Origin of the sequence: Rathayibacter sp. PhB127, assembly GCF_003751665.1 — a bacterium.
GTDB classification, from domain to species: Bacteria; Actinomycetota; Actinomycetes; order Actinomycetales; family Microbacteriaceae; genus Rathayibacter; species Rathayibacter festucae.
In genome coordinates this window covers 1,457,283-1,514,389 of the sequence record NZ_RKHW01000001.1, presented here as the reverse complement: position 1 = coordinate 1,514,389, position 57,107 = coordinate 1,457,283, and the positions used below count along the sequence as shown (strand labels likewise).

Genomic DNA, 57,107 nt, shown 5'->3' with positions numbered 1-57,107 from the left:
CCCGGACCACGAGAACATCAGCATCGCGGTCGACACCGAGCGCGGACTGCTCACGCCGGTCCTGAAGAACGCGTCGGAGCTCACCCTCGCCCAGATCGCCAGCACCATCGGCGACCTCGCGGAGCGCACCCGCAACAACAAGCTCAAGCCCGATGAGCTGGCCGGCGGCACCTTCACCCTGACGAACACCGGCTCGCGCGGTGCGCTGTTCGACACGCCCGTCGTGTTCCTGCCGCAGACCGCGATCCTCGGCACCGGCATCGTCACGAAGAAGCCGGCCGTCGTGCAGGTCGACGGCAGCGACGCGATCGCGATCCGCTCGACCGTGTTCCTCGCCCTCTCCTACGACCACCGCACGGTCGACGGCGCCGACGCGGCCCGCTTCCTGGTGGCCATCAAGGAGCGCCTCGAGGAGGGCTCCTTCGAGAACGACCTCGGCATCTGACGCCGCCACGCTGACGCGCCGCACTAGCGGCCGCCGTCGGTGAAGACGTCGCGGAGAAGCCATGCGGCCTCCGTCCTGATCATCAGGACGGAGGCCGTCGTCGTTCCCGGATCCGGACCGACGGCGACCACGGCGGAGGCGCCGTTCACGTCCACGCGTACCGCGGTGACGGCGGAGGCCGGCGTGCGGAGCGCCGCGAGCGCGGAGCCCCCGTCGACGCGGATCGGCGAGTCGGGGGTGGTCAGCGCCTCCGCGCAGGCGCTGTCCGAGCCGGAGCAGTGCCGGGCCGCCGCGAGCAGGGCCGTCGCCGCCTCCTCCGCCGCGAGCTCCGCGCCCGGCGCCCGGGCCGTCGGTGGCGCGGCGCTCGGAGGCGCCGGTGCCGGTGCCCGTGTCGGCGTCGCCACGGCTCTCACCGGCGGTGTCGGTGTCCCTCTCGCGGTCGCTGGCGCGGTCGAGGTCGCCGTCGCCGGTACCGGCCTCGTCGGAGCGACAGGACTCGGTGCCGGGTTCCACGTCGACGGCACCGGCGTCGGCGTCCGCGTCGATGCGGCCGTCTCCGCTCCCGTGCTCCGATCGGGACCGAGACCGGTCATCACCAGCGCGCCGACGAGGACGACGGCCGCGGTCACGAGGGGGCCGCGGCGGCGGACCGCCGACGTGCGCACCCGATCGCGCCAGCCGTCCAGCGGATGAGTGCGGCGGTGTCGTGCAGGCGGGCTCTCGACGACCCCGCTCGGCCTCTCCCGGCCCGCCGCCGTCTCGTGCTGCTGCGCCGCACGGAGGGGCAACGGCGCCGCGGAGCGGTAGAGGAGCGCCTCGAGCGCCGCGAGGTCGTCGTCGTCCCGCGGGCTCCCCCGCCAGGCGGGGCAGCTCCTGCGGCAGCGGCCGAGGAGTCCGATCACCGCGGCCACGACGTCGGCCTCGGCCGATCCCGTCGACGCCTCGGTGAGCAGCAGCACCGGACGCCCCTCCTCCGTCAGCCCGATCGCCTCCGCACCGGGGAGCGGGTGGACTCCCGCCGCCGTCGCATCCCGCAGGGCGCCGACGACCGGCGCGAGGAGAGTGACGACGACCCCCGGCGGCAGCACCGCTCCGGACTCGAGCACCTGCTCGAGTGTCGAGACGACGGCCGGGGTGGTGAGGAGGACGGCTCCGCCGGCGTGCAGCCCGACATCGACGAGGTGCTGCCGATGCTCGTGCGGCAGGAGCCGCTCGATCCCCGACCGCAGCGCGCCCTCCACCTGCTCCTGCGGAAGCAGGAGAGCGTTCAGGAGCCGGCCGTCGCCGTCGCGGACGACCGGCCCGAGCGCCCCGGAGCCCACCACGGCGTGACCGGCGATCCACTCGAGCGGCCGCTCGCCGCCCCGTTCGCTCTCACCGCTCGCTGCCATGCTCCGAGGGTGCCGCTCGAGCCGGCGCACCGGGACGGCGAAAGCCCGATCGGTGGACGGATCGGCCGTCCTGTCGCTGGGGAGGAGGGGAGGTCCGGCGGATCCGCTCGGATCGGTCTCCCCCACCGGGTCCGCTCGGTATCCTGGAGGAATGGCACGCAGCACGGAACCGTCGACGAAGGCGGTCAAGGAACCAGGACGTCTCAAGCAGATGTGGCAGGTGTTCCAGATGACCCGCCGCTACGACAGCAGCGCGGTCTGGATCATCCTGCTGGCGCTGCTGGTCCCGATCCTGATCGGGATCCTCCTCGGCGTCCTCCTCGGCGACGGCAACGGCTTCGTCATCGCGCTCTGGATCGTCGTCGGCGTGATGGCCGGACTCGTCGCCGGCCTCGCTGTCCTCTCCCGCCGCGCCGAGCGTGCCGCCTACGGGCAGATCGCCGGGCAGCCGGGCGCCGTGGGCGCCGTCCTGCGCAGCGGTCTCCGCGGCACCTGGACCGGCGGCGAGATGCCGGTCGCCGTCAACGGCAAGACGCAGGACGCGGTCTACCGCGCCGTCGGCCGCGGCGGTGTCGTGCTGATCGCGGAGGGCCCGACCGGCCGCACCAAGCGCATGCTCGAGGACGAGCGCCGCAAGGTGACCCGCATCCTCCCCAACGTCCCCGTCACCTTCGTGAACGTCGGCCCCGACGAGGGCGCCGTTCCGCTGCACAAGGTGCCCCGTGCCCTCGCGAAGACGAAGAAGGTGCTGACCAAGGCGGAGGTGCTGGCCGTCAAGAACCGTCTCGCCTCGCTGAACACCTCGCTGCCGATCCCCAAGGGCGTCGACCCCTTCAAGGTGCGGCCGCAGCGCTCCCGCTGACGCACGGGACGAGCACGCGAACGGGCCGGTCGGGATCACTCCCGCCGGCCCGTTCGTCGTTCCCGGACGACTGCCCGATCAGTAGCGGACGAGCACCGTGCCCGCGACCTTGTCGTGGAAGCCGCGCTGGTCCGAGTCCCAGACGAGGGCCGGGACGAGCACGGCGAGGAGCACCGAGCGCACCAGCGGACGCCAGACGCCGACCCAGCCGCCGCCGAGGCGGACGACGCGCAAGCCCAGCAGCCGGTGGCCGATGCTCCCGCCGATGGTCGGGATGAAGACCGCCTGCAGCACCACGAAGAGGACGATGCTCGCCCAGCGGTCGTAGCCGAAGAAGACGAAGGACAGCAGCGCGACGATCGCGAAGTCGACGGCGAGGGCGGCGAAGCGGCGTCCGGGCCGGGCGATCGACATCCGGCCGGTCTCGGGGAGCCCGAGCCGCTCCCCCGGCCGCGTGCTCGGGGCGACATCGGCGAAGGTCCTGCGCTCGGGTGCTGGCATCCTCCGATGCTACCCGCGCCGCCCGCGCGCCCGCCGGGAGCGGAGGCCGGCTGCGACCCGCTCGGCGGGACCCCGTGTAACACGCCCGAAACACGAGGGACACGGCGAGGTAACCGCCGGTGACTACTGTGGAACGGCTGCGTCTGCAGCCACCCGTTACGCCATTGGAGACCTTTGCATGTTTAAAGATTCTTCCGAGGTGCTCAAGTTCATCAAGGACACGGACGTCAAGTTCCTCGACATCCGGTTCACCGATCTCCCCGGTGTCCAGCAGCACTTCAACATCCCCGCCTCGACGGTCGACGAGGAGTTCTTCTCCGTCGGCCAGCTCTTCGACGGGTCCTCGATCCGCGGATTCGCGAACATCCACGAATCGGACATGCAGCTGATCCCTGACGTGACCACCGCCTACGTGGACCCGTTCCGCGTCGAGCGCACGCTGATCATCGTCTTCGACATCTACAACCCGCGCAACGGCGAGATCTACTCGAAAGACCCCCGCCAGGTCGCCAAGAAGGCCGAGAAGTACCTCGCGTCGACCGGCATCGCCGACACAGCGTTCTTCGCCCCCGAGGCCGAGTTCTACATCTTCGACGACGTGCGCTACGAGGTCACCCAGAACTCCGCGTTCCACTCCGTCGACTCCGTCGAGGGCGCCTGGAACTCGGGCCGCGTCGAAGAGGGCGGCAACCTCGGCAACAAGACCCCCTACAAGGGCGGCTACTTCCCGGTCAGCCCGGTCGACAAGCAGGCCGACCTCCGCGACGACATCTGCCTCAAGCTGATCGACGCCGGCCTCATCCTCGAGCGCTCGCACCACGAGGTGGGCACCGGCGGCCAGGCGGAGATCAACTACCGCTTCGACACGATGGTCCACTCCGCGGACGACATCCTGAAGTTCAAGTACATCGTCAAGAACACGGCCGAGCAGTGGGGCAAGACCGCCACGTTCATGCCGAAGCCCCTCTTCGGCGACAACGGCTCGGGCATGCACACCCACCAGTCGCTCTGGAACGACGGCAAGCCCCTGTTCTACGACGAGAACGGCTACGGCGGACTCTCGGACGTCGCGCGCTGGTACATCGGCGGCCTGCTCAAGCACGCCCCCGCGGTCCTCGCGTTCACGAACCCGACGGTCAACTCGTACCACCGCCTGATCCCGGGCTTCGAGGCGCCGGTCAACCTGGTCTACTCGGCCGGCAACCGCTCCGCGTCGATCCGCATCCCGATCACCGGCACGAACCCGAAGGCCAAGCGCATCGAGTTCCGCGCGCCCGACGCCTCGGGCAACCCGTACCTCGCGTTCGCCGCGCAGCTGATGGCGGGCCTCGACGGCATCAAGAACCGCATCGAGCCGCACGAGCCGGTCGACAAGGACCTGTACGAGCTGCCCCCGGAGGAGGCCAAGCTCATCCCGCAGGTCCCCGCCTCGCTCGAGGAGGCCCTGGCCGCCCTCGAGGCCGACCACGACTTCCTGCTCCAGGGCGGCGTGTTCACCCAGGAGCTCATCGAGACCTGGATCGACTACAAGCGCGAGAAGGAGATCAAGCCCCTCGCGCAGCGCCCGCACCCCTTCGAGTTCGAGCTGTACTACGGCGTCTGATCCGACGCACCGCAGGGCTCGCGCACTGCACGAAGGGCCGTTCCTCCCCGGAGGAGCGGCCCTTCCGCGTTCCCGGACGGACCCGCGGGCGTCAGCGGTAGGTCGGAGCGTCGACCTCGACGGGGCCGTAGAAGCGGCGCTCGAAGACGGCGCGGGCCCGGCGGGTGACGCCGAGGTAGTCGTCCTCGAGCTGCGTCGCCGAGTCGGCGGGATACTCCAGGAGCCGTGCGACGCCGTCCAGCTGGCGACGGTCGGCGGGCAGCACGTCGGCCGTGCGGTCGGTGAACAGGGTCATCGCCGAGCGCACCCGCGAGGCGAGGAGCCAGGCTGCGCGCAGGCGCTCGGCGTCGGGCGGCGAGATCAGCTCCGCCGCCTCCGCCACGCTCAGCGCGGTCAGCGTCGAGGTGGTCCGCAGCGCGGGGATCGTGCGCGCGTGCTGCAGCTGCAGCAGCTGCACCAGCCACTCGACGTCGCTCAGCGAGCCACGGCCGAGCTTGAGGTGGCGCTTCGGGTCGGCGCCCTGCGGCAGCCGCTCGCTCTCGACGCGGGCCTTGATCCGCTTCACCTCGCGGATGTCGCGGTCCGAGATCGCGGCCGGGTAGCGGACGCCGTCGGCCAGCTCCTCGAAGTCGGCGATCAGCGCCGCGTCGCCGGCCACCCCGCGAGCCCGCAGCAGTGCCTGCGCCTCCCACGTCAGCGACCAGCGGGCGTAGTAGGCGCGGTAGGAGTCGAGGGAGCGCACCAGCGGGCCGTTCTTGCCCTCGGGCCGCAGATCGGCGTCGAGGTCGAGCGGCAGGCGCGAGTCCTCCGTGAGGCGCACGAGCTCGGCGACCAGGAACTGCGCGTAGAGCTGCGCTTCGTGCGGGTCCGCCTCGCCCGGTCGCTGCACGTACATCACATCCGCGTCGGAGCCGAAGCCCAGCTCCGCTCCCCCGTAGCGCCCCATGCCGATCACGGCGAACTCCGCGGCGGATCCGCGGCGACCGGTGCTCGAGCGGCGGACGGCAGCGAGCACGCCGCCCAGGAGCGCGGAGATGATGTCGGAGAGGCTGGTCGCGATCTCCTCGATGGTGCTGAGGCCGAGGACGCCGCCCATCGCGGTGCGGAGCACCTCCCGGCGGCGCATGCCCCGCAGCGCCGTGGCGACGGCCTCGGGGGTGTCGTGGCGGGCGAGGACCGCACGCACCTCCTCCGCCAGCCGGTCGGCACGGCGGGGACGGAGGGCGTCGTCGTCCTCCAACCAGGCCGCGGACTCGGGGATGCGGTCGAGCAGCTCGCCGACGAAGCGCGAGCCGGAGAGGACCGTCGTCAGGCGCTTCGCGGCCCCGGAGGAGTCGCGCAGCATCCGGAGGAACCAGGGCGTGCCGCCGAGGGTGTCGCTGAGGCGCCGGAAGGCGAGGAGTCCGTAGTCGGGGTCCGCCCCGTCGGCGAACCACTGCAGCATGACGGGGACGAGGTGGCGCTGGATGCTCGCGCGGCGCGAGACGCCCGAGGTCATCGCGGCGATGTGGCCGAGGGCGCCACGGGCGTCCGCGAATCCGATGGCGGCGAGGCGGGCCTCGGCCTGACCGGTCGACAACTCGATCCCGCCGTCGGGCAGCGCCGCCACCGCGGAGAGCAGCGGGCGGTAGAACAGCCGCTCGTGCAGTCCGCGCACCCGGTGCTTGATGGAGTTCCAGACGACCAGGAGCTCCTCGGCGCTGCGGGCGAGACCGCTCGCCCGGGCCAGGGTCCGCAGCTCGTGCTCGTCCCGCGGCATCAGGTGGGTGCGCCGGAGCCGCCGCAGCTGGAGCCGGTGCTCGAGCAGGCGCAGTGCGCGGTAGTCCTGCGCGAACTCCTCCGCCGCCGCGCGGCCGATGTAGCCGCGGTCGGCGAGAGCACCGAGGGCCAGCAGCGTGCCCGGCATGTGGATCTCGTCGTCGGTCTGGCCGTGCACGAGCTGGAGCAGCTGGACCGTGAACTCGATGTCGCGCAGCCCGCCCGGCCCGAGCTTGATCTGGTAGTGGACGTCGTTCTGCGGGATGTTCTCGGTGACGCGCTCGCGCATCCGCTGCACCGACTCGACGAAGTTCTCCCGCGACGCGCTCGACCAGACCTTCGGCGCGACGGCCTCCACATAGGCGCGGCCGAGCTCGAGGTCTCCCGCGAGCGGGCGCGCCTTCAGCAGGGCCTGGAACTCCCAGCTCTTGGCCCAGCGTTCGTAGTAGGTGATGTGCGACTCCAGGGTGCGCACCAGAGCCCCCTGCTTGCCCTCCGGGCGGAGGTTCGGATCGACCTCCCACAGCTCCGGCTCGAGCGCGAGCGCGGACGTGCCGCGCATCAGCAGGACCGCGAGCCGCGTCGCGATGTCGATCGCCCGGGCGTTCGAGAGATCGCGCTCAGGGTCGCCCTCGGCCACGAAGATCACGTCGACGTCGCTGACGTAGTTCAGCTCGGAAGCGCCGGCCTTGCCCATCCCGATGACCGCGAAACGGGTCGCCACGACCTCCTCGCGGGAGAAGCGACCGGGACCGGACCCCGCGATCAGGTCGGCGCGCGCCACCGCGAGCGACGCCTCCAGTGCCGCCCCCGCCAGATCGGCGAGGGTCCGGGCGACGCGATCGATCGCCGCGACGGGATCCGCCTGGCCGAGATCGTGCACGACGACGCGGGTGAGCAGTCGGCGGTAGCGGACCCGCAGGGCCGTCCAGCCGTCCTCCTCGTGCAGCGCCGCGACACCGTCGACGCCGCCGACCGAGTCGAGCAGCTCCTGCTTGAGCTCACCGCGACCCGGAAGAATACGGACCGGCTCGAGGAAGCCGGCCAGCTCGTCGGGCCGGCGCTGCAGGAAGTCCGCGAGACCGGAGGACGCCCCCAGGACGAGCAGCAGGCGCGTGATCGCCGCGTCGTCCGCGAGGACGGCGTCCATCCGGTCGCGATGGCTGCGCAACAGATCGAGCAGCGCGCCGAGCGCCGCATCGGGATCGGCCACCGACGCGAACGCCGGGACGACCGACTCGAGCGACCGGCCCGCGAGCTCCTCCGCCTCCGCGAGCCGAGCCCCGGTCTCGCCGAGGGCGGCGAAACCGAGGCGGGCGACCTCGCTCAGCGTGCGTTCGCGGGGCATGGCGGGAGGGGTCAGAGCATCTCGAGGTTGCTGCGCAGCTCGTACGGGGTGACCTGGGCGCGGTACTCGGCCCAGTCCTTCCGCTTGTTGAGCAGCACGAAGTTGAACACCTGCTCGCCGAGGGTCTCGGCGACGAGCTCCGACTCCTCCATCAGCGAGATCGCGCGGTCGAGGCTCGCCGGCAGCGGGCTGTAGCCCAGGGCGCGGCGCTCGGCGTCCGACAGCGTCCAGACGTTGTCCTCGGCCTCGGCAGGGAGCTCGTAGCCCTCCTCGATGCCCTTGAGTCCCGCGGCCAGCAGCAGCGAGTAGGCGAGGTAGGGGTTCGCGGCCGAGTCGAGCGCACGGTACTCGATGCGCGACGACTGACCCTTGTTGGGCTTGTACAGCGGCACGCGAACGAGCGCGGAGCGGTTGTTGTGGCCCCACGACACGTAGCTCGGCGCCTCGTCGCCGCCCCAGAGCCGCTTGTAGGAGTTGACGAACTGGTTCGTCACCGCGGTGATCTCCGGGGCGTGCTTGAGCAGACCGGCGATGAACTGGCGGCCGAGCTTGGACAGCTGGTACTGCGCGCCCTGCTCGTAGAACACGTTCATGTCGCCCTCGAAGAGCGAGAGGTGCGTGTGCATGCCCGAGCCGGGGTGGCCGGAGAGCGGCTTGGGCATGAAGGTCGCGTAGACGCCCTGCTCGATCGCCACCTCCTTGATGACCGTGCGGAAGGTCATGATGTTGTCGGCCGTGGTCAGCGCGTCCGCGTAGCGGAGGTCGATCTCGTTCTGGCCGGGGCCCGCCTCGTGGTGGCTGAACTCGACCGAGATGCCGAGGTCCTCGAGCATCCTGACCGAGCGGCGGCGGAAGTCGTGCGCCGTGCCGCCGGGGACGTTGTCGAAGTAGCCGGCAGAGTCGACGGGCTCGGGGCCCTCGGCGCCGAACGTCGACGACTTCAGCAGGTAGAACTCGATCTCGGGGTGCGTGTAGAACGTGAAGCCGCGCTCGGCCGCCTTTGCGAGCGTGCGCTTGAGCACGTTCCGCGGGTCGGCGACGGCGGGCTGGCCGTCGGGCGTGGTGATGTCGCAGAACATCCGCGCCGTCGGGTCGATCTCGCCGCGCCACGGCAGGATCTGGAAGGTCGACGGATCCGGGTGCGCGAGGACGTCGGCCTCGAACGAGCGGGTGAGTCCCTCGATGGCCGAGCCGTCGAAGCCGAGACCCTCGGCGAACGCCCCCTCGACCTCGGCCGGAGCGATCGCGACCGACTTGAGCGTGCCGACGACGTCCGTGAACCAGAGGCGAACGAATTTGATCCCTCGCTCTTCAATGGTGCGAAGAACGAAGTCCCGTTGCTTGTCCATCAAGGCCCTTCCTGTTTCGCTCCCAGGCTAGTGGCTCCGCCCCTCCCCTGCTGGGCGCCCGGCCGTTCCCCGCGGTGCCCCGACGGGGCGCGGATAGACTCGACCGCATGTCAGCGCAGCCCGTGAAACGCGTGAGAACCCGCCACTTCCAGACCGCGAAGGACTCGGGGGTGCGGATCACCGGGCTCACCAGCTACGACGTGCTCACGGCCCGCATCTTCGACCAGGCGGGCATCGACTTCCTGCTCGTGGGCGACTCCGCCGGCAACACGGTGCTGGGCTACGACACGACCCTGCCGGTCACCGTGGACGAGCTGATCCCGCTGGCCCGGGCCGTCGCGGGCGCCGTCGAGCGCGCGTTCGTCGTCGCCGACCTGCCCTTCGGGTCCTACGAGTCGGGCGCGGACGACGCACTGCACACCGCCTTCCGCTTCATGAAGGAGACGCACGCCCACGCGGTGAAGCTCGAGGGCGGCGTCCGCTCCGCGGAGCAGATCCGGCGGATCGTCGAGGCCGGCATCCCGGTGATGGCGCACATCGGCTTCACCCCGCAGAGCGAGCACGGCCTCGGCGGGCACATGATCCAGGGCCGCGGCGAGGGGATCGAGCAGCTGCTCGCCGACGCCCGCGCGGTGCAGGAGGCGGGAGCGTTCGCCGTCGTCCTCGAGATGGTGCCGAGCGAGGCCGCCCGCCGAGTCACCGAGGAGCTCAGCATCCCGACGATCGGCGTCGGTGCCGGCCCGCACGTGGACGGTCAGCTGCTCGTGTGGACCGACTTCGCCGGGCTGACCACCGGCCGAGTACCTCGCTTCGTCAAGCAGTACGCCGACCTGCGCGGTGTCCTCACCGGCGCGGTGACCGCGTTCCGCGAGGACGTCGAGGCCGGTGCGTACCCCGGAGCCGAGCACAGCTACGAGTAGCGGGGCGGGACCCGGATCAGCGCGGGATCAGCGGTCCTCCGCGTCCTCCTCGTCCCAGCGGCGGGTGTTCTCGCGCATCTTCTCGAGAGCGTGGGACGCCTCCTCGCGGGACGAGTAGGGGCCCGCGCGATCGACGGACGGGGACTGGAAGCCCTGCTCCACCGCGCCGGACTTGAGGTTGTACCACCAGGAGTTCGCATCACCGTCAGACATGCCGCGATCCTACGCCGGGGCCGGTCGCCGGTCGCTCCCCCTCGCGCCTCGCTAGCATGGCCGGTATGACTGCTGCTGCGACCGCGATCGGAATCGACATCGGAGGGACCGGCATCAAGGGGGCGTACGTCGACCTCGGCGAGGGTGCCCTCCTCAGCGACCGGATGAAGGTCGCCACCCCCGAGGGCGGACGCCCGAAGGACATCGTCGCCACGGTGCAGCAGATCCTGGGCATGCTCCCGGACGCACCGGCCGACACCCCGGTGGGGATCTGCTTCCCGGCCGCCGTGGTGCACGGGCGCACCATGTCCGCCGCGAACGTCTCGGACGAGTGGATCGGCCTCGAGGCCGAGAAGATGTTCGAGGACGCCATCGGCCGCGACATCTTCTTCGTGAACGACGCCGACGCCGCCGGGTACGCCGAGTCGCGCTTCGGCGCGGCGAAGGACAAGAAGGGCCTGGTCCTGATGACCACGCTCGGCACCGGCATCGGCACCGCGCAGATCTACGACGGCGTCCTCATCCCCAACGCCGAGCTCGGCCACCTCGAGATCCACGGCGGCGACTACGAGAAGAAGGCGTCCTTCGCCGCGAAGGAGCGGGACGACCTCGACTACAAGCACTGGGCCAAGCGCCTGCAGCGCTACTACTCCCATCTCGAGGCCCTCCTCTGGCCGGACCTGATCATCGTCGGCGGCGGCATCTCGAAGCACCACGAGGAGTTCCTGCCCCTGCTCGACCTGCGCACCCCGATCGTCCCGGCCGCCCTGCGCAACAACGCGGGCATCCTCGGCGCCGCGGCCCTGGCAGGCGGCGGCGTCCGCCGCTGAGGCGGCGCGCTCTTCCGCGGCGGTCCCCGCCCGCCGCGGCGCCATCGGCCCCGACAGGTGGCCGCGTTCCGCAGGGCGTCTCGCCTTCGGCTACGACGAAACGCTGGCACGCGTTTCGCCGGTTCGCCTCGCTGCGCGAGAGCGGTCTGCAGGGTCGGCGCCTCTGACGCCCGCTCCCTCCATGCTGGTCGAGTAGCCGCGCAGCGGCGTATCGAGACCCACGGCACCGAACGGCGGCCCCGAGCCCGCGTCCAGCAGGGGCGGATCTTGATACGCCCTCAGCGAGAGCTACTCGATCAGCATGCGCGCCAGGACGACACTCTTCAGGAGCATGCGGAAGCAGGGCCGAGGCGAGCCGGAGAAACGCGTGCCAGCGTTTCTCCGGAGCCGAATGCGAGACGCTCCGCGAAACGCGACCACGCACCCAGACCGACCGCGGCGCGGCGGGCAGGGACCGCCGCGCAAAGGGGCGCAGCCGGCCACGAGACGCGAAAGGCCCCGCTGTGCGGGGCCTTTCGTGGCGAAGGGGTCGGCTATTACGCCGGGTTCTGTTCACGCCGCGCCTCTCGGCGGGCGCTGGACGGCCATCTCTCTCGGGGGCACGTCGCCGTGACCCTCCAGCGGTCTACCCGAGGACCCGACGAGCAGCCGCATCGTCCTCTGTCTGACCTTGCTCCGGGCGAGGTTTACCGAGCGGACCGGATCACTCCGGCCCCTGGTGGTCTCTTACACCACCGTTTCACCCTTACCGCGGGCCGGGGCCCACGGCGGTCTGTTCTCTGTGGCACTGTCTCGCGGGTCGCCCCGGGTGGGTGTTACCCACCGCCCTGCTCTGCGGAGCCCGGACGTTCCTCGGCGCCGGGGCTCTCACCTCGGCGACGCGACCGTCTTGCCGGCCCGTTCGCGGATCCAGTGTACGGGCCGGGTCAGGCGAGCGTCGACTCGTCGCCGCGGACCAGGATGCAGCCGCTGTCGGGGCAGAGCACGACCTGGTCGGGCGCGGTGGTGCGGATCCAGGCGAGGTCGGACTCGGTGAGAGCGACACCGCTCCCCTCCGACACCTTGCCGCGCAGGAGCGCAGCGCCGACGCCGTAGCGGGCGCGCTGCTTCTCGTAGAGCTCCACCAGGTCGGCCGGGATCTTCTCGACGAGCGAGGCGCGGTCGCGGGCGAGCGCCTCCTGCTTGCCGGCGAGCTTCTCGGCCTGGGCGTCGCGCTCCTCGGCGAGGGTCGCGATGCCGGCGACGACCTCGTCGCGCTCGCCCTGGGCGGCGGCGACCTCGGCCTCGATGCCCTCGATCCGCTCCATCAGCGTCAGCTCGATGTCCTCGAGGTCGCCGCGGCGCTTGACCAGCGAGGTGATCTCGCCCTCGAGCGCGGCGATGTCCTTCGCGGACGAGGCGGTCTGCAGCCGGTCGCGGTCGCGGGCGAGGCGCTTGTCGACGACCTCGACGTCGGACTCGATGCGGCCGAGCTCGGTGCGGGCGTCCTCGAGGCGGCCGTTGCGCTCCGCGAGGGTGCGGCGGGTCTCGTTGTCGCGGGTCTGCATCGCCTTGATCGCCGCGATCTGCGGCAGGGTGGCGACGGCGTGACGGAGCTGGTTGCCCCTCGTGTCGAGACTCTGCAGAGTCAGGAGCTCTCGCTGGTCGGCGGGGCTGGCAATCACGTCGCGGTCCTCGTTCCCGGCACGGAGGGTGGGCGTGCCGGCTCCATTCTCGCGCGCTCGCGGAGCATCAGTGGACGATGGCGAAATCCCAGGGGTCGGTGCGGGTCTCGCTGACGTCGACGACGACCCCCGGCAGCGCGGTGCGCAGGGCCTCCGCGGCGACGTCGAGCCAGAGCCACTCGCTCGCCCAGTGCGAGACGTCGAGGAGCGCCGGTCCGGTGCCGTGGCGGGCCTTCTCGCGCGCCTCCGACGCCGGGTGGTGCCGGAGGTCGGCCGTGATGTAGACGTCGCTCGTGCGGACCGCAGGGCTGTCGAGGAGGGAGTCCCCGGCTCCGCCGCAGAGCGAGACCCGACGGATGGGCGCCTCGTAGTCGCCGGCGGCACGGACTCCCCCGGCGGTCGCGGGCAGCAGCTCGGCGACGGCGCGGGCCAGGCGGCCGAGCGTGACCTCCTCGGCGAGGTCGCCGACGCGGCCGAGGCCGACCGACGGGTCCTCGCCGGGGACCAGCGGCGTCGTGCCGGTGAGCCCGAGTCGCGTCGCGATCACGTCGGAGACGCCGTCCGCCACGATGTCCGCGTTGGTGTGCGCGGAGACGAGCGCGCAGCCGTGCCGGATGAGCTCAGCGAGCAGGCGGCCCTTGTAGCCGTCCTCCGCGATCGAGGTGACCCCGCGGAGCAGGAGCGGGTGGTGGGCCAGGAGGAGCTGGTAGCCGCCGCCCACGGCCTCGGAGACAGTGTCGGCGACGACGTCGACCGTGAGGAGGATCCGCTCGACCTGCGCGGCCGGATCACCGGTGACGAGACCGGGAGCGTCCCAGTCCTCCGCGGCCCCCTCGGGCCAGAGACGGTCGATGACGGCGTGGACGTCGCGCAGCGTGGGCATGCGTCCAGGGTAGGGCCGCCGCTCCCCCGCCGGAGTGCGCCTCAGTGCCCGTCTCAGTGCGCGTGGTCGGTCTCGACGGCGCGGATGGCGGCGTCGGACGAGCCGACCTCGTCGTCCAGGTCCGCGGCGAGGAAGTCCTCCGACTCGGGGAGACGCACGGTGAGGCCGGCGTACTGCTCGACCGCCAGCTCGCCGCGCAGCCCGGACGCCGCGAGGACGTGGCCGCCGGCGGTGCCGCTCGCGTCGACGAAGTGGGTGTGCAGCCCGGCGACGCTGATGCCCTGGAACGGCTTCGGGCCGTAGAAGCCGACGATCGTGCCCTCGACGTCGCTCAGGTGCACCTCGCGCTGGTCGCGCATCGCATCGGCGAGGCGGAGGTACGGCTTCACCTGGGCGATCGGCTGCCGCAGCGTCAGGTGCCTTATGCCGCCGCGGAGCCGGACGCCGACGAACACGTTCGGGCTCGGCACGGTGCGGCGCACGGCCGTCAGCAGGGCGTCGAGCGACGGCACCGCCTCGACCGTCTCCGTGCTGTCCGGAGCGAACCGCGCCAGCTCGGCGAAGGCGATCGTGTCCTCCGGCTCGAGGACGACGACCGAGCCGTCGCCGCGGAAGAGGTGGTGCACGCCGTCGAGCACGACCAGCTCGCCCTCCATGTGGTCGCCGCAGCCCAGCCCGAAGTCGCCGGCCTCGTCGGCCTCGGCGCGCGTGACGACGCCGTCGAACAGACCGGCCAGCAGCGCGTCGACGATGGAGAACTGGGTGATGAGGCCGCGCGGCGCGGTCGGAGTCGGCATCCCGCCATTCTGGCGGAGCACTCAGCTCTCCAGCGCCAGCCGGTACCGCTCCCGCGCCATGCGGTCCGCCGTCTCCGCCGCACGCCCGAGCCGCGCCTGCCGGTCCGGATCGAACGCGAGGAAGTGGAAGGCCGCGGGCACCGGGGTCAGCCCGCGCAGCCGCTTGAAGCGGTGCGCGCTCTTGCCGAGCCACACGTGCTCCACCCCGGCCCCGATCGCGAACTCGGCGGGATCGAGGTAGCCGAGCGTCGCATAGAGACGGTCCGGGACTCCCCGGGACGGACGCGCCCAGCGCAGGACGTGCATCGTCGTGTCGTCGTGGATCGCCATCGCGAATCCGACCGGCCGCTCCCCGTCATCGACCGCGACCCGCATCCGCGCGCCCGGGAGCACCGAGAAGGAGCCGAACGCGTCGTCGGTGAACTCGGCTCCGTGGTGCCTGTGGTCGGCCATGAACTCGCGGTGCAGCCGCGGGGCGAACGCCTCGTCGCCCGGCTGCCAGTCCCGGATCGTGCAGCGCGTCCGGGCGAAGTGGTTCCGGTCACTTGCGAACTGCTTGCGGGCCGTGCGGGGCAGGGCGGCGAGGAGGCCGTCGAGGTCGGCGTGCCCGCCGGTGTCGAGGCGCCAGTCGGCGTCGGAGAACACCGCTCGGAATCCGAGGTCGGCCAGCAGGCTTCCTCTGTCCCCGTCGTCGAAGTCCACCCAGGGCACGACGACCCCGTCGAGCCCCCACGTCCGGCACTCCCGGCCGACCCGCTCGAGGAGGGGGGCGAGAGCCGTCGGGCAGCCGTAGAGGGTGTGCCGGAGGCGCACCGGCGTACCCACGATCAGCCAGCGCTCCCCGGTCGCCGCGCGTGGGACACCGAGCAGGCGCGGGAGATCGAAGCTCAGCGGGATCCGCTCGCCCGAGTACTCGAACCCGACCACGGCGACGCTCTCGTCCTCGGACCACCAGGAGCGGAGGTGCACGTCGCCGGCGAGCGAGTCGCGGAGGAACGCGAGCGTCGGGGACCGGCGCATCGGGTCGTCGGCCAGAGCGTCGAGGAGATCGGCGGGCACGCGGACGACGCTCGACGCACCGTGGCGCCTGATCGAGTGGTGAGACATCCCAGGGATGGTAGGCACCGACTCGGAGGTCTCGTGCGCTGGCGCAGGATGATCGCTCGCCCGAAGCTGCGCCTCAGGAAACGAGAGAAGCCCCGCGCTTCCGGAGAAGTGCGGGGCTCTCTGCCTTGCGGTGGATCCGAGGGGATTCGAACCCCTGACCCCCTGCATGCCATGCAGGTGCGCTACCAGCTGCGCCACGGACCCTTGGTGCGCTTCTCGGACTCGAGGCACCGGCCTTGCGGCCCGCTCCTCCGCCCGGCGGAAGCAACTCGAATAAACTACAACACGAAATGCCTGGAGTGAAATCGAGCGGCGACGCCGGGCGTGTTCCTCAGTTCGAGGAGGCTGCGGAGTCGGCGGGGACGGCGTTCGCCACCGTGATCGGGACGACCGGGCAGTCCTTCCAGAGGCGCTCCAGCGAGTAGTACATCCGGTCCTCCTCGTGGAAGACGTGGACGACGAGGTCGCCGAAGTCGAGCAGGATCCAGCGGCCCTCAGCGCGGCCCTCGCGGCGCAGGAGCTTGGCGCCGAACTCGTTGAGGCGGTCCTCCACCTCGTTGGCGATGGCGACGACGTTGCGCTCGGAGCGCCCCGTCACCAGGAAGAAGATGTCGACGAGCGGCAGCGGTCCCGAGACGTCGAGCGCGACGAGGTCCTCCCCGCCCTTGGAGTCGGCGGCGGTGGCCGCGAGGTCGAGCAGGGCGCGGGCGGAAGCGGTCGCAGTCATGAAGCCTTCAGTGTCGGTGGTGGATCAGAAGATGTTGAGGACGAAGCCGCCGATGAACAGCGCGATCGAGGCGACCAGCAGCACGGCGGCGGTGATGGCCAGCACGACGGGGACGCTGACGGCGCGGCGCTTCTGCGGGGCGATCATCGCGGTGCCCGCGGCGTGCGTGGAGACGGCGCTCGACGCCCGGACGGGCTCCGAGTCGGAGGCGGGCTGCTCGCGGTCGATGCGGTCGACGTAGCGGTCGACATCGGGCGAGTCGTAGAGGTTGGGGTGCTGACCGGTGGAGCCGAGGCTGCGCGGCAGGTCGAAGGAGCCCGTAACGAGCACCTCCCCCGTGTCCGTGCGGACGGGCGACGCGTCGCCCGCGGTCGGCAGGATCAGGGCGTTCGTCGTGGTGACGGCGCCCGTCGCGGCGACTCCGCTCGCGATGAGGGAGTCGAAGGAGGCGTCGACCTCCTCCTTGGACTTGCTGTCGAGCTCGTCGGTGATGGCCAGGTGCTCGATCGGCGGGTGGAAGCTGCCGGTGATCTCGGTCGCCTTCTCGTCCGCGATGTCGAGCGTGCCGACGGTGGCGAAGAGGGCGGTGTTGAGCTTGGGCTGCTCGGGCTCGTCGACCTGCTGCTCGGACTCGTCGACCGGGTGCTCGGCAGCGGACGTCTCGGCAGCGGGCTCCTCGGGAGCGGACTCCTCGGGAGCGGACTCCTCGACGGGGGCTTCGGGCACGGCCTTCGCGGGATCCTCCGCGGCGTCGGCGGGCGCGGCCTCGGGGGTCGCGGCGACCTGCTCCGCCTGCTGCTGGGCGAGCAGCGCGCGGAGCTCGCGGCGGGTGAGCGTGCTGCGGTCGACGCCCTCGGGCAGCACGACCTCGATCGCGGAGGTGCTCAGCTCGGGCTCGGCGGCGGGGGTCGGCGCGACGACGGGGACGCGCAGGGCCTGGGTCGCGGTGAGGACGGGCATCTCGCCCGCGGCGGTGACGGACGCGGTCGCGGCGCGGCGGGAGGTCGTCGGTGCGGCGGCGGGCGCGGCGCCGGCCGCGGCTCGCTCGCGCTCGCGGATCTCGCGCCGGGTGAGCGGCGCGCCCTCGTGCTGAACTGTCATGGCGTGCTCCGATACAGGTGGTGCTTCGAGATGTACTGGACGACACCGTCGGGAACCAGATACCAGACCGGATCACCCCGGTTCACGCGGCTCCGACAGTCCGTCGAGGAAATCGCTAGCGCCGGAATTTCCAACAAGGATACGTCCTGAGCCGGCAATCCCGAAACGGACAGGGCGTGACCCGGCCGGCTGACGGCGACGAAGTGCGCCAGCTCCCAGAGCTCGTCGTAGTCCTTCCAGCTCAGGATCTGCTCGACGGCGTCGGCTCCCGTGATGAAGAACAGCTCGGCGTCGGGGTGCGCGAGGTGGATGTCCCGGAGCGTGTCGATCGTGTACGTCGTGCCGACGCGATCGATGTCGACGCGGCTGACGGTGAAGCGCGGGTTGGACGCGGTCGCGATGACCGTCATCAGATAGCGGTGCTCCGGCGGCGTGACCGTCTTCTTGTGCCACGGCCGGCCGGTCGGCACGAAGACGACCTCGTCGAGGTCGAAGGACTGCGCCACCTCGGAGGCGGCGACGAGGTGCCCGTGGTGGATCGGGTCGAAGGTGCCACCCATCACACCGATGCGCGGACGCCGCGGGTCTCCGCTCGCGGCGGACGTCACGATCGCAGGGCCGCCGGACTAGTGGCCGTGGCCGTGGGAGTCGTGCGAGCCGGCACCGGTCTTGTGCGAGTGGCGGTTGGCGACGTCGCGGTAGCTCCACGTGACGAAGCCGAGCGCGGTGAAGGCGACGACGGCGATCAGCCCGTAGACGATGGTCGGCATCGGCAGCTCGGTGTGCGCTGCTTCAGCGAGGACGGTCGTCACGAGGGACATGCGGTGCTCCTTGGAATCGGGATCGCCCACTCAGGGCGTCGTCGAGTCTACCCGGACACCGCCGCGAGCCGGGTGCGGTGCTAGGAGCGGACCTGACCGGACCCGCGCAGCAGCCACTTCGTGCTCGTCAGCTCGGGAAGTCCCATCGGGCCGCGGGCGTGCAGCTTCTGCGTCGAGATGCCGACCTCGGCGCCGAAGCCGAACTCGCCGCCGTCGGTGAAGCGGGTGGACGCGTTCACCATCACCACCGCGGAGTCGACCTCGGCGAGGAAGCGCTCGGCGCTGCGCAGGTCGTTCGTGACGATCGACTCGGTGTGGTGGGTGGAGTAGCGGGCGATGTGGTCCATCGCCGCGTCGAGGTCGTCGACGACGGCGACCGCGATGTCGAGCGAGTAGTACTCGGCCGTCCAGTCCTCCTCGGTCGCGGGCACCGCATCGGCGACGATCGCGCGGACCCGCTCGTCGCCGTGCACGGTCACGCCGGCGGCGGCGAGGCGGCCGAGGACCGGCGGCAGGAGCCGCTCGGCGGCGTCGCGGTGCACGAGCAGCGTCTCGAGCGCGTTGCAGGTGCTCGGGCGCTGGGTCTTGGCGTTGTGCACGATGTCGACGGCCCACTGCTCGTCGGCGCTGGCGTCGAGGAAGACGTGCACCACTCCAGCGCCCGTCTCGATCACCGGCACGGTCGACTCGGTCACGACCGACTCGATGAGGCCGGCGCTGCCGCGGGGCACGAGCACGTCGACGTAGCCGCGGGCGCGCATCAGAGCCTTGGCGCCCTCGCGGCCGAAGTCGTCGACCGTCTGGATCAGCTCGGCGGGCAGGCCGACGGAGGCGACCGCCTCCTGCAGCAGCTCGACGAGGACGCGGTTGGTGTTCTCGGCCGCGCTGCCGCCGCGGAGGATCACGGCGTTGCCGCTCTTGAGCGCGAGGGCGGCGATGTCGATCGTGACGTTGGGGCGTGCCTCGTAGATGGCGCCGACGACGCCGAAGGGGACGCGCACCTGGGTGAGCGAGGCGCCGTTGGGCAGGTTCGAGCCGCGGACCGTCTGGCCGACCGGGTCGACGAGACCGGCGACCGCGACCACGGCGTCCGCGAGGGAGCCGAGGCGCACCTCGTCGAGGCGGAGGCGGTCCTGCAGGCCGGCGCTCATGCCGTTCTCCCGGCCGTTCGCGAGGTCGAGCTCGTTGGCCGGGACGATCCGCTCGACGGATCCGCGGACGGCGTCGGCGATCGCGAGGAGGGCGCGGTTCTTCAGGTCGGTCGTCGCGCTGCGCAGCGACCGGGAGGCCGTGCGGGACGCGGCGAACCGCTCGGTCAGGACGGAGCTGTCGAGGGTCGTCTGCGGCATCCGGCCAGTGTATTCGCCGACCGCCCCTCGCCGGGGGCAGTGCCGAGGAGTCAGACCTCCTCGGCGTCGCCCACCAGGTCGTCCTCGTCCGAGACGCGCCAGACGCCGCCCTGGCGCTCGCGGTCGAGCTCGGCACGGGCGGCCGCCTTGGCGTCCATCCGCTCGAGGTAGTTGTCGCGGCGCTCGGCGCGGGTCTTGCGGTTGTTCTCCTCGAGCCGGAGGTCGGTGCCGCGCGGTGCGGTGATCAGCTCCGCCGTCGAGGTCAGGGTGGGCTCCCAGTCGAAGACGACGCCGTCGCCCGGGCCGATGACCACGGTCGAACCGGCGACGGCCCCGGCCGAGAAGAGGCCGTTCTCGACGCCGAGCTTCGCGAGGCGGTCGGCGAGGAAGCCGACGGCCTCGTCGTTGGTGAAGTCGGTCTGGGCCACCCAGCGCTGCGGCTTGGTGCCGAGCACGCGGTAGACGTTGCCGTAGGAGCCGCCCTCGACGCGGATCTCGTAGTCCTTCTCGTCGACGGCGCGCGGGCGGATGGTGATCCGCTCGACCTTGGGCTCGGCCGCGAGGGCCAGGCGGTGCTGCTCGACGATCTCGCCGAGGGCGAAGGTCAGCTGGCGCAGTCCGGAGTGCGAGACGGTCGAGATCTCGAAGACGCGGTAGCCGCGCGCCTCGAGGTCGGCGCGGACGAAGTCGGCGAGCTCCTGGGCCTCCGGCACGTCGACCTTGTTCAGGGCGATCAGCTGCGGGCGCTCGAGGAGCGGCACCTGGCCGTCGCCGACCGGGTACGCGGCCAGCTCGCCGAGGATGATGTCGAGGTCGGTCAGCGGGTCGCGGCCGGGCTCGAGCGTGGCGCAGTCGAGCACGTGCACGAGCGCGGTGCACCGCTCGACGTGGCGGAGGAACTCGAGGCCGAGGCCCTTGCCCTCGCTCGCGCCCTCGATCAGTCCCGGGACGTCGGCGACGGTGTAGCGCGACTCCCCCGCCTGGACGACGCCGAGGTTGGGGGCGAGGGTGGTGAACGGGTAGTCGGCGATCTTCGGCTTCGCTGCCGAAATGGCGGCGACGAGGCTGGACTTGCCGGCCGAGGGGAAGCCCACGAGCGCGACGTCGGCGACGGTCTTCAGCTCGAGGACGACGTCGCCCTCCCAGCCGGGAGTGCCGAGCAGCGCGAAGCCGGGGGCCTTGCGCTTGGTGGTGGCGAGCGAGGCGTTGCCGAGGCCGCCCTGGCCGCCGGGGGCGATGACGAAGCGGAGCCCCGGCTCGTCCATGTCGAGCAGCTCCTCGCCCGTGGGCGACTTGACGACGGTCCCGACCGGGACCATCAGCTCGAGGAGGTCGCCGTTGCCACCGGCGCGGTGGTCGCCCATCCCGGGGCCGCCGTTGGCCGAGGAGCGGTGCGGGTGCCGGTGGAAGGCGAGCAGCGTGGTGGTCTGCGCGTCGGCGACGAGGACGATGTCGCCGCCGTGACCGCCGTTGCCGCCGTCGGGGCCGGCCAGCGGCTTGAACTTCTCGCGGCGGACGGAGACGCAGCCGTTGCCGCCGTGCCCGGCGCGCAGGTGCAGCGTGACGTTGTCGACGAAGGTGACCATGGTGTGTTCCGTCCGATGGGGAGGTGGCGGCGTCGGAGTGTCCGACGCCGGGTGCCGAGGTGCGCGGCGCTCACGAGCACGTGGCTCGCGGTGAGGGTGCCGCAGCAACGCGCAAGGGGCGAGCCGAAGCCCGCCCCTTGCGTCCTGTGCCTGCTCGGCCGAGGAGAGCTGCCTAAGCGGCGGCCACCACGATGTTGACGACCTTGCGGCCGCCCTTCTGGCCGAACTCGACCGCACCGGCCGAGAGGGCGAACAGGGTGTCGTCGCCGCCACGACCGACGTTGACACCGGGGTGGAAGTGGGTGCCGCGCTGGCGGACGATGATCTCGCCCGCGCTGACGACCTGACCGCCGAAGCGCTTCACGCCGAGACGCTGCGCGTTCGAGTCGCGACCGTTGCGGGTGGAGCTTGCGCCCTTCTTGTGTGCCATTTCTCATCTCCTCGAGACCGGGGGGCCGCAGCCCCGTGCTGATGCTCTGCGGAGCGATGGCTCCCGCCGCAGATCAGCGAAGTGTGGGTGTTACTTGATGCCCGTGACCTTGACGCGCGTGAGGTCCTGACGGTGCCCCTGGCGCTTCTTGTACCCGGTCTTGTTCTTGAACTTCTGGATGATGATCTTCGGACCGCGGAGCTCCTCGAGCACCTCGGCCGTGACCGACACCTTCTCGAGCGCCGCGGCGTCCGAGGTGATGGAGTCCCCGTCGACGAGGAGCACGGCAGCCAGCTGCACGGTGCCGTTCTCGTCGGCCTTGATGCGGTCCATCGTCACGATGGTGCCGACCTCGACCTTCTCCTGCCGGCCACCGGCGCGCACAACTGCGTAAACCACTTCTCGTACCTGTTTTCTCATCTGGACGGCGCGTGAGCGCTGTCCGGGGCTTGTAAGGACGGGGTCGGACCCCGGTCTTCCCGGTCGTACCCGTCTCTCGTACGGGACGAGGGGACCGGCACCGCGGCTCGCACCCCGTGAGGGGCCGAGCGGCAACGGAAATCTGCGTGAGCACATGGATCGCGCCACACCAACGGTCAAGAGTACGGGATCCGTGCTCCCCGGTCAAACGCGCACCGCCCCGGAGGGGGTGCCGCTCAACCGACGACCCCGCCACGATAGTGCAGGCCGCGCCGCGGATCGGGCAGGCGCGCCGCCTACGATCGACGGATGGCGATCCTCCTCGACGCGGCGCGCTGGCCCGCCCACGACACGCTATGGGCCCACCTCGTCAGCGACTCCTCCCTGGAGGAGCTGCACGCCTTCGCACGCCGCGTCGGGCTGCCGGAGCGCGGCTTCGACCTCGATCACTACGACGTGCCCGCCGCGCGTCGCGAGGAACTGCTGGCGGCGGGTGCCGTGCCCGTGAGCAGCCGGGAGCTGGTCGAGCGGCTCCGCGACAGCGGACTGCGCGTGAAGGGCCGGGACCGGAACGCGGAGAGGGCCCGGCGCCGGCTCTCGCCGGGCACCGGGCCCCACTGATCCTCGCCGGTCGCGCTACTGCGCGCGGCGCGGCGTCTGCTCGGGCACGACCGCGATCCCGGTGAGCGCCGCCGTGGTGACGCGACGGCTCTTGGCGCGGCCCTGGCCGGGCTGCTTGGGTGCGGGCAGCGCATCGAGGACGGAGTCGAGCAGGTGCTCGGCGACCGCGCTCGGCACCCGGCGCTCGGTCACGACCGGCGCGGGCGGGATCGGGATGTCGAGGATCGGGACCACCGGGGCCTGGGCCGCAGGAGCCTCGGCCGCGACGGGCTGCGCCGCGGGCTCCTGCGCCGCGGGCTCCTGGGCCGCCTCGCGGGCGGCGGGAGCGGACTCCTGCTGCTCGCCGGACTCCGGCGTCTCCTGGCGCGGCTCGCGGTCGCGGCCCCGGCGACGGCGCTCGCCCCGGGCGGGACGCTCGCGGCGGCCGGACGACTCGCCCTGACGCTCCGCGGACTGCTCGCCCGACTGCTCGGCGGACGGATCGGCCGGCTGCTCGGCCTGCTGCGTCTCCGCGGTGGTCGTGGCCTCGTCGACGAGCGCGACGGCCTCCTCCGCGGCGTGGCGGACGGCGGCCGGGTGGATCGTGCTCGCGGCGATCTGCGCGAGCGCGTTCTTGGCGTCGTCGGTGATGGCGTGGGTGCTGACCGGCTTGGAGCCGTTCTGCGCGCCGGCGCCGTTCTGGGCGCTGTAGCCGTTCTGACCGGCCGAGCCGCTGCGGCCGTTCGAGGGCTGCTCGCCGGCGGGCTTGCCGCCGCGGCGACGCTCCTGCTGCGGAGCGGCGGTCGATCGGTGCTTGACCACCGGGTCGTGCTGGACGATGACGCCGCGGCCCGCGCAGACCTCGCAGTTCTCGCTGAAGGTCTCGAGGAGGCCGAGGCCGAGCTTCTTGCGGGTCATCTGCACGAGGCCGAGCGAGGTGACCTCGGCGACCTGGTGCTTGGTCCGGTCGCGGCTCAGGCACTCGACCAGGCGCCGGAGCACGAGGTCGCGGTTGGACTCGAGCACCATGTCGATGAAGTCGACGACGATGATGCCGCCGATGTCGCGCAGCCGGAGCTGGCGGACGATCTCCTCCGCGGCCTCGAGGTTGTTCTTGGTGACCGTCTCCTCGAGGTTGCCGCCGGAGCCGACGAACTTGCCGGTGTTCACGTCGACGACGGTCATGGCCTCGGTGCGGTCGATCACGAGCGAGCCGCCGCTGGGCAGCCAGACCTTGCGCTCGAGGGCCTTCTCGATCTGCTCGGTGATGCGGAACTCGTCGAACGCGTCCTGCTCGCCGGAGTAGACCTGGACCCGCTCGAGCAGGTCGGGGGCGACCTGGCTGAGGTAGAGCTCGATGGTCTCGCGGGCGTCGTCGCCGGCGATCACCATCTTCTCGAAGTCCTCGTTGAAGACGTCGCGGACGATCTTGATCAGCAGGTCGGGCTCGCTGTGCAGCAGCGCCGGCGCCTGGCCGGTCGCGGCCTTGGTGCTGAGCGCGGTCCACTGCGCGGTGAGGCGCTCGACGTCGACCGTCAGCTGCTCCTCCGTGGCGCCCTCGGCGGCGGTGCGGACGATGACGCCCACGTTCTCGGGGAGGACCTCCTTGAGGATCTTCTTGAGGCGCGCGCGCTCCGTGTCCGGGAGCTTGCGCGAGATGCCGTTCATCGAGCCGTTGGGCACGTAGACGAGGTAGCGGCCGGGGAGCGAGATCTGGCTGGTGAGGCGGGCACCCTTGTGGCCGACCGGGTCCTTGGTGACCTGGACGAGCACGCGGTCGCCGGGCTTGAGCGCGAGCTCGATGCGGCGGGGGCCGCCGGCGTTGTTCGCGGCGTCCCAGTCGACCTCGCCGGAGTAGAGCACGGCGTTGCGGCCGCGCCCGATGTCGACGAAGGCCGCCTCCATGCTGGGCAGGACGTTCTGCACGCGACCGAGGTAGACGTTGCCGATCAGCGACGCCTCCTGCGAGCGGGCGACGTAGTGCTCGGCGAGGACGCCGTCCTCGAGCACGCCGATGCGGATGCTGTCCTCCTTGGAGCGGACGACCATGACGCGGTCGACGGCCTCGCGGCGGGCGAGGAACTCGGACTCGGTGACGACCGTGCGGCGGCGGCCGGCGTCGCGGCCGTCGCGGCGGCGCTGCTTCTTGGCCTCCAGGCGGGTCGAGCCCTTGATGCGCTGCGGCTCGGTGATGAGCTCCGGCTCGCGGGGCTCGCGGGGCTCGCGCTGCTCGCGCGGCTGACGGACCCGGACGACGGTGTTCTCGGGGTCGTCGGAGCCGCCGCGGTCGCTCTCGCCGCTGCGGCGACGCGAGCGGCGGCGGACGGAGCCCTGCTCCTCCTCCGGCTCGTCGCGCTCCTCGCGGACGCCGAGCGGGGCGCCTCGGGGCGGCAGCGGGGTCAGCTGGACGTAGTCGGGCAGGATCGGCGCCTGGAAGAGCAGCGACGTGCTCGGCAGCGGCGGGCGGCGGGGAGCGGACTCCTCCGTCGCGGACTGCTCGGCGGCGGCCGGCGACTCCGGGCCGGCGGTGAAGAAGGCGGCACCGGTCGAGGCCGGCCCTTCCGTCTCGCCGGGCTCGGCGCTCGCGTCCGGCGCGGTGGTCTGCTCGGTGTCCTGGGCTGCCGTGTCCGGGGCGGCGGTGTCCGGCCCGTTCTGCTCGGCGTCGTTCGTGTCGATGATCGTTTCCCCTGTCGCTGATGCGCTCGATCCGGCCCGTCGGTTCGTCCGACGGCCACCGAAGAGGCGACTGATCTTCCTGGCCCCGCTGCGGGGCTCGTCGCGGTCCGGTTCGGATCCGCCCGTGCTGTTGTCTTCCACCATTCCTGGTGCACTCCTCGGCCGGGTCGTGCGCCGCGCCGTCGACCCGGATGCTGTTCTCGAGCGACGGGCCTCGGCCCGCCGCGAATCCTTCCGCTCCCCCGGTCCCGTCGCTCACGTGGCGCAGGACTCCGGTTGCAGCTTCTCCTCGGAACTGACTATCCGACACGTGGAGATGCGTCGCGCTCATTCGCGGAACGCTGTCGATCTCCTGTGGCCCGGTGCTCGCCCGGTAAACCTTCTTCGCGTCGGTGCGGGATCTTCCGGGCCGACGGCTCCGATTATCGCACGCATTCCCAGAGCCGCCGATTCGCCGCGTGCCATAATCCCCCGGTGTCCAGCGATCCCGAGGTGCCGAGCGCCCCCACCCAGCAGCGTCCGGTCCTCTTCGCGGTGCTCCTGATCGTTCTCGGCGTGGTCGGCTGGATCGCCGCGTTCACGCTGACGCTCGACAAGTTCACGTCGCTCAGCGGATCGTCGGAGGCCCTCGGCTGCGACTTCAGCCTGCTCGTGCAGTGCAGCGCCAACCTGAAGTCGGCGCAGGGCGCGATCTTCGGCTTCCCGAACCCGCTGATCGGCGTCGCGGCGTGGATCGCGCCGATCGTCGTCGGTGCCGGGCTGCTCGCGGGGGCGCGCTTCGACCGCTGGTTCTGGGCGCTGTTCAACCTCGGCTTCGTCCTCGCCCTCGCCTTCGTCGGCTGGCTGATCGCGACGAGCATCTTCGCCCTCGGAACGCTCTGCCCCTGGTGCATGCTCACCTGGGCCGTCGTCATCCCCGGCTTCTGGCTGGTGACCCTCCGCAACCTCCGCGAGGGCGTCTTCCCGGTTCCCGCCGCGGTCCGCCGCTTCGCCGGCGCCGCGTACGGCTGGGTGCCGTTCATCACGATCGTCTGCTACCTGGTGATCGCCGTGATCGCCCAGGTGCGCCTGGACGTGCTGTCCTACCTCTGACGCTGACGGGCTGACGGCCGGCGCCGCCCCGGGAGGTGGAGGATCTCGATACGCCCGCTCCGCGGGCTACTCGATCAGCATGCGTGGGGGCCAGCCCACTGCCGAGCGCATGCACGGGATCCCGGGCCGCGGGGCGCGCCCTTCATTGCTGGTCGAGTAGCCGCGCAGCGGCGTATCGAGACCCACCGTCGTCAGGACGGGAGCTTGCAGACCCGCCTGCTGACCCCGGTGGATCTCGATACGCCCGCTGCGCGGGCTACTCGATCAGCATGTGCGCCCCCGTCCCCACCTAAGAGGACCAGCCCGCCCGGGCAGCTCTCGCCGAAGGACCTGAGCACGCGGGCGACCGCCTCGGAGGCGCATCCGGGAAAGCGCGTGTCAGCGCTTTCCCGTCGCCGAGCGCAGGACGCTCTGCGGAACGCGCCCGCCTCCTAGAGCCGACCGCGGTTTCGCGGATTACCGCGAAACACCGCGGAGCGCGAGCTCTCGCGGAGGTTGGCCTCTCAGGCGAACCAGAGCGAGAGCTCGCGTTCCGCGGATTCGACACCGTCGCTGCCGTGCACGAGGTTCTGCTGGACCTTGAGGCCCCAGTCGCGGCCGAGGTCGCCGCGGATGGTGCCGGGAGCGGCGGTGGTGGGGTCGGTCGTGCCGGCGAGGGAGCGGAAGCCCTCGATGACGCGGTCGCCGGCGATGCGGAGGGCGACGATGGGGCCGCTCTCCATGAACTCGACGAGGGGCTCGTAGAACGGCTTGCCCTCGTGCTCGGCGTAGTGGGCGGCGAGCAGCTCGCGGTCGGCCTCGACGAGCTTGATGTCGACGAGCGAATAGCCCTTCGCCTCGATGCGGCGGAGGATCTCGCCGGTGAGGTTGCGGGCGACGCCGTCGGGCTTGACGAGGACGAGGGTCTCCTGGATGGCCATGGTTCAGCGGTCTCCTTAGGTGGGGGTGGGGTCGGTGGGCCCGTCCGCCGCGCGGCGGTCCTGGGTGTCGAGCTTGGTGCCGGTGACCATGCAGTAGGTCCACAGGGCGACGAACGCCGCGCCGATGACGAACATGATCGGCACCAGGACACCGGTGGCCACGATAACGAACTGGAGGACCCAGCCGATCCGGAAGCCGGCCGGCCGGTTGAGCAGGCCGAGCGTCGCGACGAGGGCGAGGCAGACGACCGCTCCCCCGACGAGGACGATCACCGGGTCGGCGGCCTTCAGCCCGAAGGCGACGAGCGTGGCGAGGAAGACGATGACGGCCTCGAAGCCGAGGACGATCGAGCCGAGGCTCTCGCGGACCGTCCGATTCCGGCGCGAGCGGCCGGCCCTCACGCGCCGAGCCAGTTCTCGTCGCGCGCGACCGTCATCGTCCGTCCGACGAGGGTGATCGATCCGGTCACGAGCAGGGCGCCCTTGTCCGTGCGGGCGGCGAGGAGGCGGCCGGCGGTGAGCGCGCCGTCCGGATCCTCGGCGACGCGGACCGACTCCGCGGGGAACACGGTGCGGGCCAGCTCGGCGAGCTCCTCGGCCGGGACTCCGCGCTCGCTCGGGGCGGTCGTGACGATGAGCTCGTCGACGACCGGCCGGAGCGCGCGCAGGATGCCCTCCGCGTCCTTCTCGGCGAGGACGCCGAGGACCGCGGTGACGCGGTCGAAGTCGAAGTAGCGCTCGATCGCGGCGGCGAGGGAGGCCGCGCCGTGCGGGTTGTGCGCCGCATCGACGACCGTGCGCGGCGACTGGCCGACGATCTGGAGGCGGCCGGGCGAGGTCGCCGCGGCGAAGCCCTCGTCGAGGACGTTCCCGGTCAGCTCCTGCGTGCCGCCGCCGAGGAACGTCTCGACCGCGGCGATCGCGACCGCCGCGTTCTCGGCCTGGTGGTCGCCGAAGAACGGCAGCAGAAGCTGCTCGTAGCCGGTGACGAGACCGCGGACGGAGACGAGCTGGCCGCCTACGGCGACCGTGGTCGACTCGACGTCGAAGTCGGCGCCCTCGAACACGATCGTCGACTCGGTCAGCTCGGCCGCCTGTCGCAGCACCGCCTCCGCCTCCGGGGTCTGCTTCGCCGACACCACGGCGGCCGCGGGCTTCACGATGCCGGACTTGGTGCGGGCGATCTCCTCGATCGTCGCTCCGAGCTGCCGGGTGTGGTCGAGCGCGATCGGCGTGAAGACCGCGACCTGCGCGTCCGCGACGTTCGTAGAGTCCCACTCGCCGCCCATGCCGACCTCGATGACCGCGACGTCGACCGGAGCGTCCGCGAAGGCCGCGTAGGCCAGCACGGTGAGAGCCTCGAAGAACGAGAGCGTGCTCTCGCCCCGGCCGACGAGCTCGGCGTCGGTCATGGTGAGGTAGGGCTCGACGTCGAGCCAGTTCGTGGCGAGGCTGAGGTCGGAGATCGGCGCGCCGTCGATGACGATCCGCTCGTTGAAGCGCTCGAGGTGGGGGCTGGTGAAGAGGCCGACCCGCAGCCCGTGGGCGCGGAGCAGGCTCTCGATCATCCGGCTGATCGAGGTCTTGCCGTTGGTGCCGGCGACCTGGATGACGGGGTAGGCCTGCTGCGGGTCGCCCATGTAGTCGACGGCCCGCCGCGTCGGCGCGAGCCGCGGGCGGGGGCTCGCCTCGCCGAGCCGCTTCAGCAGTTTCGCGTAGACGGCGTCGGCCGCCTCACGCGCGAGCCGGGCGTCCTCCTCGGAGTAGCGGTCCTTGTCAGACATCGGAGGCCTCCACCTTCTCGACGCGGATGATGGCGGTGCCGGCGGGCCCGAAGGTGATCGCACCCTCGCCGCCCTCCAGCGCAGTGGTGAGCGCGGCGAACCCGAAGCCGGTCGCGAGGGTCTCCTCGGCGATCCAGAGCGCGTGCGGCTCGAGGGCCGCCATGCTCATCTCGTCGAGGACGATCTCGAGCTCGATGCGGTCGCTGACCTCGAAGCCGGCGGCCTTGCGGGCGTCCTGAACGGCGCGGATCAGGTCGCGGGCCAGGCCCTCGGCCTCCAGCTCCGGCGTGGTCGCCGTGTCGAGCAGCACGAAGCCGCCGCGCGGCAGCAGCGCGATCGCGCGGTCGTCGGCTCCCGAACCGCCGACCTCCAGGGTCAGCTCGTACTCGCCCTCGACCAGCTCGACGCCGCCGGCGGTGACGACGCCGTCGGTCTCGCTCCAGTCGCCGGCCTTCGCGGCCTTGATGACGGTCTGCACGCCCTTGCCGAGGCGGGGGCCCGCGGCGCGCGCGTTGACGGAGAGGCGCGAGGTGACGCCGTAGTCGGCGGCGCTCGACTCGACCAGCGGGACCAGCGACACCTCCTTGACGTTCAGCTCGTCGCGCAGGATCGCCTCGAACGGCGCCAGCTCGGCGGCGTCGTCGACGACGACCGTGAGCCGCGCGAGCGGCAGGCGGACCCGGAGGCCGGCCTGCTTGCGCAGCGACAGTGCCGTGGACGAGATGCCGCGGACGGCGTCCATCGCGTGCACGAGCGACTCGTCGACCGGGAACTCGGCGGCGTCCGGCCAGTCGGCCAGGTGCACGCTCCGGCCGCCGGTCAGGCCCTGCCAGATCTCCTCGGTCATCAGCGGGAGCAGCGGCGCGGCGACCCGGCAGACGGTCTCGAGCACGGTGAAGAGCGTGTCGAACGCCTCCGTGCCGCGGCCCTCGGTGTCGACGCCCTGCCAGAAGCGGTCGCGCGAGCGGCGGACGTACCAGTTGGTCAGCACGTCGGCGAAGTCGCGGAGCGCCGCCGCCGCGAGGGTCGAGTCGAGCGCCTCGAGGTGGCCGGTGACGGTCTCGATCAGGTCGTGCGTCTTGGCCAGCAGATAGCGGTCGAGCACATCCTCGGAGTCGGTGCGGCGGGTCGCGCTGTAGCCCTCGCCCGCGGCGTCGACGGAGGCGTTCGCGTAGAGCGAGAAGAAGTACCAGGTGTTCCAGAGCGGCAGCAGCACCTGGCGCACGCCCTCGCGGATCCCCTCCTCGGTGACGACGAGGTTGCCGCCGCGCAGCACCGGGCTCGACATCAGGAACCAGCGCATGGCGTCGGAGCCGTCGCGGTCGAAGACCTCGGCGACGTCCGGGTAGTTGCGCAGCGACTTGGACATCTTCTGCCCGTCGTTGCCGAGGACGATGCCGTGGCTGACGACGTTGCGGAAGGCCGGGCGGTCGAAGAGCGCGGTCGAGAGCACGTGCAGCGTGTAGAACCAGCCTCGGGTCTGCCCGATGTACTCGACGATGAAGTCGGCCGGGTTGTGCGAGTCGAACCAGTCGGAGTTCTCGAACGGGTAGTGCACCTGCGCGAACGGCATCGAGCCGGAGTCGAACCAGACGTCGAGCACGTCGCTGATGCGGCGCATCGTCGAGCGGCCGGTCGGGTCGTCGGGGTTCGGGCGGGTGAGCTCGTCGATGTACGGACGGTGCAGGTCCTCCGGACGCACGCCGAAGTCGCGCTCGAGCTCGTCGAGCGAGCCGTAGACGTCGATGCGCGGGTGGTCGGGGTCGTCGCTCTTCCAGACCGGGATCGGCGAGCCGAAGTAGCGGTTGCGGCTGATCGACCAGTCGCGCGCTCCGGAGAGCCACTTGCCGAACTGGCCGTCCTTGACGTTCTCGGGCACCCAGGTGATCTCCTGGTTCAGCTCCTCCATCCGGTCGCGGATCGCGGTGACGCGGACGAACCAGCTCGAGACGGCCTTGTAGATCAGCGGGTTGCGGCAGCGCCAGCAGTGCGGGTAGCTGTGCTCGTAGCTGGCCTGGCGGAGCAGGCGGTGCTGCGCCTTGAGCAGCTGCGTCAGCGGCTTGTTGGCCTCGAAGACCTGCAGGCCGGCGACCTCGCTGATCTGCGGCAGGAAGCGACCGCCGTCGTCGACGGAGATGATGACGGGGATCCCCGCCGCCTCGCAGACCTTCTGGTCGTCCTCGCCGTAGGCCGGCGCCTGGTGCACGATGCCGGTGCCCTCGCTGGTGGTCACGTAGTCGGCGACGAGGATGCGCCACGCGTTCTGCGTGCCCCACTGCTCGGTGTCGGCGTAGTGGTCCCAGAGGCGGTCGTAGCTGATGCCCTCGAGCTCGCTGCCGCGGTGCGTGCGCGAGACCGCGGCCAGCGCCGACTCCGCGTCCTCGTAGCCGAGGTCCTTGGCGTAGGCGCCGACCTGGTCGATGGCGAGGAGGTACTCGGCCGAGAGCTCGCGCTCCTCCGGCTCGCCCTTGCCGTCGGCGGCGCCGTTCGGGCCGGCCGCCAGCACGGCGTACTCGATGTCGGGGCCGACGGCGAGCGCGGCGTTGGTGGGCAGGGTCCACGGGGTCGTCGTCCAGGCGAGGGCGCGGACGGCGGTGAGGTTCAGCGCCTCGGCCGTCTCGCCGACGAGCGGGAAGGTGACCGTGACCGTCTGGTCCTGGCGCATCTTGTAGACGTCGTCGTCCATCCGCAGCTCGTGGTTCGAGAGCGGCGTCTGGTCGCGCCAGCAGTAGGGCAGCACGCGGTGGCCCTCGTAGGCGAGGCCCTTGTCGTAGAGCCGCTTGAAGGCCCAGATCACGGACTCCATGAAGGTGGGGTCGAGGGTCTTGTAGTCGTTGTCGAAGTCGACCCAGCGCGCCTGGCGGGTGACGTAGTCCTGCCACTCCCCCGTGTAGCGCAGCACCGACTCCTTGGCGGCGGCGTTGAACGCGGCGACGCCCATCTCCTCGATCTGCGACTTGTCGGTGATGCCGAGCTGCCGCTCCGCCTCGAGCTCGGCGGGGAGGCCGTGGGTGTCCCAGCCGAAGCGGCGGTGCACCTGCTTGCCGCGCATCGTCTGGAAGCGGGGGAAGACGTCCTTGGCGTAGCCGGTCAGCAGGTGCCCGTAGTGCGGCAGGCCGTTGGCGAAGGGCGGGCCGTCGTAGAAGACCCACTCCTGGGCGCCCTCGCGGGAGCGGATCGACTCCTGGAAGGTGTCGTCGGCCTTCCAGTAGGCGAGGACCTTCTCCTCGATCTGCGGGAACCGCGGCGACGCGGGGACGCCGCGGCCGAAGGCGGAGCCGGTGCTCGTGGGGACGCCGGTGCTCGCGTCGTCTCCGGCGCTCGAGGCATCAAGGGGGGTGGGCGGGGTCAGGGGGTAGGTCACGTGCGGTCTCCTGGCAGTGCTGCTGGTCTGCACGAGGACGGCCCGCCCGGATCTCAGACCCCGGGCTGGGTCGCGGTACCACCTCGCTTGAACCGCCCAGGACCGGCCCTCACGGGCTCTCCCTGGTCGCTCCCACTCGATCGGCTGTCACGGGCCGTACCCGTCCGGGTCTACTGGGCCGCGGCCGGGGCCGGGCTGTTCTTCCGGAGACTCACCGGTGATGGCCGGGTCGAAGTCGTCCAGCCGTTATCCTAGCGCGTCGGCGGTCGCCGGACAGGGGCGGAGGCGGTCATGGCGCGGACAGCGGGAGCGGGTCGCGGACGGCCGCGGGCGTCGTCGCGCTCCATGCTCGAGGACGCGGCTCTCGATCTCTTCGTCGAGCAGAGCTACGCGGGCACGACGGTCGAGCAGATCGCCCAGCGCGCCGGCGTCTCGCGCAACACCTTCTTCAACTACTTCGCCTCGAAGAGCGACGTCTTCTGGGTGCTGGTCGACGACCGGCTGGCCGAGCTGCCGGCGGCGCTCGACGCGGCCTCCCCGGACGCGTCGACGATGGACGCTCTGCGCGGCGCGCTGCTCGCGGTCGGCGCGGGCTTCGGTCCGTCGAGCGTGCCGTGGGCGCTGACCCAGACCGAGCTGATCGGCAGCGTGCACGAGCTTCAGGCGTCGGCTCTCTCGCGGCTCGCTCGGCAGGCGGCGATCGTCGCGGCATTCGTGCGCGCCCGCGCCGGGCGTCCGCTGCCGGCCCACGTGGCGCACGCCGTCGCCTACGCGAGCGTCGGGGCGGCGGTCGCCGCCGTGCAGGCCTGGGCGGCCGCGGGGCCGACCCGCGGCGAGCTGGTGCCCTACCTCGACGAGGCGCTGACGCCGGTCTGCCGCGGTTTCGCGCCCGTCGTCGGCTGACCGCGCCCGCCCGTCCCGGCTTCCCGGCCCCGCGGTAGGATCGTCGCGGCCGGTGAGCGACACGCTCCGAGAGCCCCCACCCAGGCATCATCACCACCGACGCGGTGCCGCCCATATCGAACCGGAGAACCATGACCGTCGCCGACCGCCTCCCCGCCAAGCCCGCCCTCGAGGGTCTCGAGAGCAAGTGGGGCCTCGTCTGGCAGACGGACGGCACCTACCGGTTCGATCGCACCGGCCTCTCCCGCGCGGACGTCTACTCGATCGACACCCCGCCGCCGACCGCCTCCGGCTCGCTGCACATCGGGCACGTCTTCTCCTACACGCACACCGACGTCGTCGCGCGCTTCCAGCGCATGCGCGGCAAGAGCGTCTTCTACCCGATGGGCTGGGACGACAACGGCCTGCCGACCGAGCGCCGGGTGCAGAACTACTACGGCGTCCGCTGCGACCCGACCCTGCCCTACACGCCGGACTTCGTGCCGCCGTTCGAGGGCGGCGACAACAAGAGCAGCAAGGCGACCGACCAGAAGCCGATCTCGCGCCGCAACTTCATCGAGCTGTGCGAGCGCCTCACCGTCGAGGACGAGAAGCAGTTCGAGGACCTCTGGCGCACCCTCGGCCTCTCGGTCGACTGGACGCAGACCTATCGCACCATCGGCGAAGAGTCGCAGGCCGCCTCCCAGCGCGCCTTCCTCCGCAACCTGGCGCGCGGCGAGGCCTACCAGGCGCAGGCGCCGACCCTCTGGGACATCACCTTCCGGACCGCGGTCGCGCAGGCCGAGCTGGAGGACAAGGACCAGCCCGGCGCCTACCACCGCATCGGCTTCCACCGCGACGGCGCGGAGGACGTCTTCATCGAGACGACCCGCCCCGAGCTGCTGCCCGCCTGCGTCGCGCTCGTGGCGCACCCGGACGACGAGCGCTACCAGGCGCTCTTCGGCACGACCGTGCGCACCCCGCTCTTCGACGTCGAGGTGCCGGTGCTCGCGCACCACCTCGCGCAGAAGGACAAGGGCTCGGGCATCGCGATGATCTGCACCTTCGGCGACCTGACCGACGTCGTCTGGTGGCGCGAGCTCGACCTGCCCAACCGCGCGGTCATCGGCTTCGACGGCCGCCTGATCTCCGAGGCGCCCGCCGCCATCGAGAGCGAGGCCGGCCGGGCCGCGTACGCGCAGCTCGCCGGCAAGACCGTGTTCTCCGCGAAGCAGACCGTGGTCGCGCTGCTCACCGAGTCGGGCGAGATGGTCGGCGAGCCCCGCCCGATCGTGCACCCGGTGAAGTTCTTCGAGAAGGGCGACAAGCCGCTCGAGATCGTCTCGACCCGGCAGTGGTACATCGTCAACGGCGCCCGCGACGCGGCGCTCAAGGAGCGCCTGCTCGAGCTCGGCCGCGACGTGCGGTTCGTGCCCGAGTTCATGCGCGTCCGCTACGAGAACTGGGTGAACGGCCTCGCCGGCGACTGGCTGATCTCGCGCCAGCGCTTCTTCGGCGTGCCGATCCCGGTCTGGTACCCGCTCGACGGCGACGGCAACCCGGTCTTCGACGCGCCGATCGTGCCCGATGAGTCGGCGCTGCCCGTCGACCCGTCCTCGGACGCCGCCCCCGGCTACTCGGAGGACCAGCGCGGCATGGCCGGCGGCTTCCAGGGCGAGCTCGACGTGATGGACACCTGGGCGACCTCCTCGCTCACCCCGCAGCTCGCCGGCGGCTGGGAGCGCGACGACGAGCTCTGGCAGCTCGTGGCGCCCTACGACCTCCGCCCCCAGGGCCAGGACATCATCCGCACCTGGCTCTTCTCGACGCTGCTGCGCTCGCAGCTCGAGGACGGCCGCGCGCCGTGGAGCACCGCGACGGTCTCCGGCTTCATCGTCGACCCCGACCGCAAGAAGATGTCGAAGTCGAAGGGCAACGTCGTCACGCCGGCCGGAATGCTCGAGCAGCACGGCTCGGACGCGGTGCGCTACTGGGCGGCCTCCTCGCGCCTGGGCACGGACGCGGCGTTCGACCCGCAGAACCCGACGCAGATCAAGATCGGCCGCCGCCTGGCGATCAAGGTGCTGAACGCGGCGAAGTTCATCCACGGCTTCCCGCTGCCGGAGGGCGCGACGGTCAGCGACCCGCTCGACCTGAGCATGCTCGCCGCGCTCGACGGTGTGGTGGCGGACGCCACGACCGCGCTGGAGAACTACGACCACGCCCGGGCGCTCGAGACCACAGAGGCGTTCTTCTGGACGTTCTGCGACGACTACCTGGAGCTGGTGAAGGAGCGCGCCTACGGCGAGGACGGGGCCTCCGCGGCCGCCGCCCTGCACCGCGCGCTCGACGTGCTGCAGCGGCTGTTCGCGCCGTTCATCCCGTTCGCGGTCGAGGAGACCTGGTCCTGGTCGCACGACGGCTCGGTGCACGTGCAGCCCTGGCCGGAGCAGGCCGCTCTCGGCGGCGACCCGGCCGTTCTCAGCGCGGCCAGCACCGTGCTGACCGCGATCCGCCGGGCGAAGACCGACGCGAAGGCCTCGCAGAAGACGCCGGCCCGCTCCGCCGTCGTCACCGCACCGGCCGAGCTGGTGGCGTCGCTGCGGCTCGCCGCGGGCGACCTCGCGGCCGTCGGCCGGATCGCGGCGCTCGACTTCGCCGAGGGCGACGCGCTGGCCGTGCAGATCGAGCTCGAGACCGAGCCGACCGCCTGATCCCCCGGGGAGCGGGCCACGGTCCGCTCCCCTTCCCTTCTCTCGAGAGGAACACCCATGCAGCTCGGAACGCGCTGGCCGGTCGGCGGAGACACGCCGTCCACCCTGCCCGAGATCGTCGTCACCGCCGTCCGGGATGTGGAGGGCGAGCTCGCCTCCGCCGGCACGGACAGCTCCGCCTGGCGCTGGACGCTGACCTGGCTCGAGGGCAAGCCCGTGCTCGAGCTCGACGACGGCACCACCATCACCTACCGCCCGGACGAGGACGCCGCCTACATCACCCAGCCGCAGGGCCGCGTCGAGGGCGAGGACGACGACTGGGGCTGAGCCGCTGACGGCGTCGATCTCGATACGCGCGCTGCGCGCGCTACTCGATCAGCATGGGTGGCCCGCTGCGCGGGCTACTCGATCAGCATGACGTTCCATGCTGGTCGAGTAGCCGCGCAGCGGCGTATCGAGACCCACCGTCTCCAGCAGGGTGGGACTGCGGATGCAGCGCGCAGCGGCGGCGCCCCTAGGCTCGCTGGATGAGCACTTCCGCCGCCGTCGCCGTCCTGATCGAGCCGAGCGGGCTGCCGCACGGGCTGCCCGACTTCGCGGCGGTCGAGCCGGAGGCGTACCGCCCGGCCTTCGACGAGGCGCTGCGCCGCCACCGGGCCGAGATCGAGGCGATCGCCTCCTCCCCCGACGAGCCAACGGTCGAGAACACGCTGGTGGCGCTCGAGCGCTCCGGGCGGGAGCTGCGCCGGGTCAGTGCGGTCTTCTTCACCGTCGGCGCCTCCGATCGCACGCCGCTCACCGACGCTGTGGAGGAGGAGCTCGCTCCCCTGCTCTCCGCGCACGACGACGCGATCACCCTCGACCCGCGCCTCTACGCTCGGGTGCGCTCGCTCGCCGACCAAGAGGCGGCACTCGACCTGGACGACGAGACCGCTTATCTGCTCGAGCGCGTCCTCCTGCGCTTCGAGCGCGCCGGCGCCCTCCTCGACGACGCCGGCAAGACCCGGCTCAGCGCCCTGAACGAGCGGCTGTCGAGCCTGACCACCCGGTTCGACAAGAACCTGCTCGCCGATACCAACGAGCGGGCCGTGCTGCTGGAGCGCGCCGAGGAGCTCGACGGACTCGACGCCTCCGAGATCTCCGCCGCCGCCCGCGCCGCCGCGGACCGTGGTGCCGACGGCTACCTCGTGACGCTGCCGCTCTACTCCGGGCACCCGTGGCTCGCCCGCCTGCGCGATCGCTCCGTCCGCGAGCGGATCCTGCGCGCCTCCCTCGGCCGCGCCGGGCAGAGCGGACCGCACGACAACCGGGAGGTCCTGCTCGACATCGTCGCCCTGCGCGCCGAGCGCGCCGCACTCCTGGGCCACTCCTCGCACGCCGCGTTCGTGATCTCGGGCCAGACGGCCGGCACACCCGAGCGCGTCCGCGCCCTCCTCGAGGAGCTCGCGATCCCCGCCGCCCGCAACGCCCGCGCCGAGCTCGCGCAGATGCAGCAGCAGGCCGACAGGGAAGAGGACGCCGCAGGACGGCCGCGCTTCACGCTCGAGGCCTGGGACCGCGCCTTCTACGAGGAGCGCGTCCGCACCGCCCGCTACGCCGTCGACTCCAGCGCGCTCCGCCCCTACTTCGAGCTCGAGCGCGTCCTGCGCGAGGGCGTCTTCGCCGCCGCCACCGGGCTCTACGGCGTCCGGTTCGCGGAGCGGCCCGACCTGGTCGGGCACAGCGCGCACGTGCGCGTCTTCGAGGTCGCGGAGGAGGACGGCACCCCGCTCGGTCTGTTCCTCTTCGACCCGTTCACGCGCGACTCGAAGCGCGGCGGCGCCTGGATGAACTCGCTCAGGACCCGGACGACGCTGCTCGGCGACTCCGCCGTCGTCGTGAACACGCTGAACATCTCGGCGCCCGGGGACGGGGAGCCGGCGCTGCTCAGCCTCGACGAGGTCGAGACCCTCTTCCACGAGTTCGGGCACGCTCTGCACGGCCTCTTCGCGACCACGCGCTACCCGCGCTTCGGCGGGACGAGCGTCTTCCGCGACTTCGTCGAGTTCCCGAGCCAGGTCAACGAGATGTGGATCCGGCACCCGGAGCTGCTGCCCGTCTACGCCCGGCACGTCGAGACCGGCGAGCCGCTGCCGGCCGCCGTCGTCGAGCAGCTCGAGGCGGCGGCGCTCTGGGGCGAGGGCTTCGCGACGACGGAGTACCTCGCCGCCGCTCTGCTCGACCTCGCCTGGCACGAGACGCCGGACTCAGCCGACCGTGCCGACGTCGTGGAGTTCGAGACGCGCGCGCTGGAGGCCGCCGGCCTGCTGGACTCCGCGATCCCGCCGCGCTACCGCAGCACCTACTTCAAGCACGTCTTCTCGGGCGGCTACTCCGCGGGCTACTACTCCTACATATGGAGCGAGATCCTCGATGCCGACACCGTCGAGTGGTTCGAGGAGAACGGCGCACTCGACCGCGCGGCGGGCGAGCGGTTCCGGCGGCGGATCCTCGAGATCGGCGGCTCGCGCGACCCGCTCGTCGCCTACCGGGAGTTCCGCGGGCGCGACGCGCGCACGGAGCCCCTGCTGCGGCGTCGCGGACTCGCCTGATCCGAGGGCGCGTCCCAGGGGTCAGGAGTGGCGGGCCACCCGACGCGGGTGCAGCCAGGCGAGCACGACCAGCCCCACCACGAGGCCCCAGAACGCGGAGCCGATCCCCGCGACCGCGATGCCGGACGCGGTGACGAGCAGGGTCGCTGCGGCCGGGAGGCGCAGTCGCGCGTCCTCGACCGCGGCCTGCACCGACGAGACGAACACGCCGAGCAGCGCCAGCCCGGCGACCGCCTCGATCAGCAGCGGACTGGCGGAGGAGACGAGTGCCGCGGCCGCTCCTGCGACCGCGCCGAGCACCAGATAGGACGCTCCCGCCGAGACCGAGGCGATCCACCGACGCTCCGGCTGCGGCGAGGCCTCCGGACCGGCGGTGAGAGCTGCGCTCAGTGCCGCGTAGTTGACCGGCACTCCCCCGAACACCGCCGAGACGCCGGAGGCGAGGCCGCTCGAGACGATCGCCGGACGGGAGTGCGCCTCGAAGCCGAAGCTCGAGAGCACCGCGATGCCGGGGATGTTCTGCCCCGCCATCGTGACGACGTAGAGCGGCAGGCCGATGCCGACCATCGCGCCGATCTCGAAGACCGGCGCGACGAACTCGGGGACCGGCAGCAGCGGCGCCCCCGCGAGGGCGGCGCCGTCCGTGACGAGCAGCAGCACGATCGCGAGCGCGATCGCCGCCGGCACCGCCCAGCGCGGCAGGAGGCGGAGCAGGATCAGCCAGAGCGCGATCACCGGCAGCGCGAGCTGCGGGATCTCGACCGCCGCCCGCACGGGCGCCAGCACGAGCGGGAACAGGATGCCGGCGAGCATCGCGTTGGCGAGCGGCCGCGGGATGCGCGCCACGAGCCTCCCGAGCGCCGGCCAGAGACCCGTCACTACGATCAGCGCTGAGGCGACGAGGAACGCGCCGACCGCGCGGTCGAAGCCCCCGGGCAGGGTCGCGGTGGCGGCGAGCAGCGCGGCGCCCGGAGTGCTCCAGGCGAAGGTCATCGGCACCCGGTAGCGCACACTCAGCGCGATGCAGAGCGCGCCCTGCAGCACGCAGACCGCGAGCAGGCCCGACGCGGCCTGAGCATCGGTGGCGCCGACGGCGACGACGCCCGCGAGGACGATCGCGAAGGAGCTGGAGAAGCCGGTGAGCGCGGCGACGATCCCGGCGAGGAGCGGCTGGACGATGAGGGTGCCTCCGGTCGCTGACCCGGCCGAGCGCTGGGCCGGCGGACGCATCGGCGACGCGCTCCGCCAGAGTAGGGAACCGCGTCACGCCCGGGCGCGCGAACGCCGGGCCAATCAGCGCGAACTGGTCACGCGACGGCCCGGCGGAGGCGACTCAGGCGCTCTTCTCCTGGCGGCGCGGAGCGTGCGGCACGATGGTCGGCGCGGCGTTGTCCAGCACCGCGGCGCGGGTGACGACCACGCGGGCGACCTCGTCGGAGGACGGCACCTCGAACATGATCGGGCCGAGCACCTCCTCGAGGATGGCGCGGAGGCCGCGGGCGCCGGTCTGGCGCAGCACGGCGAGATCGGCGATCGCCTCGAGGGCGCCGCGGTCGAACTCGAGCTCGACCCCGTCGATCTCGAACATCCGCTGGTACTGCTTGACCAGCGCGTTGCGCGGCTCGGTCAGGATCTGCATCAGCGCGACCTGGTCGAGCTGCGTGACCGTGGTGACCACCGGGAGGCGGCCGATGAACTCGGGGATGAGCCCGAACTTGTGCAGGTCCTCCGGGAGCACCTCGCTGAAGATGTTGATCTCGTCCTGCTTGTTGTGCAGCGGGGCGCCGAAGCCGATGCCGCGCTTGCCGGCACGCGAGGAGATGATGTCCTCCAGCCCGGCGAAGGCGCCGGCCACGATGAACAGCACGTTCGTCGTGTCGATCTGAATGAACTCCTGGTGCGGGTGCTTCCGGCCGCCCTGCGGGGGCACGGAGGCGACGGTGCCCTCGAGGATCTTCAGCAGTGCCTGCTGCACGCCCTCGCCCGAGACGTCGCGGGTGATCGACGGGTTCTCGGCCTTGCGGGCGATCTTGTCGACCTCGTCGATGTAGATGATGCCGGTCTCGGCACGCTTGACGTCGTAGTCCGCGGCCTGGATCAGCTTGAGCAGGATGTTCTCGACGTCCTCGCCGACGTAGCCCGCCTCGGTCAGCGCCGTCGCGTCGGCCACGGCGAAGGGCACGTTCAACCGCTTGGCCAGCGTCTGCGCGAGGTAGGTCTTGCCGCAGCCGGTCGGGCCGATCAGCAGGATGTTGCTCTTGGCGATCTCGATCTCGTCGTGGATCGCGTCCGCGGCGGTGATGGTGTTGCGCACCCGCACGCGCTTGTAGTGGTTGTAGACCGCGACGGCGAGGGCTCGCTTGGCCTGCTCCTGGCCGATCACGTACTCCTCGAGGAAGCCGTAGATCTCCTTCGGCTTCGGGAGGTCGAATTCGTGGCTCGTCTCCTCGCTCGACTCGGAGAGGCGCTCCTCGATGATCTCGTTGCACAGCTCGACGCACTCGTCGCAGATGTAGACGCCGGGACCGGCGATGAGCTGCTGCACCTGCTTCTGGCTCTTGCCGCAGAACGAGCACTTCAGCAGGTCGGCGCTTTCGCCAATACGTGCCACGGGGATGCCCCACTTCCTTGTCGTGCGTCGGTGCTCTCGGGCGGCGGTGCCGTCGAGCGTCTCGCAGAGGGCGGTCATGCGGAACCGCCGAACTCAGGACCGAGCCTAGCCGCTGAGCCGAGGGGGCTCGGCAGGCGAGCCGGATCGGCGGACCATTGCCCCGTCCGTGTCGGTTTGCTACGGTCCGGCGGCGCGGATCCGCCCGCCGGCACGCGGAAGGGCCGGGCGGCGGATCGCTCCGCCTCCCGGCCCTTCGACGATCGGTCGGTCTCCCGAGATCAGACCGTGAGGGCGGGAACGCCCTTGCGGCTGGTCAGGATCTGGTCGATCAGTCCGTACTCGAGCGCGTCGTCGGCGCCGAGGATCTTGTCGCGGTCGATGTCCTTCTTGACCTGCTCCGGGGAGCGGTTGGAGTGGAAGGACAGCGTCTTCTCGAGCCACTCGCGCATGCGCATGATCTCGGCGGCCTGGATCTCGATGTCCGAGGCCTGGCCACCGCCCTGCTGCACCGCCGGCTGGTGGATCAGGATGCGCGCGTTCGGCAGCGCCAGGCGCTTGCCGGGCGTGCCCGCCGCGGTGAGCACCGCTGCGGCCGATGCGGCCTGACCGAGGACGACGGTCTGGATGTGCGGGCGGATGTACTGCATGGTGTCGTAGATCGCCGTCATCGCGGTGAAGGAGCCACCGGGCGAGTTGATGTACATCACGATGTCGCGGTCCGGGTCCTGGCTCTCGAGCACGAGGAGCTGGGCCATGATGTCGTCCGCGGACGCGTCGTCGACCTGCACGCCGAGGAAGATGATGCGGTCCTCGAAGAGCTTCGCGTAGGGGTCCTGGCGCTTGTAGCCGTAGGCCGTGCGCTCCTCGAACGTGGGGAGGATGTAGCGGGAGGAGGGCGCGGCTCCGGAGCCGAAGGCCGTCCCGCCGAAGGTGGGTGTGTTCATTGTCTCTTCCTGATCTCTCGGCGCGTCGGGGTACTCAGCTGTCGGTGGCGGTTCCGCCGCCGCCGGCGACGTCGGTCGCCGACGAGCGGATGTGGTCGACGAAGCCGTAGGCCAGGGCCTCCTCGGCGCTGAACCAGCGGTCGCGGTCGCCGTCCTCGTTGACCTGCTCGACGGTCTTGCCGGTCGCCTTCGCGGTGATCTCGGCGAGGCGCTTCTTCATGTCGAGGATCAGCTGCGCCTGGGTCTGGATGTCGGACGCGGTGCCGCCGAACCCGCCGTGCGGCTGGTGCAGCAGGACGCGGGCGTTCGGCGTGATGTAGCGCTTGCCCTGGGTCCCCGCGGTGAGCAGGAGCTGACCCATGGACGCCGCCATTCCGATGCCGACCGTCACGATGTCGTTCGGGACGAACTGCATCGTGTCGTAGATCGCCATTCCCGCGGTGATCGAGCCGCCGGGCGAGTTGATGTACAGGAAGATGTCCTTCTCGGCGTCCTCGGCCGCGAGGAGCAGGAGCTTCGCTGCGATCTCGTTCGCATTCTCGTCGCGCACCTCAGAACCGAGCCAGATGATCCGGTCCTTGAGAAGGCGGTCGAAAACACTGTTGGGCATCGCCATATCGGCCATGTGTCGCTCCGTTTCAGTTGTCGCTTCGGAGGCGAATCTATCGGACGGCACCCGGGCGACCCGGCCGTGTTCGCCGGGGGCGGAGCCGGAGCGGCCGGTGTTCGCCCGGGGCGGACTGCGGCGGGGCGGCGGGCGGGCGGTGGGCGTGACGCATGCGAGCGGCGGGCCGGACCGCGGCGGGACGCGGGCCGGGACGACGAGAGCCGCCCCCGGTGATCCGGGAGCGGCTCCTGTCGTTCTCGCGTCGAGGACTACTCGGCGGCCGGGGTCTCCTCGGCGGCCGGAGCCTTCTTCTTCGCGGGGGCGCGCTTCTTCTTGGGGGCCGGAGCGGCCTCCTCCTCGGCGGGCGCCTCGGCGGCGGCGGGGGCCTCCTCGACGACGGCCTCCTCGACGGCCTCGGCAGCGGGCGCGTCGACCTCGTCGGTCGCGGCGTCGGTGTCGTCGGCGGTCTCGTCCGCGTCGTCGCCGGGCACGGCGGTGAACGCGGTCAGGTCGACGGCGTTGCCCTCGGTGTCGGTGACCTTCGCCTTGCCCAGGACGATGGCGAGCGCCTTGTTGCGGGCGACCTCGCCGACCATCTGGCCGATCTGGTTGTTCTCGGAGAGGATCTTGATGAACTCGTTCGGCTCCATGCCGTACTGCGCCGCACCCTGGATCAGGTACTGCGTGAGCTCGTCCTGGCTGACCTGGACCTTCTCCTGCTCGACGACGTGGTCGAGAAGGATCTGGGTCTTGAAGGTCTTCTCGCTCGCCTCGGTGACCTCGGCGCGGTGCTCGGCGTCCTCGAGGCGGTTCTCGCCCTCGAGGTGGCGGTGCACCTCGTCCTCGACGAGCGCGGCGGGGACGGGGACCTCGACGAGGCCGAGGAGGGCCTCGACGACCTTCTCGCGCGCCTGGCCGCCCTGACCGAAGGTCTTCTGCTGGGCGGCCTGCTCCTTGAGCGAGTCGCGCAGCTCGGCGATGGTGTCGAACTCGCTGGCGATCTGCGCGAAGTCGTCGTCGGCGTCGGGGAGCTCGCGCTCCTTGACGGCGGTGAGCGTCACGGCGATCTCGGCCTGCTGGCCGGCGTGGTCGCCACCGAGCAGCGGAGCGGTGAACGTGGTGCTCTCCCCCGCGGTGAGCGAGTCGAGCGCCTCGTCGATGCCCTCGATCAGCTCACCCGAGCCGAGCTCGTAGGAGATGGCGTTGGCCGTGTCGACCTCGACGCCGTCGATGGTCGCGATGAGGTCGATCTGCGCGAAGTCGCCGGTCGTCGCGGGGCGATCGACGGTGACGAGCGTGCCGAAGCGGCTGCGGAGCTTGTCGAGCTCGGCGTCGACGTCGGCGTCGGTCACCTCGGCCGCGTCGACCGTCAGCTCGAGGCCGTCGTAGGCCGGGACGGTGATCTCGGGGCGGACGTCGACCTCGATGGCGAGCTCGAGGTCGCCGGTGAAGTCCTTGTCGCTCGGCCAGGCGACGATGTCGGCCTGCGGGCGGCCCAGGGGGCGCACCTCGGTCTCGCGGACGGCCTCGCGGTAGAAGCCGTCGAGCCCCTCGTTGACGGCGTGCTCGAGGACGGCGGCCTTGCCGACCCGCTGGTCGACGATCGCCGGCGGGACCTTGCCCTTGCGGAAGCCGGGGACGTTGATCTGCTCGGCGATGTGGCCGTAGGCGTGGGTGATGCTGGGGCCGAGCTCGTCCGGGGTGACCGAAATCGCGAGCTTGACGCGGGTCGGGCTCAGCTTTTCTACCGTGGTCTTCACGTGAGGGGATCTCCTGTGCTGGTTGGTGTCGGCGCCGTGTGACCGGTCGTCACGGGTCGATGTCGTCACGATGAGTACTCGTGGTCGGGGCGACAGGATTCGAACCTGCGACCTCCCGCTCCCAAAGCGGGCGCTCTAGCCAAGCTGAGCTACGCCCCGGTTGCGCGGGCCGGTGCACCGTGCCGATGAGGACTCTCGTCGAGCCCTTCCTGCACGGTCACTGGCGCGACACGCCGAAATGGCCTTCGCAAGTGTACTGCACCGCACTCCTGCGGCCGGAACAGGCGCGCGGGGGCGGCTTCGCGGGTCGGCGTCGCCGCCGCTTCGCCTCGTGTACTACAGTGTCCTGGTGCCCGGTCGAGACGACGGGCCCCGCCCGAGAGGGCGGCCCGCGGCGGGTTCTCCGGACTGCCGATTTCGGGGCTGTAGCTTAGTGGTAAAGCCTCTGTCTTCCAAACAGATGATGCGAGTTCGATTCTCGTCAGCCCCTCCGATTACTTCCTCCCCTTTGCTGGTCGAGTAGCCGCGCAGCGGCGTATCGAGACCCACCGTCCTCAGCGCGGTGGATCTCGATACGCCCTCTGCGAGGGCTACTCGATCAGCATGCGCTGGCGAACCTCGATCGGGCGGCTTCCCCTTGCTGGTCGAGTAGCCGCTTAGCGGCGTATCGAGACCCACCGTCCTCAGCAGGGATGGATCTCGATACGCCCTCTGCGAGGGCTACTCGATCAGCGGACGGTGACGGCGACCGGGGCGCTCGATGCGGTGTTGCCCGCGGCGTCGGACGCCTTCGCCACGACCTGGTGCTCGCCCTTGGGGAAGCCCTTGGTGGAGACGGTCAGCTTCCAGGTGCCGTCGGCCGCCTTCTTCGCCGTCCCGATCCGGGTGCTGCCCGTCCAGAAGACCAGGGACGTGGTGTCGGCGTCCGCGACCGCGACGAGGGTGACCGTTCCGACGACGGTGCTGCCCGCTGTCGGGCTGGTGATGCGCGAGGACGGTGCAGCCGTGTCTCGGGCCGGAGTCGGCGTCGGCGTGCGCGTCGGGCTCGAAGACGCAGTCGGAGTCGGGCTCGAAGACGCAGTCGGAGTCGCGGTCGGAGTCGCGGTCGGAGTCGGAGTCGGAGTCGGGGACGCAGCAGCGGTCGGAGTCGCGGTTGCAGTCGGACTCGGGGTGGCGATCGGCGTCGCGGTCGCGGTCGGAGTCGCAGTCGGCGTCGGCGTCGGCGTCGGCGTCGGCGTCACGGTCGGCGCAGCAGTCGCGGACGGCGACGGAGTCGGAGTGGTGGTCGGCGACGGAGTCGGAGGGGTGGTCGGAGAGGCCGTCGGGGTGGGGGTCGCGGTCGGGGTCGCGGTCGGGGTCGCGGCGGGATCGGACGGCTCGGGGACGGCTGTCGGTGCCGGGGAGGCGCTGGGCGTCGGAACGCTCGACGGCGCAGCGGTCGGCGGCGCGGACGGCACGGGCGTCGACATCGGCTCGGGCGCCGCCCAGTCGGGCACGGCCTCGGGTCCCCAGAGGAGGTCGGCGATCAGGGCCTGGCCGCGGGCGTTGGGGTGGAAGTAGTCGACGGTGGACACGATGTCGGGCGAGACGGTGGCGGCGGTGAAGGCGCCGTCGTCCCAGACGCAGCGGGAGCCGACGGCGGAGCAGGCCGCGGCGAGGGCGTCGTTGAACTGCCCGGTGCGCTGCGCGGCTGCGGTGACCGCCGCGGCGTAGGCGTCACCGGTCTGGACGACGTTGTCCGCCGTCGCCCCGCGGGTCGTGCGGCAGAGCCGGTTCGCCGGCCAGCCCGCCTCGGCCGGTCCCCCGCGCAGGCCCGCCCACTCGGAGGCGATGTCCGGCATCGAGCCGACGAGGACGGTCGCCTCGGGCCAGGTCGAGCCGATCTGGCGCAGCAGGCTCGACGCCGACGCACTGAAGGACGCGGCCGGAGTCATCGCGTACCCGTCGGCGGCGCCGGTGAGGTCGGGGTGGCAGAGGTCGTTGCCGCCCACGAGGAGGGTCACGACGTCGGGGTCCGCGCCGGCCGAGGCGGCGGCGGTCACGGTCGAGGCGACGGCATTGATCCGGCTCCCCGACTTGGCGTAGTTCGCCGTGGTGACGACGCTGCCCGGGTTCACCTCCTGGAGGCGGGTGGCGATCGAGCGGACCGCGCTCGCGGTCCCGGTCGACCAGGAGTTGACCGGGCAGTCGGCGCGGGTGCCGCAGCTCGACGCGCCGCGGGTGATCGAGTCGCCGAAGGAGACGACCGACAGGGTGGGGGCCGGCTCGGCGGCCGCGGCGGGTACCGCGGCCGCGCCGACGAGGAGGAGCACGATCAGGAGGAGGACGGACAGGGGGGAACGGCGGGCCGGGCGCGGGGGCATGACTCTGCTCTCGTGGGGCGACGTGGTGCCGCGATCGGGGAGCGAGGCGGGGGCCACGGGCTCCGTCGATCGGGCGACCGGGGGACGGGGAGGGGAACCGCCGGATCCGCCCGGAGAAGTGCCGCTCAGGGAGCCCGGCCACTCCGGCGGTGCCGGCTGCTCAGAGCCTGGCCGACGGTGCAGCACCGCGATACCGCCTCACGACCGGCCTGCTCCCCCCATAGGTGAGGCGCGGCACGGGTCGAATCCTTCGGTGCGCCCTGCACCGCTCTCACGAGGACCGCCGTGGTCCTCCGGGCGCCTGACGGCGGCCCCCGCTGGTCAGCGGACGGTGACGGTGACCGCGGCGCTCGTCGATGTGTTGCCCGCGCGATCGACCGGCTTGGCGGTGACCGGATGCGACCCCTTCGTGAATCCGGCCGTCGAGACCGTGAGCGTCCAGCTGCCGTCCGCGGCCTGCTTGGCGGCGCCGATGCGGGTCCTGCCGGTCCAGAAGACGAGGGACGCGGTGTCCGGGTCGGACACGGCGACCAGAGTGACGGTTCCCACGACGGTGCTGCCCGCGGCCGGGCTGGTGATGCGCGCGACGGGGGCGGTCGTGTCGCGGACCGGAGTCGGCGTCGGAGAGGGGGAGGGTGTGCGAGTCGGCGTCGCCGACGGCGTGCTGGTCGGCGTCGGCGTCGCGGACGGCGTGCGTGTCGGCGTCGGCGTCGGCGTGCGAGTGGGCGTGGCGGTCGCGGCCGGCGTCCGGGTCGGCGTCGGCGTGCTGCTCGGTGGCGGAGTCGCCGTGGGTGCGGTCGTCGCCGGAGGAGTCGTTGTCGCCGCCGGCGACGGAGCCGGAGTGGACGAGGGAGTCGGAGTCGGCACCGGCGTCGGCGTCGGCGTCGCGGAGGGAGTCGGCGCGGGCGTGGCAGGCGACGACGCGGAGGGAGTCGGCTGCGGAGTCGGCGCGGAGGTGGTGCCGGGGTCCGCGGGCGCTGTGGCCGTGGGAGTGGTCTCCGGAACCGGCGTGCCCGTCGGAGCAGGGCCGCCGGTCGGCTCGGGAGTCGGCGTCGCCGTCGGCTCGGGAGTCGGGATCACGGTCGGCTCAGGAGTCGACGTTGCGGTCGGCTCCGGAGTCGTCGTCGGGAGCGGCGTGGGCGCCGGAGCGGCGAAGCGCGCGGCCCACGCCGGGACCCGCTCGGGACCCCAGAGCACGTCCGCGATCAGAGCTTGACCGCGCACGTTCGGGTGGAACCAGTCCAGGGTCGACACGATGTCGGGGGTGAGCGGCGTCGCGGTGAAGGCGCTGCCGTCCCAGACGCACCGCGGTCCGACCGCCGCGCACGCCGACGCCAGCGCGTCGTCGTACTGCACGGTGCGCTGCGCCGCCGCCGCGACCGAGGCGGTCTGGGCCGCGCCGGTGAGAACGCCTCCGGTGTCCGTGACTCCGCGGGTCGTCCGGCACAGCTTGCTCGCCACCCACACGGGCTCGGCCGGTCCCCCGCGCAGTCCCGCCCACTCCGACGCGACGTCCGGAACCGAGCCGAGCAGGATCGTCGCGGTCGGCCAGGTGCGGCCGATCTGCTGCAGCAGGCTCGAGGCGGAGGTCGAGAACGCCGCGGCGGTCGTCATGGTGTAGCCGTCGGCCGCCGGGTAGAGGTCGCCGTGGCAGAGGTCGTTGCCGCCGATCATGAGGGTCACCACGTCGGGGGACGCGCCCTCCGCCGCCGCCGTCGTGACCATCGCCGCGACGCCCCGGATCCTGCTGCCGGACTTCGAGTAGTTGGCCGTGCGGACCGTGCTGCTCGGAGCGGTCTCGTGGAGACGGGTGCCGATCGAGCGGACGGCGGTCGCCGAGCCGGTCGACCAGGAGTTGATCGGGCAGTCGGCCTTCGTCGTGCAGCTCGCTCTCCCTTGGCTGAGGGAGTCGCCGAGCGCGAGGACGGTGATCGTCGCGGGCTCCGCCGCGGCGACCGGGACGGCGGCGGTCGCGAGGAGCAGCAGGGCGGCCGCGACGGCGACGACGCCGCGGAGGGGGCGGCGGTTCGGTCGCACGCGCATGACGGTGCCTTCATGGAGCGTCGGTGCGCAGGCACGGGGCCGGGCTGCGCCGGACGTGGTCCGCTGCGGAGCGGAGCAGGACGAGGGACTCGACCCGGGACGAGCATGGCGCGGCGGCGGTCGACTGGCAAGACCACGCACCAGCCCGAGAGCGAGCGGCTCCCGTTCGCGGAGACACCTCCGGCTCGCGGAAGCGCGGTGCTTCGGCGAGCCGGAGGTGGTGTCACGAGCCGGAGCGGCTCGAGGTCGGATCAGCGGACCGTGACGGCGACGGGGGCACTCGTCCCCGTGTTGCCCGAGCGGTCGGTCGCGGTGGCGACGAGATCGTGCTCGCCCTTCGGGAAGCCCCTGGTCGACACGGTCAGCGTCCAGCCGCCGTTCGCCGCGTGCTTCGCCGAACCGAGGCGGCGACCCTCGCTCGAGAAGACGAGCGAGGCGGTGTCGTCGTCGGAGACGGCGGCCAGGGCGACGTTCCCCGAGACCGAATCGCCGGCGAGCGGGCCGGTGATGCGCACTGTCGGCGCGGTCGTGTCCTTCGTACCGGCGAGGCCTCGGCTCGGGGTCGTGCTCGGAGTGTTGACGGGCGACGGAGCGCGGGTCGCTGCGGGTGCCGGGGTCGCCGGCCGCGCAGGAGTCACGGCCTTCGTCGCTCGGCGCGCCGGGGCCGGAGCAGCCTTCGGCGCGGGGGTGGTCTTCGACGACGGGACGGGAGTCGTCACCGGGGCGGGAGTCGTCACCGGAGCGTCGGTGACCGCCGGCGCCGGCAGGGGGACCGGAGCGCCCTGGGTGAGCCGCGCGGCCCAGGCGGGGACGGCCTCGGGACCCCAGAGCACCCTCGCGATCAGGGCCTGGCCCTGGACGTTCGGGTGGAAGGAGTCGACGCTCGAGACGATCTCGGGGCTGATCTCCGTGCGACTGAGGGCGCCTCCGTCCCAGACGCAGTGCGGGCCCTCGGCCGCGCACGCCGAGGCGAGGGCGTCGTCGTACTGCCGCGTGCGCTCGGCCGCGGCCGCCACGGTGGAGCTGAAGGCGTCACCGGTCTGGACGACGTTGTCGGCGAGGGCCCCGCGCGTCGTCCGGCACAGCTTGGCCGACGGCCAGGTCCTCGCGCCCGCGCCGGTCTGCACCGCGGCCCACTCGGACGCCACGTCCGGGACCGACCCGACGAGGACTGTCGCCTCCGGCCAGGCGGACCTGATCCGCTGCAGCGCACTCGTCGCGGACGCGGCGAACGCGTCGGCGGGCGTCATCGCGTAGCCGTCGGCGGCGGCCCGGAGATCGGGGTGGCAGAGGTCGTTGCCGCCGATGAGCAGCGTCACGACGTCGGGCCGGGCCCCGGCGGTCGCCGCGGCGGACACCGCCGAGGCGACTCCCGCGATCCGGCTGCCCGACTTGGCGTAGTTCGTCGACGTGACGGTACGCCCCGGGTTCAGCTCCTGGAGGCGGGTGGCGACCGAGTGCACCGCGGGTGCGGAGCCGGTGGCCCAAGAGTTGACGGGGCAGTCGCCCCGGCCTCCGCAGGTGGTGGCGGCGCGGGTGATCGAGTCGCCGAACGAGGCGACCGAGAGCGCGGGGGCCTCGGCGGCGGTGGCGGACGGGGCGGCTGCTCCTCCGGCGAGGAGCAGTGCCGCGAGAGCGACGGTGGACAGGCGGGAACGGAGGGACATGGCTCTTCTCAAGGACGGTGATGAAGGAGGGCGGAGCACGGTCGTTCGACCGTCGGCTCCAGCGGTCGACCGACCGCGGGGAGGTCCGCGGACGACGCCGGCGGAACCTCGTGGTGAAAGGTATTTCCGCTCCTCCGCAGACCGCCAACTTGTGGCACGGATCGACTCGACTGGCATTCATTGAGCAGTTGTCGGCGTTTGATCACCTGGCGCACTCTGACAATCAGTGCGCCTCCCCTGAGCTAGCGGACAACGACGGGGGTCTGCTGGAGGTCCGCCGGAGACGGGCTCCCCTCGGACGGCTGCGCTCCGGCCGGACGGCCGAGCGTCACGCGCTCGGTCACGTTCTCGCGCATGCCGACCCGGGTCCTCGAGTCGTCAGGGGCGCCACTGGTCGAATCGGCGATGCCGATCTCGTCGAGCGTCGGGAGGTCCGCCGGAGCCGGAGCCGGAGCGCCCGCGGAGTGCGGGACCGCCCACGCGGGAACCGCCTCCGGGCCCCACAGGACGCTCGCGACCAGCGCCTGACCGGCGACGTTCGGGTGGAAGTAGTCGACCGTCGAGAGGACGTCCTTCGTGATGGGCGTCCTGGTGAGAGCACCGCCGTCCCAGACGCACTGGGGGCCCGCTGCGGAGCAGGCCGCGGCCAGAGCCTCGTTGTACCGATCCGTGCGCTCCTCGGCTGCGGCGACCGCCGCCTCGAAGGCGGCCCCCCTCTGGACGTGGTTGTCGGCCTTGGCCCCGCGCGTGGTCCGGCAGATGCTGAACAGTCCCCAGATCAGCTTGCCCGGTGTGCCCTGGACGACCTCCCACTCGGACCCGATGTCCGGCACCGACCCGAGCAGCACGGTCGCCCGGGGCCAGGCCGAGCTGATCTGCCGGAGCAGACTCGACGCCGACGCGGAGAAGTCCGCGGCGGGCGTCATCGCGTAGCCGTCCGGCCCGGCCGGGACGTCGGGGCTGCAGAGGTCGTTGCCGCCGATGAGGAGCGTGACCACATCCGGAGCGGCCCCGGCCGCCTGTGCCGCCGTGACCGCCGCGGAGACCTCGGCGATGCGGCTGCCGGACTTCGCGCGGTTCTCGGTCGTGACCGTGCGCTGCGGAGCCACCTCCTGGAGGCGGGTCGCGATGGAGCGGACCTCGGGCGCGGATCCGGTCGACCAGGAGTTGACCGGGCAGTCCTCCTCCGTGCCGCAGGTCGCGGCGGCTCGGGTGATCGAATCGCCGAAGGCGACGACGGACAGCTCGGACGGCGTCGCGGCGGCGGCGGCGGGGGCGATCGCCCCTCCCGCGAGCACGGCGGCGGCGAGGCCGAGGACGATCAGGGGGGAACGGCGGGGTCGGTGCGGGGACACGATTCTCCTCGGGAAGAGTGGGACGGAGACAGAGGTGTCCGATCGATCGGCGAGCCGTCGATCCGAGGGCGGCGACCGCGCACCGGGAGTGCCGCGGCGGAACCTGTTCCCGAACGGTAGAGACGCTCGCCGCAGAGGCGGAAACTTCTGGCGCCGATCGGTCCCCTGGCGCTCCCTGACCGCCTCAGTCGGTCCCGCCGCCGGCCGCTCCCCGATGCAGATCGGCCAGGACGAGGTAGGACGCGGCGTTGCGGCGGATCCCGTCCCGCTCCTGCTCGGACAGCTCGCGGCGCACCTTCGCCGGTACGCCCGCGACGAGGGAGCCCGGCGGCACGACGGTGCCCTCGAGCACCACGGCGCCGGCGGCCACGAGCGAGCCGGAGCCGATCACCGCCCCGTTCAGGACGGTCGCGTTCATCCCGACGAGCACGTCGGACTCGAGGGTGCAGCCGTGCAGCACGGCGTTGTGCCCGACCGAGACACCCGAGCCGAGGCTCGCGTCGAACCCCTCGTCCACGTGCACGATCACCCCGTCCTGCAGGTTGCTGCCGCGGCCGATCCGGATGTGCGCCTTCTCCGCGCGGAGGACGGCGCCGTACCAGACGCTCGACTCCTCCTCCAGCACCACCGCTCCGACGAGGGTCGCGCCCGGGGCGACCCAGGCCGAGTCGGCGACGACCGGAGATCCGCTCGGCAGAGCGATCAATCGGGCGTCCGGGTGCGCTCCTGGTGCCATGCGATCGGTCCTCCTCCTCGGCGGACTCCGCGGTCGCCGGATCCCAGTGTCGCAGGGGCGTCGGGCATCGCCCGGGCGGCGATCCTGGCCGGTGGTCGGACCCCGACCACGATCTGTCCCCGTCCGGGGCACGCGCGGAGGAGGCGGCACGACCTAGGCTGTCCCCGGTCCGGGGGGATTTCCGTGGCCGACGGAACAAGGGGACGGCAATGCGACGACGTACCGCACGGGCGACGATCATGGGAGCGCTCGCAGCCCTCCTCCTGGTGCCGATGGTGGCCACCGCGCCAGGCAGCTCGGCGAGCGCCGCCGCCGACACGGTGAAGCCGGTCGTGAGCATCACCGCGCCGACGAGCGGATCGACGGTCGCGGGGACGATCTCCCTGAAGGCGACCGCGACGGACGCGGTCGGGACCACTCAGCTCTCGTTCTGGGAGGGCACTCACCGTCTGGGCTACGCCACCGTGCAGGCGGGCGTCTGGTCTCTGCCGCTCGACACCCGGACGCTGACCGAGGGCTCGCACGTCTTCGTGGCCAAGGGCAAGGACGCGGCGGGGAACATCGGCAACAGTGCCGCCACGCGCGTCACCGTGCAGAACACCGGCTCGACCCCCGTCCCGACGGCGAGCCCCTCCCCCACGCAGACCCCGATCCCGTCGGCGACGCCCACTGCGACGACCACTCCCTCGCCGACCGCGAGCCCGACGACCGCACCGAGCCCCAGCGCCACCCCGACCGCCACGGGCTCGCCGAAGCCCGACACGACGAAGCCGACCGCGCGGATCACCTCGCCCGCCACCGGGAGCACCGTCCCGCGGACCGTGACGCTCGTCGCCACCGCGTCGGACGCCGTCGGAGTCACGGCCCTGTCGTTCTGGTCGGGCACCACCCGGGTCGGGAACGCCGTGCAGCAGGCGTCCGGTGACTGGTCGCTCACCACCTCGAGCCTCGCCGTGACCTCGCACGTGATCATCGCGAAGGCCCGCGACGCCGCGGGCAACATCGGCAGCAGCGGCTCGATCGCGCTGACCGTCTCGGCCACGGCCCCGACGACGCCGCCGACGGCGACTCCGACGCCCACCGCGACCCCGACGAGGACACCGACGCCCACGGCGACGCCGACCGCCACCGCGACGCCGACCGCGACACCGACGGCGACCCCCACGGCCACTCCGACCGCGACGCCGACCCCCACGGCGACGCCCACCACTCCCCCGAACGTTCCCGGCGTCCCGGCGCCGCTCGCGCAGTGGGACTTCACCCAGCCGGCCGCGCCGTACTACTCCACCGCGAACGACCTGCCCCTGCTCCAGGCGGGCAAGACCAAGGCCACGACCACCTCGACGCCCTGGGGCTCCGGGATCTCGATGACCGGGACGAGCTTCCTCCGGGTGCCGCTGGAGTCGGCGGGCCGCCTGACGATCGGCGCCACGGGCAACGCGGTCACCGTCGCGAGCTGGGTCTACATGACCGACGACAGCACCGGCTACGTCGCGGGCGCCTGGAACGAGCACGGCGAGCGCGCGGGCCGCTCCTACGGCCTCTTCTACGACCTCGGCCTCTACGGCGGAGACGAGCGATCGGCCTTCCACGTCTCGCGCACCGGCGGGCCGACTCCCGGCTACCCGTACTCCCGCGACTACTCGGCCTCGGGCAACACGTTCACTCGGAACACCTGGCAGTTGCACGTCGGCACCTACGACGGGACCTACGCGGTCTCCTACCTGGACGGCACCTCCGTCGCCTACCCGCGCTTCGTCGACAACAAGGGCGCGACCTACGCGAAGAACCCGTACCTCTTCACCGAGGGCCTGAACCCGAACGCCGGCGACTTCACGGTCGGCGCGGTCGAGCTCACCTCCGGACCCGGCAACTACGCGAAGGGCACCTTCGCGAAGATCCGGGTCTGGGACACGGCCCTCACCGCCGACCAGGTCAAGGCGCTCTACGACACGGAGCGCACAGCGCTGAAGTAGGCGCGGGGGCTGTCTCTTCCGCGTCGGAGGCCCATGCTGATCGAGCAGCCCGCCCAGCGGGCGTATCGAGATCCACCGGCGTCAGAACCTGAGGCTGCAGATCCGGCTTGCTGAGGACGAGGGGTCTCGATACGCCCCTTCGGGGCTACTCGACCAGCATGGAAAAGCCGCCGCCGCATCTTCCCTCAGCAGCGAGACGCGACGCGACTGCTGGGCCGGCTCAGCGGGCGGCGCGCAGCCAGGCGAGGACCGCGAGCACGCGGCGGTGGTCCGAGCCGGAGTCCTCGAGTCCGAGCTTCTGGAAGATCGAGGTGACGTTCTTCTCGACCGCGCCGACGCCGATGAAGAGCGCGGCGGCGATGCCGGCGTTCGTGCGCCCCTCGGCCATCGCCTCGAGCACCTCGCGCTCGCGCGGGGTCAGGAGCGCCAGCGGGTCGCGGTTGCGCTGGAGCAGCGACGCGACGACCTGCGGATCGAGCACCGTCCCGCCCGCAGCGACGCGCTCGACGGCGTCGCGCAGCTCCTCCACCGAGGCGACGCGGTCCTTGAGCAGGTAGCCCATACCACCCTCGCCCGAGCCGAGCAGCTCGTGCGCGTAGGTCACCTCGACGTACTGGCTGAGCAGGAGCACGGCGATACGGGGATGCAGGCGCCGGAGGTCGAGTGCCGCGCGGACGCCCTCGTCGCGGAAGGTCGGCGGCATGCGGACGTCGAGCACGGCCACGTCCACCGAGGACGGCTCCGCAGCGACGGCCGCGAGCAGCCCCTCGGCGTCGCCGTGGGCTCCGACGACGGAGAAGCCGGCGTCCTCGAACAGTCGGACCAGGCCCTCGCGCAGGAGGACGGAGTCCTCGGCGAGGGCGACGCGGATCGGAGAGGCGGGCGGCACGCCCTCAGGATAGGGCGGGCGGCGGTGCGGGCAGGAACGGCACGTGCACACCCACCGTGGTCGGGCCGCCCGGGGGCGAATCGACGGTGAACAGCCCGCGCAGCCCGCTGACGCGCCCGGCGACCCCCTCGAGACCGTGACCGGGCAGGGGCGAGGCGCCGCCGACGCCGTCGTCGACGACCCAGACGTCCAGCCAGCGCTCCGGTCCGCCCGTCCCGCGCACGTCGAGGTGCACGCGGATCGAGCGGGCCGACGCGTGCTTCGACGCGTTCGCGAGCAGCTCCGCGACGACGAAGTAGACGCTGCGCTCGACCTCGGGCGGCACCTCCGCCACCGGATGCTCGACCAGCACCTCGACGGGTACCGGGCTCAGGACCGCCAGCGAGTGCACCGCAGCGGTGAAACCCCGGTCCTGCAGGATCGGCGGCGCGACTCCCCGGGAGAGTGCGCGCAGCTCATCCAGCGCCGAGCGGACGTGCTCGCGCGCCTCGTCGATCAGCGCCGCCGCGGAGTCGGGATCGGAGCGCACCCGGTTGAGAGCGGATCCGAGGTCCATCTGCACCCGGATCAGCCGCTGCTGCGGACCGTCGTGGATGTCGCGCTCCAGCCGGCGCAGCGCCCGGTCCTCGGCGGCGACCGCCGCACCGCGGGAGACGCTGAGCTCCGCGACCTCGCGCTGCAGCGCCTCCGATCCCCAGGGGCCGAGCAGCAGGCGATCGACGAGGAATCGCGCGAGGGTGAGCCCGCGGGTGACGAAGGGCAGCGTCGCGAGGAACAGGACGACGAGCGCGACATCGGCCAGCACCAGGAAGGCCGTGGGCGGCCCGGGAACGCCGAGGACGGCGCTCGACTGCCCGGCGACGAGCCGGACGATCGCCGAGGAGTCGCCGGCGAGCAGCGCCGTCAGCGAGCCGAGGCCGGCCCAGCTCCAGAGCCCGAGGACCGCGGCGAAGACGAGCGCGAGCAGTGGCGCCACGACGAGCGTGTGCAGCAGCGCGAGCCAGTAGTGCCCGTCGACGACCGGGCCGTAGAGGGCGAAGGTGGCGGGCGCGACCGAGGCGGGCGGGCGGCGCCACTGCGGCTCGTCGATCCGAGGGCGGCCGGCGAGCCGGTCGAGCGCTCGGGTCGCCCGACCGAAGCCCCGGGCGGTGTGCAGCGCCAGCGGGAGGAAGACCGCGCCGATCAGCACGCCGATCAGGCCGAGGCCCAGGGCGAGGGCGACTCCGGTCGCGAACGCACCCGCCAGTGCCAGCGGCACGGCGAGCAGGAGCGACAGGGCCTCGCGGGGCAGCTCGCGCCAGAGCCGGAGGTAGGCGGCGGAGGCCTCACCGAGGGCGGTCGGCGCTGCAGGCACGCGAGCCTCCTCCCCCGGTCCTCGCGGGCGCGCGGACATCCTCTCGAGGGTACCGGCGGCCCTTCGCGGCAGCG

General features: G+C 72.1%; 46 protein-coding genes, 3 tRNA genes and 1 other RNA gene (1 of these 50 only partly in view). 13 read left to right on the top strand and 37 right to left on the bottom strand.

The annotated features are described in order from the left end of the window. Nucleotides 1-445 carry the final stretch of a 2-oxoglutarate dehydrogenase, E2 component, dihydrolipoamide succinyltransferase gene (gene sucB, locus EDF22_RS07280; protein ID WP_123703549.1) on the top strand. It extends 1,004 nt beyond the left edge of the window, so the window shows 445 of its 1,449 coding nt (coding positions 1,005-1,449); its start codon lies off the left edge, out of view; it ends in the stop codon at nt 443-445. Between the two features lie 23 nt (nt 446-468). On the opposite strand, the gene EDF22_RS07275 is transcribed toward sucB, so the two are convergent. Continuing rightward, on the bottom strand, nt 469-1,836 hold the full coding sequence (locus EDF22_RS07275) for a hypothetical protein (protein ID WP_123703547.1): 1,368 nt from the start codon (nt 1,834-1,836) through the stop codon (nt 469-471). 151 nt (nt 1,837-1,987) lie between these two features. Between EDF22_RS07275 and EDF22_RS07270 the strand changes: the two genes are divergently transcribed. After that, the gene (locus EDF22_RS07270; RefSeq protein WP_123445841.1) at nt 1,988-2,698 is read left to right on the top strand and encodes a DUF4191 domain-containing protein; all 711 of its coding nucleotides are present in this window, start codon (nt 1,988-1,990) and stop codon (nt 2,696-2,698) included. Between the two features lie 78 nt (nt 2,699-2,776). Here the strand turns inward: EDF22_RS07270 and EDF22_RS07265 are convergent, their stop codons facing one another. Further along, nucleotides 2,777-3,199: an RDD family protein gene (locus tag EDF22_RS07265; protein ID WP_123703545.1), complete on the bottom strand. Its 423-nt coding sequence runs from the start codon at nt 3,197-3,199 to the stop codon at nt 2,777-2,779. 178 nt (nt 3,200-3,377) lie between these two features. On the opposite strand from EDF22_RS07265, the gene glnA reads away from it, so the two are divergent. Beyond that, nucleotides 3,378-4,802 (top strand): type I glutamate--ammonia ligase, encoded by a 1,425-nt coding sequence (gene glnA / locus EDF22_RS07260; protein ID WP_123445839.1) that lies wholly within the window; start codon nt 3,378-3,380, stop codon nt 4,800-4,802. Between the two features lie 91 nt (nt 4,803-4,893). On the opposite strand, the gene EDF22_RS07255 is transcribed toward glnA, so the two are convergent. Next, nucleotides 4,894-7,908, bottom strand: coding sequence for a bifunctional [glutamine synthetase] adenylyltransferase/[glutamine synthetase]-adenylyl-L-tyrosine phosphorylase (locus tag EDF22_RS07255; protein ID WP_123703543.1), 3,015 nt, complete (start codon nt 7,906-7,908; stop codon nt 4,894-4,896). 11 nt (nt 7,909-7,919) lie between these two features. Then, nucleotides 7,920-9,257 (bottom strand): glutamine synthetase family protein, encoded by a 1,338-nt coding sequence (locus EDF22_RS07250; protein ID WP_123445837.1) that lies wholly within the window; start codon nt 9,255-9,257, stop codon nt 7,920-7,922. Between the two features lie 107 nt (nt 9,258-9,364). Here EDF22_RS07250 and panB point away from each other — a divergent pair, with 107 nt between their 5' ends. Further along, nucleotides 9,365-10,177 carry a 3-methyl-2-oxobutanoate hydroxymethyltransferase gene (panB, locus tag EDF22_RS07245; RefSeq protein WP_123703541.1) on the top strand — a complete coding sequence of 271 codons (813 nt, stop codon included), beginning with the start codon at nt 9,365-9,367 and terminating at the stop codon, nt 10,175-10,177. Between the two features lie 27 nt (nt 10,178-10,204). Here the strand turns inward: panB and EDF22_RS07240 are convergent, their stop codons facing one another. Next, on the bottom strand, nt 10,205-10,390 hold the full coding sequence (locus tag EDF22_RS07240) for an SPOR domain-containing protein (protein ID WP_123445835.1): 186 nt from the start codon (nt 10,388-10,390) through the stop codon (nt 10,205-10,207). A 65-nt stretch (nt 10,391-10,455) separates the two neighbouring features. Between EDF22_RS07240 and ppgK the strand changes: the two genes are divergently transcribed. After that, nucleotides 10,456-11,220 (top strand): polyphosphate--glucose phosphotransferase, encoded by a 765-nt coding sequence (gene ppgK / locus EDF22_RS07235; RefSeq protein WP_123703533.1) that lies wholly within the window; start codon nt 10,456-10,458, stop codon nt 11,218-11,220. A gap of 521 nt (nt 11,221-11,741) precedes the next feature. Here the strand turns inward: ppgK and rnpB are convergent. From rnpB to rplU, 14 genes are all read right to left on the bottom strand, one after another. Next, an RNA gene (gene rnpB, locus EDF22_RS07230) (RNase P RNA component class A) lies at nt 11,742-12,120 on the bottom strand. A 26-nt stretch (nt 12,121-12,146) separates the two neighbouring features. Then, nucleotides 12,147-12,884, bottom strand: coding sequence for a zinc ribbon domain-containing protein (locus EDF22_RS07225; RefSeq protein ID WP_123703531.1), 738 nt, complete (start codon nt 12,882-12,884; stop codon nt 12,147-12,149). A 67-nt stretch (nt 12,885-12,951) separates the two neighbouring features. After that, nucleotides 12,952-13,767, bottom strand: a complete 816-nt coding sequence (locus EDF22_RS07220; protein ID WP_123703529.1) for a Nif3-like dinuclear metal center hexameric protein — start codon at nt 13,765-13,767, stop codon at nt 12,952-12,954. A gap of 53 nt (nt 13,768-13,820) precedes the next feature. Then, nucleotides 13,821-14,564 carry an acetolactate decarboxylase gene (locus tag EDF22_RS07215; protein WP_123703527.1) on the bottom strand — a complete coding sequence of 248 codons (744 nt, stop codon included), beginning with the start codon at nt 14,562-14,564 and terminating at the stop codon, nt 13,821-13,823. 21 nt (nt 14,565-14,585) lie between these two features. Further along, the gene (locus tag EDF22_RS07210) at nt 14,586-15,671 is read right to left on the bottom strand and encodes a peptidogalycan biosysnthesis protein (protein ID WP_123703525.1); all 1,086 of its coding nucleotides are present in this window, start codon (nt 15,669-15,671) and stop codon (nt 14,586-14,588) included. Nucleotides 15,672-15,802: 131 nt separating this feature from the next. Next, nucleotides 15,803-15,875, bottom strand: a tRNA-Ala gene (locus EDF22_RS07205). A gap of 127 nt (nt 15,876-16,002) precedes the next feature. Continuing rightward, nucleotides 16,003-16,398 carry a ribosome silencing factor gene (gene rsfS, locus EDF22_RS07200; RefSeq protein WP_123703523.1) on the bottom strand — a complete coding sequence of 132 codons (396 nt, stop codon included), beginning with the start codon at nt 16,396-16,398 and terminating at the stop codon, nt 16,003-16,005. 24 nt (nt 16,399-16,422) lie between these two features. After that, nucleotides 16,423-17,499, bottom strand: a complete 1,077-nt coding sequence (locus tag EDF22_RS07195) for a hypothetical protein (RefSeq protein ID WP_123703521.1) — start codon at nt 17,497-17,499, stop codon at nt 16,423-16,425. Beyond that, a complete protein-coding gene (nadD, locus tag EDF22_RS07190) occupies nt 17,496-18,107 on the bottom strand; it encodes a nicotinate-nucleotide adenylyltransferase (RefSeq protein WP_123445827.1) in 612 nt (203 codons plus the stop codon). Before nadD ends, EDF22_RS07195 begins: the two co-directional genes overlap by 4 nt. An 18-nt stretch (nt 18,108-18,125) precedes the next feature. Then, entirely contained in the window at nt 18,126-18,320 is a 195-nt protein-coding gene (locus EDF22_RS07185) for a hypothetical protein (protein ID WP_123445826.1), read from the bottom strand. A gap of 80 nt (nt 18,321-18,400) precedes the next feature. Then, complete coding sequence (locus EDF22_RS07180; protein ID WP_123703519.1) at nt 18,401-19,669, bottom strand: glutamate-5-semialdehyde dehydrogenase; 1,269 nt, start codon at nt 19,667-19,669, stop codon at nt 18,401-18,403. Nucleotides 19,670-19,719: 50 nt separating this feature from the next. Continuing rightward, the gene (obgE, locus tag EDF22_RS07175; protein ID WP_123703517.1) at nt 19,720-21,255 is read right to left on the bottom strand and encodes a GTPase ObgE; all 1,536 of its coding nucleotides are present in this window, start codon (nt 21,253-21,255) and stop codon (nt 19,720-19,722) included. Nucleotides 21,256-21,427: 172 nt separating this feature from the next. Then, the gene (gene rpmA, locus EDF22_RS07170; protein ID WP_123445823.1) at nt 21,428-21,685 is read right to left on the bottom strand and encodes a 50S ribosomal protein L27; all 258 of its coding nucleotides are present in this window, start codon (nt 21,683-21,685) and stop codon (nt 21,428-21,430) included. Between the two features lie 90 nt (nt 21,686-21,775). Further along, nucleotides 21,776-22,084 carry a 50S ribosomal protein L21 gene (gene rplU, locus EDF22_RS07165; RefSeq protein ID WP_123445822.1) on the bottom strand — a complete coding sequence of 103 codons (309 nt, stop codon included), beginning with the start codon at nt 22,082-22,084 and terminating at the stop codon, nt 21,776-21,778. 330 nt (nt 22,085-22,414) lie between these two features. Between rplU and EDF22_RS07160 the strand changes: the two genes are divergently transcribed. Continuing rightward, nucleotides 22,415-22,726, top strand: a complete 312-nt coding sequence (locus EDF22_RS07160; protein ID WP_123703515.1) for a DUF4031 domain-containing protein — start codon at nt 22,415-22,417, stop codon at nt 22,724-22,726. Nucleotides 22,727-22,741: 15 nt separating this feature from the next. On the opposite strand, the gene EDF22_RS07155 is transcribed toward EDF22_RS07160, so the two are convergent. Further along, on the bottom strand, nt 22,742-25,525 hold the full coding sequence (locus EDF22_RS07155) for an Rne/Rng family ribonuclease (RefSeq protein WP_123703513.1): 2,784 nt from the start codon (nt 25,523-25,525) through the stop codon (nt 22,742-22,744). Between the two features lie 330 nt (nt 25,526-25,855). Here EDF22_RS07155 and EDF22_RS07150 point away from each other — a divergent pair, with 330 nt between their 5' ends. Then, on the top strand, nt 25,856-26,473 hold the full coding sequence (locus tag EDF22_RS07150; RefSeq protein ID WP_260303333.1) for a vitamin K epoxide reductase family protein: 618 nt from the start codon (nt 25,856-25,858) through the stop codon (nt 26,471-26,473). Between the two features lie 503 nt (nt 26,474-26,976). Here the strand turns inward: EDF22_RS07150 and ndk are convergent. From ndk to ileS, 4 genes are read right to left on the bottom strand one after another with little or no spacing between them, the layout of a single operon-like run. Further along, nucleotides 26,977-27,393 (bottom strand): nucleoside-diphosphate kinase, encoded by a 417-nt coding sequence (gene ndk / locus EDF22_RS07145; RefSeq protein WP_123703511.1) that lies wholly within the window; start codon nt 27,391-27,393, stop codon nt 26,977-26,979. Between the two features lie 15 nt (nt 27,394-27,408). Next, nucleotides 27,409-27,795 (bottom strand): DUF4233 domain-containing protein, encoded by a 387-nt coding sequence (locus EDF22_RS07140; RefSeq protein ID WP_260303332.1) that lies wholly within the window; start codon nt 27,793-27,795, stop codon nt 27,409-27,411. After that, entirely contained in the window at nt 27,792-29,177 is a 1,386-nt protein-coding gene (locus tag EDF22_RS07135) for a folylpolyglutamate synthase/dihydrofolate synthase family protein (protein WP_123703509.1), read from the bottom strand. Before EDF22_RS07135 ends, EDF22_RS07140 begins: the two co-directional genes overlap by 4 nt. Beyond that, the gene (gene ileS, locus EDF22_RS07130) at nt 29,170-32,409 is read right to left on the bottom strand and encodes an isoleucine--tRNA ligase (RefSeq protein ID WP_397460152.1); all 3,240 of its coding nucleotides are present in this window, start codon (nt 32,407-32,409) and stop codon (nt 29,170-29,172) included. Before ileS ends, EDF22_RS07135 begins: the two co-directional genes overlap by 8 nt. A gap of 477 nt (nt 32,410-32,886) precedes the next feature. On the opposite strand from ileS, the gene EDF22_RS07125 reads away from it, so the two are divergent. From EDF22_RS07125 to EDF22_RS07110, 4 genes are all read left to right on the top strand, one after another. Beyond that, complete coding sequence (locus tag EDF22_RS07125) at nt 32,887-33,444, top strand: TetR/AcrR family transcriptional regulator (protein WP_260303331.1); 558 nt, start codon at nt 32,887-32,889, stop codon at nt 33,442-33,444. Between the two features lie 131 nt (nt 33,445-33,575). Continuing rightward, the gene (gene valS, locus EDF22_RS07120) at nt 33,576-36,137 is read left to right on the top strand and encodes a valine--tRNA ligase (protein WP_123703505.1); all 2,562 of its coding nucleotides are present in this window, start codon (nt 33,576-33,578) and stop codon (nt 36,135-36,137) included. 57 nt (nt 36,138-36,194) lie between these two features. Continuing rightward, on the top strand, nt 36,195-36,464 hold the full coding sequence (locus tag EDF22_RS07115; protein ID WP_123703503.1) for a hypothetical protein: 270 nt from the start codon (nt 36,195-36,197) through the stop codon (nt 36,462-36,464). Between the two features lie 200 nt (nt 36,465-36,664). Continuing rightward, a complete protein-coding gene (locus EDF22_RS07110; RefSeq protein WP_123703501.1) occupies nt 36,665-38,728 on the top strand; it encodes a M3 family metallopeptidase in 2,064 nt (687 codons plus the stop codon). A 21-nt stretch (nt 38,729-38,749) separates the two neighbouring features. On the opposite strand, the gene EDF22_RS07105 is transcribed toward EDF22_RS07110, so the two are convergent. From EDF22_RS07105 to EDF22_RS07080, 6 genes are all read right to left on the bottom strand, one after another. Next, the gene (locus EDF22_RS07105; protein WP_123703499.1) at nt 38,750-39,958 is read right to left on the bottom strand and encodes a benzoate/H(+) symporter BenE family transporter; all 1,209 of its coding nucleotides are present in this window, start codon (nt 39,956-39,958) and stop codon (nt 38,750-38,752) included. 103 nt (nt 39,959-40,061) lie between these two features. Beyond that, nucleotides 40,062-41,339 (bottom strand): ATP-dependent Clp protease ATP-binding subunit ClpX, encoded by a 1,278-nt coding sequence (gene clpX, locus EDF22_RS07100; protein WP_123445812.1) that lies wholly within the window; start codon nt 41,337-41,339, stop codon nt 40,062-40,064. Between the two features lie 278 nt (nt 41,340-41,617). Then, nucleotides 41,618-42,283: an ATP-dependent Clp protease proteolytic subunit gene (locus tag EDF22_RS07095; protein ID WP_123445811.1), complete on the bottom strand. Its 666-nt coding sequence runs from the start codon at nt 42,281-42,283 to the stop codon at nt 41,618-41,620. 34 nt (nt 42,284-42,317) lie between these two features. Continuing rightward, nucleotides 42,318-42,959 carry an ATP-dependent Clp protease proteolytic subunit gene (locus tag EDF22_RS07090; protein WP_260300538.1) on the bottom strand — a complete coding sequence of 214 codons (642 nt, stop codon included), beginning with the start codon at nt 42,957-42,959 and terminating at the stop codon, nt 42,318-42,320. Nucleotides 42,960-43,159: 200 nt separating this feature from the next. Further along, a complete protein-coding gene (gene tig / locus EDF22_RS07085; protein ID WP_123703497.1) occupies nt 43,160-44,650 on the bottom strand; it encodes a trigger factor in 1,491 nt (496 codons plus the stop codon). Between the two features lie 81 nt (nt 44,651-44,731). Then, nucleotides 44,732-44,809, bottom strand: a tRNA-Pro gene (locus tag EDF22_RS07080). Nucleotides 44,810-45,069: 260 nt separating this feature from the next. On the opposite strand from EDF22_RS07080, the gene EDF22_RS07075 reads away from it, so the two are divergent. Beyond that, nucleotides 45,070-45,140: transfer RNA gene (locus EDF22_RS07075), tRNA-Gly, on the top strand. 238 nt (nt 45,141-45,378) lie between these two features. Here the strand turns inward: EDF22_RS07075 and EDF22_RS07070 are convergent. The 5 genes from EDF22_RS07070 to EDF22_RS07040 form a co-directional block, all read right to left on the bottom strand. Further along, complete coding sequence (locus tag EDF22_RS07070; RefSeq protein ID WP_123703495.1) at nt 45,379-47,013, bottom strand: GDSL-type esterase/lipase family protein; 1,635 nt, start codon at nt 47,011-47,013, stop codon at nt 45,379-45,381. Nucleotides 47,014-47,334: 321 nt separating this feature from the next. After that, nucleotides 47,335-49,056, bottom strand: coding sequence for an SGNH/GDSL hydrolase family protein (locus EDF22_RS20765; protein WP_185038789.1), 1,722 nt, complete (start codon nt 49,054-49,056; stop codon nt 47,335-47,337). 251 nt (nt 49,057-49,307) lie between these two features. Further along, nucleotides 49,308-50,723, bottom strand: coding sequence for a GDSL-type esterase/lipase family protein (locus EDF22_RS07050; protein ID WP_185038787.1), 1,416 nt, complete (start codon nt 50,721-50,723; stop codon nt 49,308-49,310). Between the two features lie 242 nt (nt 50,724-50,965). Continuing rightward, complete coding sequence (locus EDF22_RS07045) at nt 50,966-52,078, bottom strand: GDSL-type esterase/lipase family protein (protein ID WP_185038785.1); 1,113 nt, start codon at nt 52,076-52,078, stop codon at nt 50,966-50,968. Nucleotides 52,079-52,262: 184 nt separating this feature from the next. Beyond that, a complete protein-coding gene (locus tag EDF22_RS07040; protein WP_123703486.1) occupies nt 52,263-52,814 on the bottom strand; it encodes a gamma carbonic anhydrase family protein in 552 nt (183 codons plus the stop codon). A gap of 209 nt (nt 52,815-53,023) precedes the next feature. Here EDF22_RS07040 and EDF22_RS20760 point away from each other — a divergent pair, with 209 nt between their 5' ends. Beyond that, entirely contained in the window at nt 53,024-54,790 is a 1,767-nt protein-coding gene (locus EDF22_RS20760; protein WP_185038783.1) for an Ig-like domain-containing protein, read from the top strand. Between the two features lie 220 nt (nt 54,791-55,010). Here the strand turns inward: EDF22_RS20760 and EDF22_RS07030 are convergent, their stop codons facing one another. Beyond that, the gene (locus EDF22_RS07030) at nt 55,011-55,679 is read right to left on the bottom strand and encodes a response regulator transcription factor (protein ID WP_123703482.1); all 669 of its coding nucleotides are present in this window, start codon (nt 55,677-55,679) and stop codon (nt 55,011-55,013) included. A 4-nt stretch (nt 55,680-55,683) separates the two neighbouring features. Then, nucleotides 55,684-57,033, bottom strand: coding sequence for a sensor domain-containing protein (locus tag EDF22_RS07025; RefSeq protein WP_185038782.1), 1,350 nt, complete (start codon nt 57,031-57,033; stop codon nt 55,684-55,686). Between the last annotated feature and the right edge of the window lie 74 nt (nt 57,034-57,107).

What these genes read in the sequence shown, in the direction of transcription:
- EDF22_RS07275 (WP_123703547.1), bottom strand. Translation starts at nt 1,836, where the DNA reads ATGGCAGCGAGCGGTGAGAGCGAACGGGGCGGCGAGCGGCCGCTCGAG.
- EDF22_RS07270 (WP_123445841.1), top strand. Translation starts at nt 1,988, where the DNA reads ATGGCACGCAGCACGGAACCGTCGACGAAGGCGGTCAAGGAACCAGGA.
- EDF22_RS07265 (WP_123703545.1), bottom strand. Translation starts at nt 3,199, where the DNA reads ATGCCAGCACCCGAGCGCAGGACCTTCGCCGATGTCGCCCCGAGCACG.
- glnA (WP_123445839.1), top strand. Translation starts at nt 3,378, where the DNA reads ATGTTTAAAGATTCTTCCGAGGTGCTCAAGTTCATCAAGGACACGGAC.
- EDF22_RS07255 (WP_123703543.1), bottom strand. Translation starts at nt 7,908, where the DNA reads ATGCCCCGCGAACGCACGCTGAGCGAGGTCGCCCGCCTCGGTTTCGCC.
- EDF22_RS07250 (WP_123445837.1), bottom strand. Translation starts at nt 9,257, where the DNA reads ATGGACAAGCAACGGGACTTCGTTCTTCGCACCATTGAAGAGCGAGGG.
- panB (WP_123703541.1), top strand. Translation starts at nt 9,365, where the DNA reads ATGTCAGCGCAGCCCGTGAAACGCGTGAGAACCCGCCACTTCCAGACC.
- EDF22_RS07240 (WP_123445835.1), bottom strand. Translation starts at nt 10,390, where the DNA reads ATGTCTGACGGTGATGCGAACTCCTGGTGGTACAACCTCAAGTCCGGC.
- ppgK (WP_123703533.1), top strand. Translation starts at nt 10,456, where the DNA reads ATGACTGCTGCTGCGACCGCGATCGGAATCGACATCGGAGGGACCGGC.
- EDF22_RS07220 (WP_123703529.1), bottom strand. Translation starts at nt 13,767, where the DNA reads ATGCCCACGCTGCGCGACGTCCACGCCGTCATCGACCGTCTCTGGCCC.
- EDF22_RS07215 (WP_123703527.1), bottom strand. Translation starts at nt 14,564, where the DNA reads ATGCCGACTCCGACCGCGCCGCGCGGCCTCATCACCCAGTTCTCCATC.
- EDF22_RS07210 (WP_123703525.1), bottom strand. Translation starts at nt 15,671, where the DNA reads ATGTCTCACCACTCGATCAGGCGCCACGGTGCGTCGAGCGTCGTCCGC.
- rsfS (WP_123703523.1), bottom strand. Translation starts at nt 16,398, where the DNA reads ATGACTGCGACCGCTTCCGCCCGCGCCCTGCTCGACCTCGCGGCCACC.
- EDF22_RS07195 (WP_123703521.1), bottom strand. Translation starts at nt 17,499, where the DNA reads ATGACAGTTCAGCACGAGGGCGCGCCGCTCACCCGGCGCGAGATCCGC.
- EDF22_RS07185 (WP_123445826.1), bottom strand. Translation starts at nt 18,320, where the DNA reads ATGTCCCTCGTGACGACCGTCCTCGCTGAAGCAGCGCACACCGAGCTG.
- EDF22_RS07180 (WP_123703519.1), bottom strand. Translation starts at nt 19,669, where the DNA reads ATGCCGCAGACGACCCTCGACAGCTCCGTCCTGACCGAGCGGTTCGCC.
- obgE (WP_123703517.1), bottom strand. Translation starts at nt 21,255, where the DNA reads ATGGTCACCTTCGTCGACAACGTCACGCTGCACCTGCGCGCCGGGCAC.
- rpmA (WP_123445823.1), bottom strand. Translation starts at nt 21,685, where the DNA reads ATGGCACACAAGAAGGGCGCAAGCTCCACCCGCAACGGTCGCGACTCG.
- EDF22_RS07160 (WP_123703515.1), top strand. Translation starts at nt 22,415, where the DNA reads ATGGCGATCCTCCTCGACGCGGCGCGCTGGCCCGCCCACGACACGCTA.
- EDF22_RS07155 (WP_123703513.1), bottom strand. Translation starts at nt 25,525, where the DNA reads ATGGTGGAAGACAACAGCACGGGCGGATCCGAACCGGACCGCGACGAG.
- ndk (WP_123703511.1), bottom strand. Translation starts at nt 27,393, where the DNA reads ATGGCCATCCAGGAGACCCTCGTCCTCGTCAAGCCCGACGGCGTCGCC.
- EDF22_RS07135 (WP_123703509.1), bottom strand. Translation starts at nt 29,177, where the DNA reads ATGTCTGACAAGGACCGCTACTCCGAGGAGGACGCCCGGCTCGCGCGT.
- EDF22_RS07125 (WP_260303331.1), top strand. Translation starts at nt 32,887, where the DNA reads ATGCTCGAGGACGCGGCTCTCGATCTCTTCGTCGAGCAGAGCTACGCG.
- valS (WP_123703505.1), top strand. Translation starts at nt 33,576, where the DNA reads ATGACCGTCGCCGACCGCCTCCCCGCCAAGCCCGCCCTCGAGGGTCTC.
- EDF22_RS07115 (WP_123703503.1), top strand. Translation starts at nt 36,195, where the DNA reads ATGCAGCTCGGAACGCGCTGGCCGGTCGGCGGAGACACGCCGTCCACC.
- EDF22_RS07110 (WP_123703501.1), top strand. Translation starts at nt 36,665, where the DNA reads ATGAGCACTTCCGCCGCCGTCGCCGTCCTGATCGAGCCGAGCGGGCTG.
- EDF22_RS07105 (WP_123703499.1), bottom strand. Translation starts at nt 39,958, where the DNA reads ATGCGTCCGCCGGCCCAGCGCTCGGCCGGGTCAGCGACCGGAGGCACC.
- EDF22_RS07095 (WP_123445811.1), bottom strand. Translation starts at nt 42,283, where the DNA reads ATGAACACACCCACCTTCGGCGGGACGGCCTTCGGCTCCGGAGCCGCG.
- EDF22_RS07070 (WP_123703495.1), bottom strand. Translation starts at nt 47,013, where the DNA reads ATGCCCCCGCGCCCGGCCCGCCGTTCCCCCCTGTCCGTCCTCCTCCTG.
- EDF22_RS20765 (WP_185038789.1), bottom strand. Translation starts at nt 49,056, where the DNA reads ATGCGCGTGCGACCGAACCGCCGCCCCCTCCGCGGCGTCGTCGCCGTC.
- EDF22_RS07050 (WP_185038787.1), bottom strand. Translation starts at nt 50,723, where the DNA reads ATGTCCCTCCGTTCCCGCCTGTCCACCGTCGCTCTCGCGGCACTGCTC.
- EDF22_RS07040 (WP_123703486.1), bottom strand. Translation starts at nt 52,814, where the DNA reads ATGGCACCAGGAGCGCACCCGGACGCCCGATTGATCGCTCTGCCGAGC.
- EDF22_RS20760 (WP_185038783.1), top strand. Translation starts at nt 53,024, where the DNA reads ATGCGACGACGTACCGCACGGGCGACGATCATGGGAGCGCTCGCAGCC.